Annotated in this window: 58 protein-coding genes, 1 pseudogene and 1 riboswitch (1 of these 60 cut by a window edge); of the genes and pseudogenes, 26 read left to right on the top strand and 33 right to left on the bottom strand. The window is 64.9% G+C overall.

Translation table 11 applies throughout. The features are described from left to right. The 5 genes from flhB to SE92_RS09270 all read left to right on the top strand — a co-directional run. Window positions 1–525 carry the end of a flagellar biosynthesis protein FlhB gene (gene flhB, locus SE92_RS09290; RefSeq protein WP_063195427.1) on the top strand. The gene continues 555 nt to the left of window position 1, outside the view, so 525 of the gene's 1,080 nt are visible here — the last part of the coding sequence; its start codon lies beyond the left edge, outside the window; the stop codon is at window positions 523–525. A 153-nt stretch (window positions 526–678) separates the two neighbouring features. Further along, window positions 679–3,258: a cell cycle histidine kinase CckA gene (cckA, locus tag SE92_RS09285; protein ID WP_063195426.1), complete on the top strand. Its 2,580-nt coding sequence runs from the start codon at window positions 679–681 to the stop codon at window positions 3,256–3,258. A gap of 208 nt (window positions 3,259–3,466) precedes the next feature. Then, entirely contained in the window at window positions 3,467–4,477 is a 1,011-nt protein-coding gene (locus tag SE92_RS09280) for a Tim44 domain-containing protein (RefSeq protein WP_063195425.1), read from the top strand. Window positions 4,478–4,621: 144 nt separating this feature from the next. Beyond that, window positions 4,622–5,320: a lectin gene (locus SE92_RS09275; protein ID WP_063195424.1), complete on the top strand. Its 699-nt coding sequence runs from the start codon at window positions 4,622–4,624 to the stop codon at window positions 5,318–5,320. A 225-nt stretch (window positions 5,321–5,545) separates the two neighbouring features. Beyond that, complete coding sequence (locus tag SE92_RS09270; protein ID WP_063195423.1) at window positions 5,546–6,253, top strand: glutathione S-transferase; 708 nt, start codon at window positions 5,546–5,548, stop codon at window positions 6,251–6,253. 284 nt (window positions 6,254–6,537) lie between these two features. On the opposite strand, the gene SE92_RS09265 is transcribed toward SE92_RS09270, so the two are convergent. The 4 genes from SE92_RS09265 to SE92_RS09255 all read right to left on the bottom strand — a co-directional run bounded on the left by SE92_RS09265 (window position 6,538) and on the right by SE92_RS09255 (window position 9,472). Beyond that, window positions 6,538–7,212, bottom strand: a complete 675-nt coding sequence (locus SE92_RS09265) for a methyltransferase family protein (protein WP_063195422.1) — start codon at window positions 7,210–7,212, stop codon at window positions 6,538–6,540. An 86-nt stretch (window positions 7,213–7,298) separates the two neighbouring features. Then, window positions 7,299–8,420 carry a helix-turn-helix transcriptional regulator gene (locus SE92_RS09260; RefSeq protein WP_063195421.1) on the bottom strand — a complete coding sequence of 374 codons (1,122 nt, stop codon included), beginning with the start codon at window positions 8,418–8,420 and terminating at the stop codon, window positions 7,299–7,301. 230 nt (window positions 8,421–8,650) lie between these two features. Continuing rightward, a complete protein-coding gene (locus SE92_RS36560; RefSeq protein WP_018321873.1) occupies window positions 8,651–8,824 on the bottom strand; it encodes a hypothetical protein in 174 nt (57 codons plus the stop codon). Window positions 8,825–8,998: 174 nt separating this feature from the next. After that, entirely contained in the window at window positions 8,999–9,472 is a 474-nt protein-coding gene (locus SE92_RS09255) for a hypothetical protein (protein ID WP_063195420.1), read from the bottom strand. Between the two features lie 211 nt (window positions 9,473–9,683). On the opposite strand from SE92_RS09255, the gene SE92_RS09250 reads away from it, so the two are divergent. Next, a complete protein-coding gene (locus SE92_RS09250; protein WP_063195419.1) occupies window positions 9,684–11,339 on the top strand; it encodes a fumarate hydratase in 1,656 nt (551 codons plus the stop codon). Window positions 11,340–11,487: 148 nt separating this feature from the next. Here SE92_RS09250 and SE92_RS37450 read toward each other — a convergent pair. The 6 genes and pseudogenes from SE92_RS37450 to SE92_RS09220 form a co-directional block, all read right to left on the bottom strand. Continuing rightward, window positions 11,488–12,400: pseudogene (locus tag SE92_RS37450) on the bottom strand (SH3 domain-containing protein). Between the two features lie 15 nt (window positions 12,401–12,415). After that, window positions 12,416–12,712, bottom strand: coding sequence for a hypothetical protein (locus tag SE92_RS09240; protein WP_063195418.1), 297 nt, complete (start codon window positions 12,710–12,712; stop codon window positions 12,416–12,418). A 107-nt stretch (window positions 12,713–12,819) separates the two neighbouring features. Continuing rightward, window positions 12,820–13,374, bottom strand: a complete 555-nt coding sequence (locus SE92_RS09235; RefSeq protein ID WP_063195417.1) for an inner membrane-spanning protein YciB — start codon at window positions 13,372–13,374, stop codon at window positions 12,820–12,822. A gap of 12 nt (window positions 13,375–13,386) precedes the next feature. Further along, window positions 13,387–13,962, bottom strand: a complete 576-nt coding sequence (locus tag SE92_RS09230; RefSeq protein ID WP_063195416.1) for a hypothetical protein — start codon at window positions 13,960–13,962, stop codon at window positions 13,387–13,389. A gap of 76 nt (window positions 13,963–14,038) precedes the next feature. Beyond that, a complete protein-coding gene (locus SE92_RS09225; protein WP_063195415.1) occupies window positions 14,039–14,311 on the bottom strand; it encodes a hypothetical protein in 273 nt (90 codons plus the stop codon). A gap of 33 nt (window positions 14,312–14,344) precedes the next feature. Beyond that, window positions 14,345–15,742 (bottom strand): carotenoid oxygenase family protein, encoded by a 1,398-nt coding sequence (locus tag SE92_RS09220; RefSeq protein ID WP_063195414.1) that lies wholly within the window; start codon window positions 15,740–15,742, stop codon window positions 14,345–14,347. A 105-nt stretch (window positions 15,743–15,847) separates the two neighbouring features. Here SE92_RS09220 and SE92_RS09215 point away from each other — a divergent pair, with 105 nt between their 5' ends. Together SE92_RS09215 and SE92_RS35740 are read left to right on the top strand one after the other, a co-directional pair. Further along, the gene (locus SE92_RS09215) at window positions 15,848–16,579 is read left to right on the top strand and encodes a TetR/AcrR family transcriptional regulator (protein WP_063195413.1); all 732 of its coding nucleotides are present in this window, start codon (window positions 15,848–15,850) and stop codon (window positions 16,577–16,579) included. Between the two features lie 46 nt (window positions 16,580–16,625). Next, entirely contained in the window at window positions 16,626–17,273 is a 648-nt protein-coding gene (locus SE92_RS35740; protein WP_157095245.1) for a DUF6321 domain-containing protein, read from the top strand. Here the strand turns inward: SE92_RS35740 and SE92_RS09200 are convergent. After that, complete coding sequence (locus tag SE92_RS09200; RefSeq protein WP_198172914.1) at window positions 17,270–17,875, bottom strand: hypothetical protein; 606 nt, start codon at window positions 17,873–17,875, stop codon at window positions 17,270–17,272. The two genes, SE92_RS35740 and SE92_RS09200, sit on opposite strands and share 4 nt — an antisense overlap. 164 nt (window positions 17,876–18,039) lie before the next feature. On the opposite strand from SE92_RS09200, the gene SE92_RS09195 reads away from it, so the two are divergent. Continuing rightward, a complete protein-coding gene (locus tag SE92_RS09195; protein WP_063203418.1) occupies window positions 18,040–18,603 on the top strand; it encodes an SET domain-containing protein in 564 nt (187 codons plus the stop codon). A gap of 68 nt (window positions 18,604–18,671) precedes the next feature. On the opposite strand, the gene SE92_RS35735 is transcribed toward SE92_RS09195, so the two are convergent. The 3 genes from SE92_RS35735 to SE92_RS09180 form a co-directional block, all read right to left on the bottom strand. Next, on the bottom strand, window positions 18,672–18,881 hold the full coding sequence (locus tag SE92_RS35735; protein ID WP_157095243.1) for a hypothetical protein: 210 nt from the start codon (window positions 18,879–18,881) through the stop codon (window positions 18,672–18,674). A 1,899-nt stretch (window positions 18,882–20,780) separates the two neighbouring features. Then, complete coding sequence (locus SE92_RS09185) at window positions 20,781–21,179, bottom strand: hypothetical protein (RefSeq protein ID WP_063195410.1); 399 nt, start codon at window positions 21,177–21,179, stop codon at window positions 20,781–20,783. Window positions 21,180–21,211: 32 nt separating this feature from the next. Then, on the bottom strand, window positions 21,212–21,442 hold the full coding sequence (locus tag SE92_RS09180) for a hypothetical protein (protein WP_198172590.1): 231 nt from the start codon (window positions 21,440–21,442) through the stop codon (window positions 21,212–21,214). Window positions 21,443–21,543: 101 nt separating this feature from the next. On the opposite strand from SE92_RS09180, the gene SE92_RS09175 reads away from it, so the two are divergent. Next, a complete protein-coding gene (locus SE92_RS09175) occupies window positions 21,544–22,365 on the top strand; it encodes a helix-turn-helix domain-containing protein (RefSeq protein ID WP_063195408.1) in 822 nt (273 codons plus the stop codon). Between the two features lie 81 nt (window positions 22,366–22,446). After that, window positions 22,447–23,112, top strand: coding sequence for a DsbA family oxidoreductase (locus tag SE92_RS09170; protein WP_063195407.1), 666 nt, complete (start codon window positions 22,447–22,449; stop codon window positions 23,110–23,112). 6 nt (window positions 23,113–23,118) lie between these two features. On the opposite strand, the gene SE92_RS09165 is transcribed toward SE92_RS09170, so the two are convergent. Both SE92_RS09165 and SE92_RS09160 read right to left on the bottom strand, forming a co-directional pair. Then, window positions 23,119–24,282 carry a GNAT family N-acetyltransferase gene (locus tag SE92_RS09165; RefSeq protein ID WP_063195406.1) on the bottom strand — a complete coding sequence of 388 codons (1,164 nt, stop codon included), beginning with the start codon at window positions 24,280–24,282 and terminating at the stop codon, window positions 23,119–23,121. 104 nt (window positions 24,283–24,386) lie between these two features. After that, on the bottom strand, window positions 24,387–25,313 hold the full coding sequence (locus tag SE92_RS09160) for a transglutaminase family protein (RefSeq protein ID WP_063195405.1): 927 nt from the start codon (window positions 25,311–25,313) through the stop codon (window positions 24,387–24,389). 198 nt (window positions 25,314–25,511) lie between these two features. On the opposite strand from SE92_RS09160, the gene SE92_RS09155 reads away from it, so the two are divergent. After that, window positions 25,512–26,396, top strand: coding sequence for a transglutaminase-like domain-containing protein (locus SE92_RS09155; protein ID WP_063203417.1), 885 nt, complete (start codon window positions 25,512–25,514; stop codon window positions 26,394–26,396). Window positions 26,397–26,420: 24 nt separating this feature from the next. Here the strand turns inward: SE92_RS09155 and ccoG are convergent, their stop codons facing one another. The 4 genes from ccoG to SE92_RS09135 are packed head-to-tail and all read right to left on the bottom strand — an operon-like array spanning window position 26,421 to window position 29,838. Beyond that, the gene (gene ccoG, locus SE92_RS09150) at window positions 26,421–27,857 is read right to left on the bottom strand and encodes a cytochrome c oxidase accessory protein CcoG (RefSeq protein WP_063195404.1); all 1,437 of its coding nucleotides are present in this window, start codon (window positions 27,855–27,857) and stop codon (window positions 26,421–26,423) included. A gap of 37 nt (window positions 27,858–27,894) precedes the next feature. Continuing rightward, window positions 27,895–28,098: a YgaP family membrane protein gene (locus SE92_RS09145; protein WP_028181089.1), complete on the bottom strand. Its 204-nt coding sequence runs from the start codon at window positions 28,096–28,098 to the stop codon at window positions 27,895–27,897. A 13-nt stretch (window positions 28,099–28,111) separates the two neighbouring features. Further along, entirely contained in the window at window positions 28,112–28,555 is a 444-nt protein-coding gene (gene trxC, locus SE92_RS09140; RefSeq protein WP_063195403.1) for a thioredoxin TrxC, read from the bottom strand. Beyond that, the gene (locus tag SE92_RS09135) at window positions 28,552–29,838 is read right to left on the bottom strand and encodes an NAD(P)/FAD-dependent oxidoreductase (RefSeq protein WP_063195402.1); all 1,287 of its coding nucleotides are present in this window, start codon (window positions 29,836–29,838) and stop codon (window positions 28,552–28,554) included. The genes trxC and SE92_RS09135 overlap by 4 nt, the downstream gene beginning before the upstream one ends. 115 nt (window positions 29,839–29,953) lie before the next feature. On the opposite strand from SE92_RS09135, the gene SE92_RS09130 reads away from it, so the two are divergent. The 4 genes from SE92_RS09130 to SE92_RS09115 all read left to right on the top strand — a co-directional run bounded on the left by SE92_RS09130 (window position 29,954) and on the right by SE92_RS09115 (window position 34,975). Then, complete coding sequence (locus SE92_RS09130; protein ID WP_245324507.1) at window positions 29,954–30,253, top strand: ArsR/SmtB family transcription factor; 300 nt, start codon at window positions 29,954–29,956, stop codon at window positions 30,251–30,253. Between the two features lie 132 nt (window positions 30,254–30,385). After that, window positions 30,386–31,387 (top strand): efflux RND transporter periplasmic adaptor subunit, encoded by a 1,002-nt coding sequence (locus tag SE92_RS09125; RefSeq protein WP_063195400.1) that lies wholly within the window; start codon window positions 30,386–30,388, stop codon window positions 31,385–31,387. Continuing rightward, the gene (locus tag SE92_RS09120) at window positions 31,384–34,611 is read left to right on the top strand and encodes an efflux RND transporter permease subunit (RefSeq protein WP_063195399.1); all 3,228 of its coding nucleotides are present in this window, start codon (window positions 31,384–31,386) and stop codon (window positions 34,609–34,611) included. The genes SE92_RS09125 and SE92_RS09120 overlap by 4 nt, the downstream gene beginning before the upstream one ends. 7 nt (window positions 34,612–34,618) lie before the next feature. Next, window positions 34,619–34,975 carry a carboxymuconolactone decarboxylase family protein gene (locus SE92_RS09115; RefSeq protein WP_063195398.1) on the top strand — a complete coding sequence of 119 codons (357 nt, stop codon included), beginning with the start codon at window positions 34,619–34,621 and terminating at the stop codon, window positions 34,973–34,975. 74 nt (window positions 34,976–35,049) lie between these two features. Here the strand turns inward: SE92_RS09115 and SE92_RS09110 are convergent, their stop codons facing one another. From SE92_RS09110 to SE92_RS09095, 4 genes are all read right to left on the bottom strand, one after another. Continuing rightward, on the bottom strand, window positions 35,050–35,382 hold the full coding sequence (locus tag SE92_RS09110) for a hypothetical protein (RefSeq protein WP_063203416.1): 333 nt from the start codon (window positions 35,380–35,382) through the stop codon (window positions 35,050–35,052). A gap of 117 nt (window positions 35,383–35,499) precedes the next feature. Then, window positions 35,500–35,970, bottom strand: coding sequence for a PaaI family thioesterase (locus tag SE92_RS09105; RefSeq protein ID WP_063195397.1), 471 nt, complete (start codon window positions 35,968–35,970; stop codon window positions 35,500–35,502). Next, the gene (locus SE92_RS09100; RefSeq protein WP_063195396.1) at window positions 35,967–36,566 is read right to left on the bottom strand and encodes a bifunctional transcriptional activator/DNA repair enzyme AdaA; all 600 of its coding nucleotides are present in this window, start codon (window positions 36,564–36,566) and stop codon (window positions 35,967–35,969) included. Before SE92_RS09100 ends, SE92_RS09105 begins: the two co-directional genes overlap by 4 nt. A gap of 90 nt (window positions 36,567–36,656) precedes the next feature. Next, on the bottom strand, window positions 36,657–37,061 hold the full coding sequence (locus tag SE92_RS09095) for a hypothetical protein (protein WP_063195395.1): 405 nt from the start codon (window positions 37,059–37,061) through the stop codon (window positions 36,657–36,659). 162 nt (window positions 37,062–37,223) lie between these two features. Here SE92_RS09095 and SE92_RS09090 point away from each other — a divergent pair, with 162 nt between their 5' ends. Beyond that, the gene (locus SE92_RS09090; protein WP_063195394.1) at window positions 37,224–37,445 is read left to right on the top strand and encodes a hypothetical protein; all 222 of its coding nucleotides are present in this window, start codon (window positions 37,224–37,226) and stop codon (window positions 37,443–37,445) included. Between the two features lie 254 nt (window positions 37,446–37,699). Here SE92_RS09090 and SE92_RS09085 read toward each other — a convergent pair whose 3' ends face one another. After that, window positions 37,700–37,942, bottom strand: a complete 243-nt coding sequence (locus SE92_RS09085) for a PilZ domain-containing protein (protein WP_063195393.1) — start codon at window positions 37,940–37,942, stop codon at window positions 37,700–37,702. A gap of 184 nt (window positions 37,943–38,126) precedes the next feature. On the opposite strand from SE92_RS09085, the gene SE92_RS09080 reads away from it, so the two are divergent. Continuing rightward, window positions 38,127–38,420: an HdeA family protein gene (locus SE92_RS09080; protein WP_063203415.1), complete on the top strand. Its 294-nt coding sequence runs from the start codon at window positions 38,127–38,129 to the stop codon at window positions 38,418–38,420. A 121-nt stretch (window positions 38,421–38,541) separates the two neighbouring features. Here SE92_RS09080 and SE92_RS09075 read toward each other — a convergent pair whose 3' ends face one another. Continuing rightward, window positions 38,542–39,006: a PaaI family thioesterase gene (locus SE92_RS09075; RefSeq protein ID WP_063195392.1), complete on the bottom strand. Its 465-nt coding sequence runs from the start codon at window positions 39,004–39,006 to the stop codon at window positions 38,542–38,544. A 358-nt stretch (window positions 39,007–39,364) separates the two neighbouring features. Between SE92_RS09075 and SE92_RS09070 the strand changes: the two genes are divergently transcribed. After that, window positions 39,365–39,658, top strand: a complete 294-nt coding sequence (locus tag SE92_RS09070; RefSeq protein WP_063203414.1) for a hypothetical protein — start codon at window positions 39,365–39,367, stop codon at window positions 39,656–39,658. Between the two features lie 103 nt (window positions 39,659–39,761). Beyond that, window positions 39,762–40,016, top strand: a complete 255-nt coding sequence (locus tag SE92_RS09065; RefSeq protein WP_063195391.1) for a hypothetical protein — start codon at window positions 39,762–39,764, stop codon at window positions 40,014–40,016. Window positions 40,017–40,046: 30 nt separating this feature from the next. Here SE92_RS09065 and SE92_RS09060 read toward each other — a convergent pair whose 3' ends face one another. Together SE92_RS09060 and SE92_RS09055 are read right to left on the bottom strand one after the other, a co-directional pair. Further along, entirely contained in the window at window positions 40,047–40,280 is a 234-nt protein-coding gene (locus SE92_RS09060) for a DUF6894 family protein (RefSeq protein WP_018316629.1), read from the bottom strand. Window positions 40,281–40,376: 96 nt separating this feature from the next. Then, the gene (locus SE92_RS09055) at window positions 40,377–40,592 is read right to left on the bottom strand and encodes a hypothetical protein (RefSeq protein ID WP_063195390.1); all 216 of its coding nucleotides are present in this window, start codon (window positions 40,590–40,592) and stop codon (window positions 40,377–40,379) included. Window positions 40,593–40,772: 180 nt separating this feature from the next. Between SE92_RS09055 and SE92_RS09050 the strand changes: the two genes are divergently transcribed. Further along, complete coding sequence (locus SE92_RS09050) at window positions 40,773–41,030, top strand: DUF2798 domain-containing protein (RefSeq protein WP_063195389.1); 258 nt, start codon at window positions 40,773–40,775, stop codon at window positions 41,028–41,030. A 548-nt stretch (window positions 41,031–41,578) separates the two neighbouring features. Here the strand turns inward: SE92_RS09050 and SE92_RS35730 are convergent. Beyond that, on the bottom strand, window positions 41,579–41,746 hold the full coding sequence (locus SE92_RS35730) for a hypothetical protein (protein ID WP_198172588.1): 168 nt from the start codon (window positions 41,744–41,746) through the stop codon (window positions 41,579–41,581). Between the two features lie 155 nt (window positions 41,747–41,901). Beyond that, complete coding sequence (locus tag SE92_RS34870) at window positions 41,902–42,102, bottom strand: hypothetical protein (RefSeq protein WP_084251777.1); 201 nt, start codon at window positions 42,100–42,102, stop codon at window positions 41,902–41,904. A gap of 570 nt (window positions 42,103–42,672) precedes the next feature. Here SE92_RS34870 and recA point away from each other — a divergent pair. From recA to SE92_RS35720, 3 genes are all read left to right on the top strand, one after another. Further along, the gene (gene recA / locus SE92_RS09040; RefSeq protein WP_063195387.1) at window positions 42,673–43,761 is read left to right on the top strand and encodes a recombinase RecA; all 1,089 of its coding nucleotides are present in this window, start codon (window positions 42,673–42,675) and stop codon (window positions 43,759–43,761) included. Between the two features lie 138 nt (window positions 43,762–43,899). Further along, a complete protein-coding gene (locus SE92_RS35725) occupies window positions 43,900–44,418 on the top strand; it encodes a hypothetical protein (protein WP_157095234.1) in 519 nt (172 codons plus the stop codon). Between the two features lie 27 nt (window positions 44,419–44,445). Continuing rightward, window positions 44,446–45,183 (top strand): hypothetical protein, encoded by a 738-nt coding sequence (locus tag SE92_RS35720; protein WP_157095232.1) that lies wholly within the window; start codon window positions 44,446–44,448, stop codon window positions 45,181–45,183. Between the two features lie 287 nt (window positions 45,184–45,470). Here SE92_RS35720 and gcvP read toward each other — a convergent pair whose 3' ends face one another. The 3 genes from gcvP to gcvT all read right to left on the bottom strand — a co-directional run bounded on the left by gcvP (window position 45,471) and on the right by gcvT (window position 50,017). Continuing rightward, window positions 45,471–48,338 (bottom strand): aminomethyl-transferring glycine dehydrogenase, encoded by a 2,868-nt coding sequence (gene gcvP, locus SE92_RS09030; RefSeq protein WP_063203413.1) that lies wholly within the window; start codon window positions 48,336–48,338, stop codon window positions 45,471–45,473. Window positions 48,339–48,492: 154 nt separating this feature from the next. Continuing rightward, complete coding sequence (gene gcvH / locus SE92_RS09025; protein ID WP_063195385.1) at window positions 48,493–48,861, bottom strand: glycine cleavage system protein GcvH; 369 nt, start codon at window positions 48,859–48,861, stop codon at window positions 48,493–48,495. Between the two features lie 10 nt (window positions 48,862–48,871). Then, complete coding sequence (gene gcvT / locus SE92_RS09020; protein ID WP_063195384.1) at window positions 48,872–50,017, bottom strand: glycine cleavage system aminomethyltransferase GcvT; 1,146 nt, start codon at window positions 50,015–50,017, stop codon at window positions 48,872–48,874. Window positions 50,018–50,163: 146 nt separating this feature from the next. Beyond that, window positions 50,164–50,254, bottom strand: a riboswitch (glycine riboswitch). 312 nt (window positions 50,255–50,566) lie between these two features. Here gcvT and alaS point away from each other — a divergent pair. Both alaS and SE92_RS09010 read left to right on the top strand, forming a co-directional pair. Then, window positions 50,567–53,245, top strand: coding sequence for an alanine--tRNA ligase (alaS, locus tag SE92_RS09015; protein ID WP_063203412.1), 2,679 nt, complete (start codon window positions 50,567–50,569; stop codon window positions 53,243–53,245). A 5-nt stretch (window positions 53,246–53,250) separates the two neighbouring features. Further along, window positions 53,251–54,004 (top strand): ion transporter (locus tag SE92_RS09010; RefSeq protein WP_198172912.1); only part of this gene is annotated, 754 nt, incomplete at its 3' end.

Below are 54,004 nucleotides of genomic sequence, written 5' to 3'. Positions count from 1 at the left end.
GCCAGCACCAGCATGACCGTTCACCTGCTCGGCGCGGTGGTCGCGGCGCTCGCGATCGTCGCCATCGCCGATTACTTCTTCCAGTACCGCAGCTGGTTCCAGCGGCAGAAGATGTCGCTCCAGGAGATCAAGGAAGAGTTCAAGCAGTCCGAAGGCGATCCGCACATCAAGGGCAAGCTCAGGCAGTTGCGCCAGCAGCGCTCCAAGAAGCGCATGATGGCGGCGGTTCCCAAGGCCTCGGTGATCATCACCAACCCGACCCACTATTCGGTGGCGCTGTCCTACGAGCGCGGCATGACGGCTCCGATCTGCGTCGCCAAGGGCGTCGACAACCTCGCCTTCAAGATCCGGGAGATCGCCCGCGAGCACGATATCCCGATCGTGGAGAACGTGCCGCTGGCCCGCGCGCTCTACGCCACCGTCGAGATCGATCAGGAAATCCCGGCCGAGCACTATCATGCGGTCGCCGAGGTGATCGGCTACGTCATGCGGCTGAAACAGGGATTCCGCGCCGGACGCGGCTAAAACCCCCGAAAAGGTCCGGAAATGGCTGTAATCTGGGAATCAGCGTACCTTTCAACATGGCTGCCCTTGCACCTCGGGGTCCTGATGAGGCAGGGATGGCCCGTGCGCGCGGCAGCGCGTTGATTCTCTGCCAACAGGCTGCGCCAGCTCGATATGACTGCTGAGACCGACCACGACCTCACACGCGAGCCCGTTGCGGCGCACGAGCCGTCGCCGCGCTCGGGCAGCATTGCGCTGGTGCTGCTGGTGGCCGCCGGCCTCGTCGCCGTCGCCGTCGGGCTGATGACGCTCGGGCGCGCGCAGGCGCAGCCCTATATTCTCGGCATCCTCGCCGTGCTGGCGATGGTCGGCCTGTTCAACCTGTTCGCCTTCGCCGCCGGCATCATCCGCTTCGCCGACCGCAACCTCGATGATCCCATCATTCGCCGCATTTCCGATCACGCGTTCGACGGGCTCGCGGTCACTGATAGCCGCGGTCACGTGGTCTATTCCAATGCCGCCTATCTGACGCTGACCGGCGCCAGCGGTGCGCAGGACGTGCGCCCGGTGGAACGCGTCTTCATCGGCAATCCCGACGTTTCCGAAGCCGTGTTCCGGCTGCTGAAGGCTGCCCGCGAAGGCAAGCGCCAGCAGGAAGAGGTGCGCATCTCCGGCCATGACGGCAGCCAGGGCCGCTGGCTGCGCATGCGCGTGCGTCCGCTCGGCACGGAAAAGCGCGAGGCGAAATACGCGGTGTGGTCGATCGCCGACATCACCCGCGACCGCGAGCGCCAGGAGGACGTGTTCCAGGAGCTCCAGCACGCCATCGAATATCTCGATCACGCTCCCTGCGGCTTCTTCTCGGTCAATCCGGCCGGCGAGCTCGCTTACGTCAACGCGACGCTGGCGAACTGGCTCGACTACGACCTCGCCGAGATCGGCTCGGGCGGGTTGAAGCTGACCGACATCGTCTCCGGCGACGGCGCCTCGCTGTTGACCTCGATCGTGGCGGTGCCGGGCGAAGTGAAGACGGAGGTCTTCGACATCGACCTGCGCATGCGCACCGGCAAGACCATGCCGGTGCGGCTCTATCACAAGCTCGCCTTCGGCGCCGACGGCGCGCCGGGCCCCTCGCGCACCCTCGTCATAAGCCGTGCCCGCGACGAGCGCAGCGATCCGGATCGTGCCGCCGAAGTGCGCTTCATGCGCTTCTTCGACCACACGCCGATGGCGATCGCGACCGTCGATCGGGCCGGCAACGTGGTGCGCGCCAATGCGCGCTATGCCAAGCTCGGCCAGGCGCTCGGGCTCGACAGCGCCTCCAAGTCGATCTTCCGCGCGGTCAATTCGCGCGACCGGCACCTCCTGATCGCGGCCATCAACCAGGCCGCCGATGGCCAGGCCGACGTCGCGCCGGTCGAGGTGGCGCTGGAGGGACCTCGGGAACGCTGGGGCCAGTTCTTCGTCACGCCGGTCGATGCCGCCGAGAACGAGGCGGAAGCCGCCATCGTGCACATGCTCGAGACCACCGAGCGGCGCGCGCTGGAGAACCAGATCAACCAGTCACAGAAGATGGAGACCGTCGGCCAGCTCGCCGGCGGCATCGCCCACGACTTCAACAACGTGCTCTCCGCCATCATGATGGCGAACGACTTCCTGCTGAACGCGCACAAGCCGACCGACCCGTCGTTCCAGGACATCATGCAGATCAAGCAGAACGCGACGCGCGCCGCGACGCTGGTGCGGCAGTTGCTGGCGTTCTCGCGGCGGCAGACGCTGCGGCCGCAGGTGCTCGATCTCGGCGACGCCTTGAGCGATCTTGCGATGCTGCTGCGCCGGCTGATCGGCGAGAAGGTCAAGCACGAGACCATCCACGGCCGCGATCTCTGGCCGGTCAAGGTCGACGTCTCCCAGTTCGAGCAGGTGATCGTCAATCTCGCGGTCAATGCCCGCGACGCCATGCCGGACGGCGGCAAGCTGATCATCCGCACCGCCAACGTCACCGCCGAGGAAGCGGCCAAGCTCGCCTACAAGGGCATGCCGGCCGCGGACTATGTCCGGATCGAGGTCTCCGACACCGGCACCGGCATTCCCGCCGACATCCGCGACAAGATTTTCGAGCCGTTCTTCTCGACCAAGGAAGTCGGCAAGGGCACCGGCCTTGGCCTTTCCACGGTCTACGGCATCGTCAAGCAGACCGGCGGTTTCATCTACGTCGATTCCGAGCCGGGCCAGGGCACCTCGTTCCAGATCTTCCTGCCGCGCCATCATGCCGAGCCTGAAGCGCAGGTCGAGCAGCCGGCGGCCGCGGTCAGCGCGACCAACGGTGCCGCGAAGGAAGCTGCGCCCGTCGAAGCCAAGCCGCGCACCGATCTCACCGGGCAGGGCACCATCCTGCTGGTCGAGGACGAAGAGGGCCTGCGCGCGTTGAACGCACGTGGCCTGCGCTCGCGTGGCTATACCGTGGTCGAAGCCGAGAACGGCGTCGAGGCCATGGAGGTGCTGGAGGAGCAGAGCGGTGGCATCGATCTCGTCGTCTCCGACGTCGTGATGCCCGAGATGGACGGCCCGACGCTGCTCAAGGCGATGCGCGAGAAGAATCCCGACATCAAGTTCATCTTCGTCTCCGGCTATGCCGAGGACGCCTTCGAGAAGAGCCTGCCCGAGGGCCAGCAGTTCGACTTCCTGCCAAAACCGTTCACGCTCAGCCAGCTCGTGGCGGCGGTGAAGGAGACGATGACGAAGCAGGGGTGAGGTTTCGCGAGAAGCTCGCGATGAGGGGGAGGGGCGGAAATCTCCCCCGAAACCGCCGGTAGCCGGTGACCACGGTTCCCCCGCCACCCGGCCAAGCCCCCGCCAAATATGGGCTTTTGCCACATCCCCGCGACTGAGGGCCGCAGCTGCAAGTTCCCAAACACACTTCACTTTTTGGGAAGTCTGCCCATCTTAGGGGCACGTCCCCATGCCGGGGATTTGGGAAACGCACATGAATTTCTCGCTACGCTCCCGCAATCTCTTCAAGACGCTCGCCGTCATGCTGGCGCTTGCGCTGCCGACAGCGCTCGTCATTTCGTCTGCCGACGCGCGCGTCGGCGGCGGCGGCTCGTCGGGCTCACGCGGCTCGCGCACCTTTTCGGCGCCCCCCTCGACCTCCACGGCGCCGGGCTCGGCCTCGCAGTTCAACCGTACCTACACCCAGCCGGGTGCAGGCATGAACTCGGCTGCGACCGCGCCCGCGCGCGGCGGCCTGTTCGGCGGCCGTGCCGGCGGCTTCATGGGCGGCCTTGCGGCCGGCTTCCTCGGCGCCGGCCTGCTCGGCATGCTGTTCGGCGGCGGCCTGTTTGGCGGCCTCGGCGGCCTGTCCTCGATCCTCGGCCTGATCATCCAGATCGTGCTGGTGGTGCTGGTGGTGCGGCTGGCGATGTCCTGGTGGCAGCGCCGTCACACGCCGCAGGCGGCTTATGCCAATGCCGACGCAGGCGCGGCTTCCGGACCGCAGCCGAACCAGCGCAGCGGCCTCGGTGGCGGTCTTGGTGGCTTCGGCTTCGGTGCCAATGCCAACAACGCGCCGCTCGAGATCAAGCCGGACGATTACGAATCGTTCGAGCGCCTGCTCGGTGAGATCCAGACCGCCTGGTCGAACGAGGACGTGGCCAAGCTGCACACGCTCGCGACGCCGGAAATGGTCTCCTATTTCGAGCAGGACCTCGGCCAGAACCGCGCACGCAACGTCGTCAACAAGGTGACCAACGTCAAGCTGCTGCAGGGCGACCTCGCCGAAGCCTGGCGCGAAGGCGAGACCGACTACGCCACGGTGGCGCTGCGCTTTGCGCTCACCGACAAGACGCTGGACCGCAACAGCGGCGCGGTCGTCGCCGGCAGCGAGCAGCCGGGTGAAGTCACCGAGGTCTGGACGTTTGCCCGCCGCCCCGGCAGCGGCTGGGAATTGTCGGCGATCCAGCAGACCAACTGATCGCAAGCGATCGAACGAGACAGGGCGTCGTGCTTCCGGCACGGCGCCCTTTTTCTTTTCGGCGTCTCGCATCGCCGCCTCGGAATAAGCGGGCGCGCCTCGGGTTGAAATCAGGCGGTCAACGACAAGCAACGGGAGGACGAGATGATCCGCATTGAAAGAACCGTGACGATTTCAGGCCTCGCGCTCGCCAAGGCTGTATTTGTAATGGCCTTGCTGGCGACGCCCTCGGCGCAAGCGCAGTCGGCCGACATGACGTTCTTCGTGACCTCCAATGGCCCGGGCAAGGGCGCCGATCTCGGCGGCCTCGAGGGAGCCGATGCGCACTGCGCGCGGCTCGCGCAAGGCGCCGGCGCGCCGTCTGGCAAGACCTGGCGCGCTTACCTCTCAACGCAGGCCGTCGACGGCAAGCCGGCCGTCAACGCCAAGGATCGCATCGGCAAGGGACCGTGGCAGAACGCCAAGGGCGCCGTGATCGCCAAGGATGTCGCCGAGCTGCACGGCTCCGCCAACAACCTCACCAAGCAGACTGCGCTCAGCGAGAAGGGCGAGGTCATCAACGGCCGCGGTGATACGCCGAACCGGCACGACATCCTGACGGGAACGCAGCCCGACGGCACCGCATTCGCGGCCGGTGACGACAAGACCTGCAAGAACTGGACATCGAGCACGCAAGGCGCGGCGATGGTCGGCCACGCCGATCGCCAGGGCCTGCGCGACGACGAGCCGTCAAAGTCCTGGAACAGCTCGCACCCCTCGCGCGGTCCCGACGGCGGCTGCTCGCAGGCCGACCTGAAGAGCACCGGCGGCGACGGGCTGCTGTATTGTTTCGCGGCAAACTGAACTGAGGCACCAAGTTCTCTCCTCCGTCATTGCGAGCGGAGCCAAGCAATCCAGAATCCTTCCGCAGAGGCGGACTGGATTGCTTCCGCCTTCCAAGGCTTCGGCGGATAAGGCGCTGCGCTCGCAATGACGCGTGGGCTGCGCGAGCGCTCCGTCTCACTCTCACGGAACCTCCGGCCACATGCTACATTGGTCCGATCGCTCCCACGCTGACGGACCTCTCCCATGAAATACGAGCTCTACTACTGGCCCGAGATCCAGGGCCGCGGCGAATATGTGCGGCTGGCGCTGGAGGAGGCTGGCGCGGCCTATGTCGACGTCGCGCGCGGTTCGCGCGGGACGGCTGCCATGATGAAGATGATGGACGTGCAGAAGGGCACGCCACCCTTTGCGCCGCCGTTCCTGAAAGCGGGCAAGCTCGTCATCGGCCAGACCGCCAATATCCTGCTCTATCTCGGCAGCCGGCACGGTCTCGCGCCGAAGACGGAGGCCGGAAGACTCTGGGTACACCAGCTCCAGCTCACGATCACCGACCTCGTGGTCGAGATCCACGACACCCATCATCCGCTCGGACCCTCGCTCTATTACGAGGACCAGAAGCCGCCCGCGAAGAAGCGCACGGCCGATTTCTGGGACGAGCGGGTGCCGAAATATCTCGGCTATTTCGAGCAGCTTCTCGACGAGAACGGCGGCGCTTACGTCACCGGCCGCAGGCTGACCTATGTCGACCTCTCGCTATTCCAGATCGTCGCGGGGCTGCGCTATGCCTTTCCCAAGCGCATGAAGGCGTTCGAGACGGACATCCCTAGCCTCGTTGCCCTGCACGACCGGGTCGCCGAGCGGCCGAACATCAAGACCTATCTCGCAAGCCCGCGCCGCATCCCCTTCAACGAGCAGGGCATCTTCCGCCGCTACAAGGAGCTCGATAATTAGCCGGTCCGGAGGGAGGCTGGCGGCAGCCCCCGTTCCGGACCGGCCGCTTCGGGCGCGATCAAGCGCCCGAACGCGTCGTGGCCGGGGAGCATCCGTGAACGCTCCGGCGCAGGCCGCTTGTCTGGATCATCGGAGACGGGTGAAAGATCGTGCTCGTCGGGGCAGGGTGGCTTGCAGAACATCGTCGTCTCCCGTCGCAAAGGTGCGGTTCCCTTAGCGGGACTCGCTTGCTGCGACGTCAGTCGATCGGAGGAGGCGGAAGAGATTTTGATGTGGTGGCGCCTTCACCAGACGCCCGGCAGCAGGCGATAGCGCACCCGTGATGCGTAGTCGGCGTAGCCCGGCAGACCCTCGCGCAGGGTGCGCTCCTCGATGCCGATGCGGATCGCGAACAAGGCGGCGAAGACCGGGACCATCACAAGCCCCCACCACGAGCCCAGCAGCAACGGCACGCCGGTGAAGAACAGGATCATGCCGCTATACATGGGATGACGCACATGGGCGTAGGGGCCGCTCGAGATCACGTGTTGCGCGCGCTCGGCTTGCAGCTTCACCACGGGGGCAGCGAATGAATTCTCGCGGAAGACCCACATCGTGAACGATGTCGAGGCCAGGAACAGCGCGAAGCCGACAGCCTGGAGCGCGACCGGCATGTCGGACGATTGAATGCGCCTGTCGACGCCGATCAGTGCCAGCCAGGCCAACATCGCAACCACGAAGACGCTCATGAACACCTTGTCGGCGGCGGGCTGGTCCTTTTGCAGGACCGGCCGCAGACGCTCGGCGAGCAGCGCCGGATCGATCCGGTAGAGCCACCAGCCGCAGAGCGGGCCGAGCAGGGTGCAGGTCGCGAGGAACGCCCAGGCCGATGGCCAGCGCAAGGTCCCTGCGGATGCGAACAGCAGCGCGCCCATCGCGACGGTGGTGATGGTGTTCTGCAGCAGCAGTCTGGCGATCATGGTCGATCTCGTCCCATCGCACGCTGGCGCATGGATGGCATTTGTTTCCGGCAAACATGCGGCCGCGACGCGAGAGGGATTGGGGGTCAGACCTTGATCGGCGGCGTAAAGGCCGCGATGAGCCGAACCAGATCCGCCTGCCGTTTGGTTCCGGTCTTGACGAAGATCCGCGCAAGATGGGTCTTGATGGTCGTTTCGGCGATGCCCATGCTTCTGGCGACGTCAGGAACCCCGCCGATCTCGACAATGGACAGGAAGACGCGCAGCTCGGTCGGCGTCAGCTTGAACAGCTTGCGGATCAGGTCGGGCGCGACGATCGTGTCCAGGGCGGCCTTGCTGACGAACAGCACGGCGCAGGCGTCGTAGCTGGCCCCGAATCTCTGCCGGCGCCCGGCGGTCAGAGGCAGCAGATGCCCGACATAATGCGAGCCGTCGCGGGCCGCCAGATGCAGCGAGATGCTCGCGCTCGTCATCGCCCGGTCGCCGAGAACCGTGCCCGCCAGCGCCTGCCGTAGCACACGATCGGCATTCGGATCGGACGTCACGAGCCGGCCGCGGACCGAACGAAGCACGTCGGCCTCGTCCAGGATCTCGCGCGCGCTCGCATTGAAATGCGTGATGTGACCCTCGGCATCGAGCAGCAGCACGGCGGTTCGCAGCGCGTCGAGCGTGCGGACCGAATTCGTCTCGAATGCGTCCTGCTGCTGCAGCTTCTGTCTGACCAGCATGGCTCGCTGCACGTGCGGCGCGAAGTGGGAGATCACTTGGTACATCCTGCGGTCGACAGGGCCGCCGGCCCTCATGATCGAGAGGCGGGATATTCCCTCGGCGGATTTGTCCAGCAGGATATTGGCGGCGTCTTCGAGGCCCTGCGGCTTCGTCCATTCGTTGTAGAACATGGTGGTGCGGAATTCGTCGGCGTCGATCCAGTCCCTGATGGTCTGGATCTGGCCGACCGGGGCATGCAGCACCGCGCGCGACGGATCGAACGGCTCGTAGGTTTCGATGTAGGACTGAATATAGGCGGGGTCGACGCCGACGGCATGCGCGATCACGGGCTCGCCGGCGGCTCCGATCCGGACCAGGCCGCCGCTCTGGCCGCCGGCCATGTCGACGATGCTACGAAGCGTCGCCGGCCACCGCGAATCGTCGAGCGCGGCATCGTAGATGTCCGCGACCAGCGACAGCTGCTGTTCGGTCATTTCCATCGGCTTGTTCCACAAACGCATGTATGGGCTCGTTCGCCCTCACAGATGACACGCCGGATGTGGAAATTTGATGAGCCGGATCACACTTCAAACCGCGCTCCGAGCTGGAGGCGGCGGACCGCTAGTCCCCCCTGTGCGAAGGGAAATCATCGCGCAACCGGCCGCGATGCGTCCGGACGCGAGACAAGCCCGATCGACAGGATCGGGCGGTCCGTCGTCGCACGGCGCGATCAGGCGAGCTGATCGATCCGCGTGCCCTGGCCCGGCGGCAGCGGCGCGGGCGGCTGCGGCTTGTAGGTCGGGTCGGCGTCCTTGGTCTTGGTCTGGTCGTCCTGCTGCTTGGTCGTGTCGTAGCTCGGTACCACGATCGCGATCGGCGGCGGTGCCACGGTAGAAACCTTCATCCGCAAATCCTCACACATGGAAACAATTCAGTCTGCGCCGTGAGGAGCGAAAATTCCTTCAAGCCAATCGTTAAAATGCGAGGGATCTGGCTGCGCTCGCAATGACGGAGTGTATGGCGAGCGGCGTCGCGATGCGTGCGCCGCAAGCATGCGGAACGAGCGGCCTTGCCCCTTCTATTCGTCCTTGCCGCGCGTGATGGCGATGGACGCGTCCTTCTTGGTGCGGGTGCATTCCATGTTGAGGCGCCGATAGCGCATGCTGATCTTGTCGCCGCGGAGCAGGCCCATCCGCTTCAGGCAGCGTGTCGCGCCCGTCGTGGTATCGTCCTTGGTGACGGTGAAGACGATCGCGGCCATCGATCCCACCAGTGCATAGAATTCCGGCGTGGGCTTGCGATCGCCCTTGGCATAGAGCTCGATGGAATATTTGTCGCCGCGGCAGCCGACCGACAGCTCCTTGGCAGCGGGATGCGTGAGGTAGACGACGTTGGCGGCCCGGAAATTCACTTTCAGGCGGTCGACCTGGTTCGCCAGCTCCTTGGCGCTGTCGTCGCAGCGATCGGCGCGCGCGGGCGAGGTGAGGGTCACAAGGCCGGTGATGGCGGCGGCGAGCAGGATCGCGCCGCGGACGTTCAAGTTCAATGTCATGATGAAAAGCCCCTTAGGGCGCACATTCAAGCGTCGTCGGACGCGAAGTGCAAGGGTGGGATCTGGCCTTTCCACGTGCTGCGCCAATGCCTTCCCGAGCCCTGGCCGCCCTCTCTGATGCGTGTCGGGTCCCTTCCTTTTCGGTGCAAAATGGGCTTAGAACGCTTCTACGCGAGGGCCGGCCCGTGGCCCCAAACCCCTGGATTCGCCCATGAACGCTCCCACCGCCTTCCCCGACCAGTCCAAGCCCGTTCCGCCCTACAAGCACACCCCGCTGTTCCCGCTGGGCAAGGACGAGACGCCCTACAAGAAGATCACGGCCGAGGGCGTCCGGGTCGAGAAGGTGCTGGGCAAGGACATGCTGGTGGTGTCGCGCGAGGCGCTGCGGGCGTTGTCGGAGGCGGCTTTCGGCGACATCAACCATTACCTCCGCCCCGGCCATCTGAAGCAGCTCCGCGCGATCCTGGAGGACGGCGAGGCGAGCCCCAACGACAAGTTCGTCGCGCTGGACTTTTTGAAGAACGCCAACATCGCGGCCGGCGGTGTGCTGCCGATGTGCCAGGACACCGGCACCGCGATCATCATGGGCAAGAAGGGCTGCAACGTCATCACCGACGGCGACGACGAGGCGGCGCTGTCGGAAGGCGCGCGCGATGCTTACCTGCGCCGCAACCTGCGCTACTCGCAGGTCGCGCCGCTTTCGATGTACGAGGAAAAGAACACCGCCAACAACATGCCGGCGCAGTGCGAGATCTACGCCGAAGGCGATGACGCCTACAAGTTCATGTTCATGGCGAAGGGCGGCGGTTCCGCCAACAAGAGCTTCCTGTTCCAGGCGACGCCCTCGGTGCTGACCAAGGACCGGCTGCTCGCGTTCCTGAAGGAGAAGATCCTCACCCTCGGCACCGCGGCGTGCCCGCCCTATCACCTCGCCATCGTGATCGGCGGCACCTCGGCCGAGCTCTGCATGAAGACGGTGAAGCTCGCCTCCGCGCGCTATCTCGACGCGCTGCCGACCCACGGCTCGCCCGACGGCAACGCCTTCCGCGACGTCGAGATGGAGAAGGAAATCCACAGGATGACGCAAAGCTTGGGAGTCGGCGCGCAGTTCGGCGGCAAATATTTCTGCCACGACGTGCGCGTGATCCGCATGCCGCGTCATGGCGCATCGCTGCCGATCGGGCTTGGCGTGTCCTGTTCGGCCGACCGTCAGGTGCTCGGCAAGATCACCAAGGACGGCGTCTATCTCGAAGAGCTCGAGCACAATCCGGCGCAGTACCTGCCCGAGGTCGAAGAGGCGCTCGGCGGCGAGGTCGTCAAGATCGACCTCAATCAGCCCATGAAGGACATCCTGGCGACGTTCTCCAAGCATCCGATCAAGACGCGGGTCTCGATGACCGGCACCATGATCGTGGCGCGCGACAGCGCACACGCCAAGCTGCGCGAGCGGCTGGAGAAGGGCGAGCCGCTGCCGGATTACTTCAAGAACCACCCGGTCTATTACGCCGGTCCCGCCAAGACGCCCGAAGGCTACGCCTCCGGCGCGTTCGGTCCGACCACTGCGGGGCGCATGGATTCCTTCGTCGACCAGTTCCAGGCCGCCGGCGGCTCCATGGTGATGGTGGCCAAGGGCAATCGGGCACCTGCCGTGCGCGAGGCCTGCAAGAAGTATGGCGGCTTCTATCTCGGCTCGATCGGCGGCGCGGCGGCGAACCTTGCCGAGCACTGCATCAAGAAGGTCGAGGTGCTCGAATATCCCGAGCTCGGCATGGAAGCGATCTGGCGCATCGAAGTCGTCGACTTCCCGGCGTTCATCATCATCGACGACAAGGGCAACGACTTCTTCAAGGAGTTGAATCTGGGCTGAGTCGGCGTTCCCCGGACGCTGCGCAGCATGAAATGCTGCGCTGCTGATCCGGGGTCCAGGCGGGCGCATGGGTCCCGGCTCTGCGGAGCAGCGTTGCACGCTGCACCGCGTCCGGGACACGAGCGTGGTGTTAGCTCGCTCTATCTCCCTAACTGCAAGTCGTGACCTGGTTCGAGCACAACGCGCGCCACCAGCCGCGGACGCCGTCGTGGCTCTCGACCAGGCCCCAATAGCCGCTGCAGGCGAGAATGCGCTTCGGTCCGCCGTCACCGTCGATCGGGCCGCCGAGCTCGCGCTGCGCCGGCATCCATTTGGCGTCGACGAAGGGCGCCTGAAACAGGCCGCCGGCGCGCGTGCCGCCATTCGCGTAGTTCGCGCCGACCTTGTTGGAAGCAACCCAGCCGCGCCCGGCATAGGGCTTTGGCGCGTTGCGCGGATATCGCTTCTCGTCCTCGTAGTCCTTGCCCGGTGGCTTGGCTCCTTCGATCAGAAACCAGCCGTCCTTGAAGCCGATGATGCGGAATTCGGTGAGCCAGCCGCCATCGGGCGTGTTCTCGGCGCCACCGAGCTTGAGCCGATAGGGCGGCGGCAGCGTGCCGAGCACGCGCGCTTTCACCGACGGCTCGGCGCACGTTGAGGCCGCCCGGATCCTTGTCGACCGACCATGCGCCGAGACTGCAGGGCTCGGTGCCCTCGGGAAGTGTTGAGCGCTTTGCGGCGAGATCGGCGTGCAACGTTGCGAAATCGGTGTCGTCGTTGCCGGGATCGCTGCGCGGCTGCAACTCGGCTGACACTGCGCGTGTCGCATCCGCCGTCAGCGTGACGACGAGGGCCTGACGCGCGGCGAACACGCTGGCCGGTGTCTTCGGATCGTTTGATGTTGCCGGATAGACGGCGAGGTAACCGGTCGCACCTTCAGTACGATAGGCGTGGCCTGCGACGTAGCCCGCCGGCACCAGGGCGAGCGCGCTTGCGCGCCACGCCGGTTCGCTGTCATCCGCGCGCGCCGCTTGGGTCGCGACGCACAGCATCGTCACCGCGATGAGACGGAGCACGCGCATGACGGCTGCGCGGCCTTACGCGCGAGCGCCCGTGAAGGGGAAGCTGCCCATCGGGCCGATGCCCATCTCGCCGCTGATGCTGTCGCCGGAGACGGTGCCGGTGAATTCGAGCGTGAGCGGCATCGGCTTGTCGATCGAGACCTTCCAGGAGACGTTGTCGCCGGAGACGGTGCCGTCGAAAATCTCGGTGGTATTGCCTTCCGCGCCCTGCGTGCCCGTCAGCGTGCTGCCGGCCGCCTTCAGGCTCAGCGTCGCCTGGCGCTCGCCCATCGGCGTCGTCATGGTCAGATTCCAGTTGCCGTCTACGGCCATTCCCGTCTCCCGAACAAATCCCGGCGGACCGCGACCATCCGCGGCCAGTCCTTGAGCGAGCCTATATCCCAACTCGCAGCTCCTGCCTAACCCCTGCGATCGGACATTTAAGCGCGGGCCGCGGCGCGTTTCCGGCTGGTGACGATGAGCCGGAGCACAACGTATTGAATGGCGAAGGCGAGGATCTTGGCGCCGCCGGCGACCACCGTGAGATAGAACGCCCACAGCTTCAGATCGCCGGTGGAGGCGACGGCGATCATGCCGATGCCGATCACGAACATCAGCCCCGCCCAGGCATAGCCTGCAGCCGTCACATATTCCGGAACGGTCTCGACGACGATCGGCGGCATGTAGCGCAGCATCCAGCCGCGCTTGAGCATGATCGCGCCGATCGCGAAGTGCGCGATCGAAGGCTTTGCCAGCATGAAGCGGGGATCGTTGGTCAGCAGCGTGATGGTGCCCAGCACGACGACGAGCGCGAGGCTCGCATAGGTCATGTAGTTGAGCTGGTGCCCCTTGACGCGGGCATAGACCACCTGCGCGACCGCGCCGGCGACCGCCACCGAGGTTGCCAGGACGACGTTGTCGGTGACGAGGTAGATGACCAGGAAGACGATGGCGGAGAGGAAGTCGGAGGCGAGGCGGGCGAATACGGCCTTCATCGTCGATCCTGTTCAGCGGGCGTTGGGCAATGCGCGGGCGGGCGTACCGTACTTGATCTGGCGATACCCGGGATACCATTTTGTGAAATAGATCGCGCTGTTGCGCGCGGCAAAGGCGACCGCAAGGCTCGACCAGAGCGGCAGGCCGGGAACATAGAGCAGCACGAGATTGGCGGCCGCCATCAACAGCGCGGCCAAGGTCCAGGCGCCGGTGATGACGTAATTGGCCGTGAGAAAGCCGGGCATGGCCGCGGTCTCGGCCGGCACCGATTCAAGCGCATATTGCAGCGTGAAGGGACGGCGGACCAGGAGCGAGCCGAGCGAGATGATGAAGACGCCGAGATCGACTGCCAGCTTGACACCGAGCGTGCCGAGCTGCGGGTCGAGTAGCGCGAGATAGAGGCCGATGCCGGCGAACACGACAGCCGAGCCTGCGGCCAGCATCTTCACCGAGCGACCGCAAGCCACGTCGATCGCGACGGTGACGAGGCAGATCGCGGAGGCCGCGAACACGCTCACCCCGGCCGACGTCACCAGCATCAGGAAGCTGTAAGCGCCGTAGGGCGCGAGGATCAGGAAAATCGTCATGGGCCGCCTCGGTCAGGCCAATCTTTACGATGTAAAGATCAATAATTCAAGCGCGGCGCCGGGTCAAGCGAAATCTTTACAGTGTCAAAATGACGTAGGCGACGTGTAGAAGCTGAATGGCCGCAATGGCTTGCTCGGAAGCCTCCTCCGCCAATTCCGTCCAGGGCAGGTGCGACAGGATCGGAAGCGCGCAGGCGATCGCGAGGCCGAGGGCGAGCAGGACGCCGCCGTTGAAGATGACCTGGCCTCTCCGGGCTGGGCCGCTCCGCCGCAGCCGTATCATCTGGGCGGCAGCCATTGCACAGATCAGGGCGAAGACGGCGAGGACGTCTGCGGTGAGCGAGGGCATCTGATAGGCCTCTTTGATGACGTTTGACGGGCGCTACTGCGCGTTCACCCAATTGCCGTGAAATCCGTCGGGCACGCGATGGCCGAGCTGCACCAGGGCGACGGGGCCTGCCTCGACATCGGTGGCGTTGAACACTGCGAGGTCGCTGCGGTTCTCGCGCGCCCGCCAGACCACCGCGAGCAGCCAGCCGTCGCCCTCGGTCGCATCCTTCGATCGCTCGACGAATACGGGTTCTGAGATGGTATCGCCGGCGGGGAGCAGATATTGGCCGAGCCGCCTGCCATTGCCATCGACATGGACGACGCCGGAGAGCGCGCCGAACATCGGCAGTTTCGGATTGGCGCAGGCGTACCAGCCGTGGCGGTTCTTCAGCCCGGCGCGGCGGTCGTCGATGCGCGGGAATTCGCCGGTGAGATCGTCGAGGTAGGTCTGCTGGAAGCGATCGGTGTTGCCCGACAGATCGAAGGTCCAGCGGCAGTGCCGGGCGCGCGACTTCTCCGGATCGGTCGGCCGGCCGTCGGGATGCGGAAACAACGGCGCTTCCTCGAACTGCATGACGTCGGCGACGATGCGGTTGTCGTCCTCCCACGCATTCATGATGTGGAAGACGTAGCAGGCTTCACCGCGAAACCAGACAATGTCCTTTGCCGTGCCGCTCCGCTTCATCACCCCGACATAGGCGCCCTTGTCCGGCTCCCAGGCGTAGGGCGGCCGTCCGCTCATCGCCCGCTCCATGCTGCCGGTGATCGGCAGGATCGGAAACAGCACATGGTTCGCGGTGACGATGAAGTCGTGCACCATGCTGGCATAGGGCGCCTCGAACCGTTCGAAGCGCGTCGCCTTGCCGGAGGCATCGATCGAGCCGTAGGAGAGGGCAGGCGTCAGCGGACCCGCCGCGTTGTAGCCGAAGAACACCAGCTCGCCGGTGACGGGATCGATCTTCGGATGCGCGGTGAAGCTGCCGGCAACGCGGCCCTGATAGTTGTGATAGCCGCGCGTCGCCAGCGTGCCCGGCTCGATCTCGGTCGGCAGATGCGCTTCTTCGAGCGCCAGCAGCTTGCCGGCGTGGAAGATGATGTTGGTGTTGGCGACGCCGCCGTCGGTGAGATCAGCCGGGGCATCCGGCAGCTTGCGGCCGAAGCCGCCGAACAAGGCGCGGCCGGCATCGTGCTCGGCCAGCCATTTCGGCGTGCGGACCCAGCGATTGCGATAGCTGGCGCGGCCGTTCTCGAGGTGGAACGCATGCAGCATGCCGTCGCCGACGAACCAATGCGCCCCGGGAGAATCGAACTGCGGATTGGGGCCGTTGCGATAGAGCACGCCGTTCAGCTCGCGCGGCAGCTCGCCGATGACCTTGAGGAATGGCGCGTCCGCTTCGAACGGGATCGGCGCGATGTTGTTGCGGCGCTCGGCGACGGCGTCGTGCTGCACGGCATATCCTCCCTATCTTTACATCGTAAAGATCAGATAACGCCGATTGTCGTTTCGGTCAAGCGAAATCTTTACACTGTCAATATTGCGTCATATAGCTTGCAAATGGCCAAGACAGACACCAAGAGCGAAACCGCGCGACGCCCGCGTGCCCCCAGAAGAGCGACATCGACCGCGGCATCGCGTCCCTCGCGCCGCGCAGCGAGTGCGAAGTCCGAGACGCCCTATCATCATGGTGCGCTGCGTGAGGCGCTGCTCCAGGCCGCCGAACGGGTGCTGGAACGGGAGGGGCTCTCCGGCCTCACCTTGCGCGCGGTGGCGCGCGAGGCGGGCGTCTCGCATGCCGCGCCAACCCATCATTTCGGTGATCTCACCGGGCTCCTCAGCGAGCTTGCGGCCGTCGGCTTCCGTCAATTCAACGCCGCGATGGCCTCGTCCTCGGACGCGGCCAGCACCCCGCTCGAACGCGCCCTGGCGCGGCCGAAGGCCTATGTCGCCTACGCGCAGGCTCATCCGGGCATGTACGGCATCATGTTCCGCACCGAGCGGCTCGATTATTCCAGGCCCGCGCTGCACGAAGCGGCCGAGGCTTCTTTCGCCGGACTTGCGAATGCCATCGGCGCGATGCGGCAGGAGCAGATCAGCGAAGATGCGCTGACGCTGAACCAGGGCGCGGCGATCGCGCGTGCCTGGTCGATGGTGCACGGCTTCACCACGCTGCTGCTTGACGGACGGCTCGCGGATATTTTGGGCCGTTTGCCCGAGGGCACCACGGCCGAACGCCTGCTCGAGGCGATGCTGACGGCGCCCATCGCGGGAAAGCCGTCCGGCGTCTGATCAACAGTCGAGCGCAACTCTTGCCATGATCCGGCGTTGACGCCGCATGGCAAAGAAAGCACGCGCTCCCTGGAAACGTTCGAATCCCCGCAAGCGGGCCGGCAAGGCCTCCAAGCATCTGAGCCCGGCGCAAAAATCGGCGGCGAAAGCGCGCGCCCGCCGCGCCGGCCGCCGCTATCCCAACCTCGTGGACAACATGCGCATGGCAGCGAAGAAGAAGTCCTCCAAGAAGAAGACGACCAAGAAGATCTCCAAGAAAGCTTCGAAGTCGAAATCCTCGAAAGCAAAGTCGAGGACGTCAGCGAAGAAGACCCGCAAGCGCACCGCGAAGAAGGCCAAGTCTCCCAAGCACCGCGTATCCGCGCGCGAAAAGGATCCGCGCGGCGGCCTGACCGCAGCGGGCCGCAAGGCGTTCGCCCGCAAGCAGGGCGCCCATTTGCGGCCCGGCGTCACCAAGCCCGAGTCAGAGATGACGCCGCAGGAGATGCGGCGGAAAGGCAGCTGGGCCGTTCGCTTCTATGGCCGCGCGAAACTGCCGCCGCTGGTCGATGCGAAGGGGCAACCGACCCGGCACGCGCTGTCGGCCCATGCCTGGGGCGAGCCGGTTCCCAGGACGGCGGCGGCGGCACGGCGGATTGCGGCGAAGGGCGAGCGGCTGCTGGCGCGCTATCGGCGTGCCAAGGCGAGAGGCTAACGCATCGTCGCCAGCTCGACCGCGCGGCCGCGCGTGCCGATGATCTTCACCTCGTCCTTGCCGCAAGCGAAGCTGCGGGCGAAATCGTCCGCGGCCTTGCGCGCGAGCTCATTGGCGGTCGGGTTCGCAATCGCATCGACATAGGCGACGTGGCAGACCGGGCCCGGCGGCAGCCGGGTCACGACCAGCATGGCCTTGGTGTTCGGCCGCCCCTGCTTGTCGGGATCGCCGTTGTCGGCGATGTGCCAGCGCTGGATGATCGCGAATGGCTTTTCGCCCACGGAGCGCCACTCGATCGTGGTCTCCGATGAATTGAACGGGCCGAACCAGACCTTGGCGGCGGGTTCTTCGGCGGCAGCCTTGCGATTGCGGCCGACCGAGACGGTTTCGCGCAGATCGTCCTCGGCGATCAGCACCAAGAGGCCGTCCTTGCCCGGACAGCTGCGCGTCGTGCTGCCGTCGAGCTCGCTGGGCTTGCCGATGGGGCGGCAGTTCTTTGGCGCCGTCGAGGTGTAGGTGCTGCCCACGGATTGGGCGTCGGCGCCGTTCAGGCCGATGCAACTGATCAAGGCGGCGAGGCCAATGCGGGCGATAAGGTTCATCATGAGGGCTTTGACGGTACGGGAACTCCGTACCATCAGACGTCTTCATTGTGGGCAAGGTTCAAACAGGGGTGGGATAGGCCTGACAGCGGCGCGGAATCGTTCTAGAAGAGCGGCTTCGCCTGAGGCATCGTGCCTCGTTCGCGTCCTCTTTTCTCTTGATCATGCCAGCCATCGCTTCCAGCAAATCCTATCGCGTCGGCCGTTCCAAAACCGGGCTCGGCCTCTTCGCCACCAAGCCAATCAAGAAGGGCACAAGGATCATCCGCTATTTCGGACCGATCCTGGATTCGCGGATTCCAGCCCACGACGAGATCGAGAACAAATATCTGTTCGAGCTCAACGGCCGCTGGACCATCGACGGCTCGGTGCGCAAGAACCTGGCCCGCTACATCAACCATTCCTGCCGCCCTAACGCCGAGTCCGACGTTCGCCCGCGCGAGCGCAAGGTGTTCATCAAGGCGATCAAGAACATCGAGCCGGGCGACGAGATCAACTACGATTACGGCACCGATTATTTCAAAGCCTATCTGAAGCCGATCGGCTGCAAGTGCGAGTCCTGCGAGAAGAAGCGCAAGAAGCTGCGCGCCGAGGCGCGGGCGGAAGCCGCCAAGGTGAAGGCGCGCAAGGCGAAGAAGGCAGGCGCGAAGAGTTCGACGACCAAGGCCGTCAAGAAGAGGCTCAACGGCACTCACTTCGCCGGCAAGGCCGGCCGCGGCAAGGCATAGTGTATCGGCAGTAACGCGTGCCGCCCTTCCACCCTCCGGGCTCGCTCAGGGGCGCTGGGCGGCTGCTGTTAAGGTGGCGGCAGTTCATCTGGGTTAGCGCAGCGCTTCAGTAGTTTTGCCTTCAGCGGCCGTCTCATGGCCTCTAGCTCGTTCTTGAGGCGATCGATGTGGTAGTCGATCTCAACGTCGCCGGCGCATCGCGGCGTCACGTATGCAGTTAGAACGGCGCGAACCGCGACACCGCTCGCGTTGCTATCGAAATCGAAAGTCTTTGGCATATGCTGCCTCCTGAGTTTTGCCAGAGACAGCAAAGCAGTGTGGTTCCGGATTGAACAGTGGCGATTCGAGCGCCTAATCAGAGATCATTAGGGGGCTCACGCGAAAGTGCACTTCCTTCAGGTTGGCGCTCAATCTCGTGTGCAGAAGTTGCTGTGCGTTCCTTTGTAATAGGTCGTATGAAACCCCTTTCTGACAGAGTGTCCTCGCTCGTCGAGATAGAAATCAGGGTTGTGCGCAGCTGCGCCTGAACCTCGAAAGACACCATGGTTGCAGAAGCACGGCGCGCCGTGCGGCGTGTACCGTGAGCAAGGCGCCATCCCGGCAGTATATTGAACCGGAGCAATCAATGAGGCGTCGGGGCGTTCGCTGACGAAATTGCCTGAGGGGTGAAGCAGACCCGCTAGAGCAACGAGAATGAGAGCGTTCACCGCTAAAGTCCTTCTGGTTGAAAATCTTAGCTAAGCGCAATTTTCGAGCGATCGCAAACCTTGCCAAGAGCAGGTTGGCCACTTTCCCTCAGGACTCCGCAGCGTAGGTTCGATCACCGGCCACAACCGGCCCACTTCGAAATGTTCGCTTAGGTTCGCTAGTGAGAGCGGGACCAAACTCTCCAACTCGCTCCGTCAGGCGTAGTGGTTCGCTTCCCTTCAACAGATCGAGGAGATAATGGGTACGGTGGATAACCCTGCCCAGTTCCGGCTGGTCCGTCTTACCATCGCTCTGTCAACCTCAAGGAGCGATTCGAAATGGACCTAGATTGTAATGCCTACTTGGTCGGCCGCGGCTATATGCCTCTACGCAGCGCAATCAGGCGCATCAAACGACGATCTCCCGGCGAGTTTCCTTGCTTCCCAATTTTCTGCGAGGGCGACCCGGATAGCTTTACCTTGGCGGAAATAGACGCGATGGACGATCCGGCAGAGGAGTAGGGCACGTCCCTCAAAGGCGATGTGGCTGCCGCCCATGACGACGGCGGATGCGAATAGCTTCCAGGGGCGTGCGGCAATGCTTCTCAAGGAGAGGCGTCGGGCAAAACACCCAAAACCCGTCAACCCCTTTCGCCAAAAATATATCGCTTTTCCGAAATTCGGATTTGTGGCATACGTTTTCCATCCCGGCCCTGCCAGAGGGGCGCTTCGCGATCGTCACGAAATGCGGGCCGGGGTGCGGTGGACGCGGTAGCGCCGGCGCGGTTGCGTGGGGACAGGGGCGGGCGACCGCTGAGTCCCGGCATAACGCGCATACGACACGGCGCGGTCACAGCGGTTTGGTCGATGGTCTGGGGTGCGCACACTAAGCCCCGGGCGCTGAGGTCAGGCCGTCCGCGGACGGAGAAGTCGTGTGGTCCCGACGCCCGCGGTTCTGGCGTCAAGCCTCGCGGTGATGCAGCGGCCAACCGGCACGCGCATCGAACAGCGGCGAGGTGACGGGGGCAATAGTGCAACGCTCCCCGAGGAGAGCGCGAAGGACACCGTTAAAACCATCCGCGCAGGGAAGGCCGGGCGACCGGCATCACCTGTAGTCCTCCCCGTGTGCATTTCCTTGTACACGGACTCGGGTGCCGCCGGCGCCCGGCCTTCCCTGCGCCCTTTGGTAAGATAGAGGGCGCCCAACGACAGCAAGCCTCGGGCACAATCTGCCGCGAGATTGCCAAGGCGTGTCTGCCATGAATCTCCCCGTTGAAAGAGCAATTTGGTGCCGCATATTCCGCTCGTCATGACAATTGTGGAAACGGGTGTGCAAAAAACACGGTCTCGTGCCCCGGACGCAGCGCAGCGCTTCTTCAGCGGTGCGCTGCTGAGCCGGGGCCCATGTATCCGCGAGCGATCCGTGTGGCATGGGTCCCGGCTCTGCGCAGCAGCGCAAGAGCGCTGCAGCGCGTCCGGGACACGAGAGGGTCACGCGACCGCAACGGTGCTGCTACGCCGCAACCCCACATATTGCAGCTCGGCAAACACGCCGGTGGCGATGGCCTGCGCGACGACCATGAGCTCGCCGGCGATATTCGGCGACACCGCGCCGGAGAACAGCAGCGCGATGCTGCCGATCGTCCAGGCCGCATTGCCTACCACGACCAGCAGCACCAGCGGCTTCGCCACCGAGGCGCGCGAGGCCAGCCAGCCGACCAGCGCGGCATAGGCGATCAGGAACAGGCCGGTCTCGCGCAGCAATGCTTCCGGCAGATTGAACAGAGCCGCGAACGCGCTCGCGCCGAAGGTGAAGCCGAGCGCGGCGACGCCGCTGAAGATTGCGTCGGCGAGCAGGGCGCGGCGGAGGAAGGTGGATGCGTCGATCATCGGTAGTCTCCTTGGCTGGGCTGGGGTGAAATTCACTGCCGTCCGCGCCACCAGGCGCGGAGCAGGCGGGCGAGGCGGAACGGGCAGAGGCTCCTGCCGACGCCATGCTCGAAGGCGATGACCTGCGCGACCACGTAGTCACCGGTCGAATGCACCAGCGGCTCGGGCATGTTGAGGCTGCGCGCCAGCAGGCGGGTGGCGAGCGTCATGGCCCACGGAAGAACGTGGTCGGCGACGGTCCGGTACAGCAGCAGCGCGATCATGGTCATCTCCTGTTGCGACCGAAGATGCGCTGGTCCGAGAGCCAATTCGATTACCTCCCTGGTAATGGAAGGGCCGAAATCTGCGTGATAGGTTTCCGATCATGAACGCACATGCATCCACGGCACGGTCCGAACGCAGCCAGCCGGTCCATATCGGCGACCATTTGCGCGAATGGCGGCAGCGCCGCCGCATGAGCCAGCTCGATCTCGCCGGCGAAGCCGAGATTTCGGCGCGGCATCTCAGCTTCGTCGAGACCGGCCGCGCCGCGCCGTCGCGCGACATGGTGCTCAGGCTCGCCGAGCGTCTCGACGTGCCCTTGCGCGAGCGCAACGTGCTGCTGGTTGCTGCCGGCTACGCGCCGGCCTTCCAGCAGCGTCCGCTGGAGGATCCCGCCTTGAAATCAGCCCGCCAGGCGATCGACCTCGTCCTCAAGGCGCATGAGCCCAATCCCGCGCTCGCGGTCGACCGGCACTGGAACCTGGTCTCCGCCAATCGCATGGTGGCGCCGCTGCTTGAGGGCATTCCGGCGCACCTGCTCGGCCAGCCGTTGAACGTGCTGCGGCTCGCCTTCGATCCCGAGGCGCTGGCGCCGCGCACGGTCAATCTCGCCGAATGGTGCGGGCACCTGTTGGAACGCCTGCACCGGCAGTGCGAGGCGACCGCAGACCCCGGGCTGATCAAGCTCTACAACGATCTGAAGAGCTACCCCATGCCGGCGCGTGCGGCGCCGCTGTCGAGCGACAGTGTCGCGATTCCCTTCAAACTGCGCCATGATGGGGAGATACTTAGTTTCTTCTCCACCACCATGGTGTTCGGCACGCCGGTCGACATCACCCTGTCGGAGCTGGCGCTGGAGACGTTCTTCCCGGCGGACGAGCGCACCGCCGAGCGGCTCAGGCAGATGGCAGCAGCCATGACTTAGCGGCCCCCTTGGCGCTCTTGCCTCGGAGCAGGTTCGGCTTATCTTCCGACGAACCCGTATTGCCCGAAGGAGGCGCCTGACATGAGCACGCTGAAACCGCTCCAGATCGACGTCGTCTCCGACGTGGTGTGCCCGTGGTGCTATATCGGCAAGCACCGCATCGAGAGCGCGCTGGCGCTGGTGCCGGATGTCCCGGTCAAGCTCAATTTCCGCCCCTTCTTCCTCAATCCCTGGGTGCCGCGCGAGGGCATCAGCCGGGAGGCCTATCTCACCCAGAAGTTCGGCTCGGTCGAAGCCTATAAGGGCATTGCTGGACGCGTCGTCGCGGCCGCGAGCGAGGAGGGCCTCGTCTACAAGCCCGAGTTGGTGGCGCGCCAGCCCAACACGACCGACTGCCATCGTCTGATCCTCTGGGCGGAGGCGATCGGCAAGGCGCCCGAGATGAAGCAGCGCCTGATGGAGCTGTATTTCCGCGACGGCGGCGATCTCACCGACGTGAATGTGCTGGTGCAGGCGGCCGCCGAGATCGGCCTCGATGCCGAGGACGTCCGCAAGCGCCTCGCCACCGACGAGGACGTCGCGCGCGTGTCAGGGGATGCGCAGGAAGCCGCCGAGAAAGGCATCTCCGGCGTGCCGACCTACGTGTTCGCGCAGAAATACGCCGTCTCCGGCGCGCAGGATCCGAACCTGCTCGCCCGCGCCATCCGCCAGGTCTCGGCGGAGATCAACGCAGAGGCGGCGGAGTAAGTTCGCTTATTTGCGCAGCCGGCGAACCACGCGTCGCGCGGTCTCGTGCGCGGCGTTGAGGCCGATGAGCGCGCCGTGAATCAGCGTCACGACCGGATCGTGCCGCCGCAGCGGGATCAGCACGTCTCCGATTGCAAACCGCCCGCGCCAGATCGGGTTGATCATAGGGTGGTCGGCGCCCGCGGTGGAATCCGCGCTGGCGATCGCGGGGTCGGCGCAGAGATGGCGGGTGAGGTCGAGCGTGAGCTGCACGCCCGGCGAATATTTTGCAAAGCGCTCGTCGATGCCGAGCTTGAAGAAGAAGGCGCGATCCTGGTGGCGCAGCACGATGCCGGCGGCAATCGGCGTCGTGCCGGCGGAAAGCGTGATGATCTCGCATTGCGCGGTCTCCGCCAGCGCCGGAACAGCGCGGCGGATGAAGGCCGCATCGCCCGCATGCTGAACCAGCGCGGTGCCCCGCTTGCCTTTCCAGCCGCTGGCTTCGAGCTGCAGGAAGGTTTCGAGCGCGGGCCCGATCTCGTCCGGCCGGCGTGCGACATCGAACGTCACAGGGCCGTGCTCTTCGAGGCGATGGCGCAGGCGGCGCAGCTCCTTGAGCTTCTTGGCGCCGAGCGCGTCGCGCAGCAGTGTCTCGGCATCCTGCGTGGCATCGAGGCTGGCGCGCATGTAGGAGGACAGCACGCGCGGCTTCAGGCCGTCACGGCTCAGGACCTGCCTGACTGCATTCATCGCGGCACCGTCGAGCGCGATGTCATTCAGCACCAGCGCATGCGCGCCGGCCGCGCGCGCCTGCTGCAACAGGGACGCGGCCGCCTCGATCGGGGCGTCGCGGTCGAGCAGCGGACTGCACAGCGTGCCGTAGGGATGCGCGCTCACCAGCGCGGGCAGGGGAATCTTGAGGGCATGCCACAGCGAGATCACGGGCATCAGCCCGATCAGCCGGGTCGAAGAACCGTCGAATGCGGGCAGCGCCGAAGCGTTGGTGCGGCCGCGCGCGGTGGCGCTGACGGCGAGCTCCCAGGCGGGCAGGTAATATCCGTTCGGCTCGACCGCGCGCTGCGCGAGTGCGCGCCATTGGCCGGGGTCGACTGCCGTGAGCGGCACGCACGCCGTCGTGGCATCCGCCGCCGATGCCGGATGGATCGCTGCCTGCTGCGCGATGTCGACCACGTCCCTCGTCCCCGTTCACGCGGGCCGAGCCCGCGTTATGTGGGCATGCTAGCGCATAGGATGGAAAATGCCGTTCGGGCGCCGCGGCAATTTGCGTGAAATTGTTAACGTTGCGTTGAAGATAGCGAATTCTGCGCGGCCGGCCGGTCGGCCGGAGCCGCCAGTTCCGTCTTCACATTCACAGAGACTTCCATGCCGAGATCATCCTCGGGCGCCCCCCAATAGGAACCGCAGAGCGGAATGGCCTGCTCAGGCGTCCGGGCGACGCCGACCCGGATCAGGTCGCGATTGCCGACGATGCCGTTGGTCGGATCGAACTCCACCCAGCCCGAGCCGGGCACGTAGATCGAGCACCAGGCGTGGGTCGAGCCCCCGCCGAGCCGCACCGGCCCGTCGCGATCGGCAACGTAGACATAGCCGGTGATGAAGCGGGCGGCGAAGCCGAGCGCGCGTGCTGCCTCCATCATCAGTAGCGCGAAATCGCGGCATGTCCCCTGCTGCAGCTCGAGCGTCTCAGCAGGCGTCTGTGTTCCCCGCATCGTCCGGCGCTGGTAGGAGAAGCTCTCGGCAATGGCCTCGTTGAGCGTCATCAACAATTGGCCCGTGGGCCGCCGGCTCTCCGGAGGCACGAATTTCGCCAGCCACTCCTCCACCTCGCCGTCGTCGGGATGATGGCGACGCATATAGGGTTCGAGATCCGGCAGCTCGCTGTCGGCATAGGCGAACGGATGCTCGCGGGCATAGTCCTCGATGCGGAAGTCCGGCGTGTTCTCCGGCGTATGATCGAGCTCGATGGTGGTGTCGAACTCGAGCTGGTCGCTCACGGTGTCGAAATCGACCAGCGTGAGGCAATTGCCCGAGACGTCGTGAATCCAGCGGACTTCGGCGGGGGCGGGCCGGATCACGAGCCGGCAGTCCAGCAGGCGCTGGTCATAGCTGTCGCGCGGCCGAAACAGCAGCTGGTGCTGCCCGAGCTTCACCGGCTGACGGTAGCGGTAGAGCGTTCTGTGGTGGACGGCGTAGGTTGTCATGTGCTCGCTTCTGGCCCGCGGCCATATGACCCTGCTTTCGTCCCCGGTCCAAGCGGGATTCGAGGGGGCCGGCAGAGGAAGGGGGACAACAGGCGCAATTGCCCTTCATTTCAGCAGCACTGCAGCCGAAGACGCGGAACGAACGCGCCCGGGCAGGTGTTTGCTGCCAAGGTCAACGACGACTCCGAGGAGACGATCTTGAAGATTCGCGCCGGCTACGACATTGCCTTCAACTGCCTTCAAGACGTCCCGATGATCCTGATGCTGAGCGTGCATCCGTCCCGGCAGGGCGATCTCTCGTCCCCGCACGCCATCCGGACCACGCCCGATGTTGCCACCAGGGATTATCTCGATGCCTTTGGCAACGTCTGCACCCGCCTGGTCGCCCCAAGCGGCCTGATCGAGATCCGCAACGACTTCGTGATCGAAGATTCCGGCATTCCCGAGCCGACGGCACCGTTCGCAGCTCAGGTTCAGCTACAGGACCTGCCCGACGACGCGCTGGTTTACTTGCTCGGCAGCCGTTATTGCGACACCCAAAAACTGGCGGATATGGCCTGGTCGACCTTCGGCTCGATAGAAGGCGGCGGACAGCGCGTGCAGGCGATTTGCAACTATGTCCACGACCGCATCCAGTTCGGCTATCAGTTCGCACGCGGTGACCGCACGGCGTCCGAAGGTCATGCCGAGCGCATCGGCGTATGCCGGGACTTCGCCCATTTGGCCGTGACGTTGTGCCGTTGCATGAATATTCCGGCGCGCTATTGCACCGGGTATCTCGGCGATATCGGAGTGCCCCCCGATCCGGCGCCGATGGATTTCAGCGCCTGGTTCGAGGCCTATATCGGTGGTCGCTGGTACACGTTCGACGCGCGCCACAACCATCCGCGCCTCGGCCGGATCGTCATTGCCCGTGGCCGCGACGCCGCCGACGTCGCGATCTCGACTGCATTTGGCCAGGCGCAGCTCGTTCGCTTCAACGTCGTGACGGAAGAGATCGCCGACGACAGTTCCGTCCAGCTCGCGCCTGATGTTGTCATGGCCCCGCGCGCGCAGTCGAGGCTGCAACGTGCGATGGCGTGAGGCGATTGTTCCCGAGCATCCGCCTCACTCCTTCGGTACGAAATGATCGCGCGCATCGGCGCGTTCTCCGCTGCCGATATCGGTGATCTCAACTCCGATATCGATCGCGGACCTAGGCACGCGGTCGGCCGAAACCTGCACCGACATTCGCACCTCGCGGGTCTGATCCTGTCCAACTTGAACGATCGGGTTGCCGTCGGGGCCCGGCTCGACACCGGCGACGCGAACCGTGGCGCCCGGCAGGCCTGACACCTTGAGCGCAAACGATCGCTGAGCGCCCTTGTTCAGAATGCGCACGGTGTAATCGTTGCGCACGCCGCCATCCGAGAGCTGGACGAACAGGGGATTGCGCTCGTGCAGCACGTTGACGTCCATCGTCGCGCGCGTAGCGAGCGTGTAGATCATGATGGTGCCGACGATGGCGATTGCCGCGGCATAGATCAACGTGCGGGGCCGGACGATGCGGTAGATCGGCGGCTTGCCCTCGCGCCGGCGCAGCATGTTGATGTCGGTGTCGTAGCCGATCAGGCCCTTGGGCCGGCCGATCTCCTGCATGACGTTGTCGCAGGCGTCGATGCACAGGCCGCACTGGATGCAGCCGAGCTGGATGCCGTGACGGATGTCGACGCCCGTCGGGCAGACATTGATGCACTGATGGCAATCGACGCAGTCGCCGGCGGGGTCGCCGTGCGCGCGGGCCGCATCCGCCTTTTTCACCGACATGCGCGGCTCGCCGCGGTCGCGGCGATAGGTGACGTTGAGCGCCCATTCGTCGGTGAGGGCTGCCTGGATGCGCGGCCACGGGCACATGTAGATGCACATCTGCTCGCGGGCGTGGCCGGCGAAGACGTAGGTCGTCGCGGTCAGGATACCGATCCAGAGATAGGCGATGAACGGGGCCTGGAAGGTTGCGAGCTCCTTCACCAGCGTCGGCGCGTCGTCGAAATACAGCACCCACGCGCCACCGGTCCACCAGGCGATCATGATCCAGAGGAAATGCTTCAGCGCGACCTTGCGGATGTGACCGAACGTCCAGTAGCGCTTGTCGCCCTGCATGCGCTCGCGGCGGTCGCCCTCGACCCAACGCTCGACGGCGTAGAACAGGTCGGTCCACACCGTCTGCGGGCACAAATAGCCGCACCACAGCCGGCCCGCGACCGCGTTCATCAGAAATAGCATCATCGCCGCGAGGATGAGCAGGCCGGTGAAATAATAGACCTCCTGCGGCCACAGCTCGATGAAGAAGAAATAGAAGCGGCGATGCGGCAGGTCGATCAGCACGGCCTGGTCGGGCAGGCCGGGGCCGCGATTCCAGCGCACGAACGGCAGGAGATAATAAACCCCCAGCGTGACGCAGAGGATCGCCCATTTGATGCGGCGGAACGGCCCGTGGACCGACTGCGGATAGACCTTCCTACGCTTCTCGTAGAGCGGTCCCTCAATGAAGGTGTCGTCGGTCATGGCAAATTCCCCCGCATCACTGGCTGCATTGGCGCGTTCAGGAGAACGCGCAGCCGCTGCTCAGGCCGAGCTTCCTGAACACGATCGCTGCCGGGCAGAAGCCCGTGAACGAGGCCTGCAACATGTTCAGCCCGGCGAACGCCGTCAGCAGGTACCAATACGCATTGACATAGGTGCCCAGTGCGAGACCGAGCAGGACGACGAACCCCGCAAAGGCGAGGACGGCTTTATCGACATTCATGGCAGGCTCCTTCTTAGGTACGGGTCAGGTTGGTTTCGGTCCAGGCGACGATGCTGCGCGCATCCATCGCGCCGGATTGGCGGGCAATCTCGCGGCCGCCGCGCATCAAGAGCAGCGTCGGAATGCCGCTGATGTTCAGTCGCGACGACAAGGCGGGTGCGTTGTCCGAATTCAGCTTCAACAGACGCACGCCGGGCTCGAGCTGTTGTGCCGCCCGCTCGAACATCGGAGCCATGGCACGGCAAGGTCCGCACCATGGTGCCCAGACGTCGATCAGCACGGGAATGTCGCTGCTGGCGACATGGCGGTCGAAGCCGTTCTCGTCCACCTCGATCGGATGGCCGGTGAACATCGGCTGATGACAGGCGCCGCAGCGCGCACCTTCCGGTGCGCGCTCAGCGGGCAGGCGGTTGATGCGCCCGCAATGTCCGCAGACGATCTGGCGTGGCGTGCTCATGCGTCTATTCGGACCTCCTTGATCTTGGCGATGTTCAGCCTGTCGAGCAGGAAGCGCTCATAGAACGGCTCGCTCTCACCGCGCCGCATCTTGCGCAGGAAGTATTTCTCGAAGGCGACCTTGGCGAGGTGCACCCATTCGCCCTTGGAAGACCAATTGACGTTGCGCGGCGGAATCTGCGGCTGCGCGAGGAAGGCGACGCCGGAATCGCCGAAATCGGCGAGGCAGATCGCGTTCCAGGTCGGCTGCGCCGTCGGCGCCTTGCCGCGGAGCAGGGCGCCGATGTTCATCGCGGTCGCCGTCACCATGGATTCGATCATGAAGCCGGTCTTGGGGACGCCGACCGGCACCGGTGTCGCGCCAACGGGGGCGATCGCGACGCAGACGCCGACCGCAAAGACGTTGGGGAAGGCAGGGTTCTGCTGATGCTTGTCGACGACGACGAAGCCGCGCGGGTTGGTCAGCTTCTCGATGCCGCGCACCGCCTCGACGCCGCGAAAGGCGGGCAGCATCATCGAATAGACGAATGGTAGCTCATGCGCCTTGCGGGACGTGCCGTTGTCGGAAAGCTCCTCGACCGTCATCAAGCCGGGGTCGATCTTGTCGACGCGGGCGTTGGTGATCCATTTGATGTGCTTCTCCCGCATCTCGCTTTCGAGGAGGCCCTTGGTATCCCCGACGCCGTCGAGACCGAGATGGCCGATATAGGGCTCCGAGGTGACGAAGGTCATCGGCACCCGGTCGCGCAGCTTGCGTCGGCGCAGCTCCGTTTCCAGGATGAAGAGGAATTCGTAGGCCGGCCCGAAGCAGGAGGCGCCCTGAACGGCGCCGATCACGACCGGACCGGGGTTCGCCGCGAGCTTCTCGAACGCGTCACGGGCATGCGCAGCGTGATCGACGTGACAGATCGACTGGGTATGACCTTGCGGCCCGAGGCCGGGGATTTCGTCGAAAGCAAGTTCGGGACCGGTCGCGACGACCAGATAATCATAGTCGATCGACGTGCCGTCGCCGATCTCGACACGGTTCTCCTCGGGGTGGACGCGCTTTGCCCCCTGCGTCAGCAGCCGCACGCCCTTGCGTTTCATGACATCAGCGAGATCGATCTCGATCTCCTCGCGCTTGCGCCAGCCGACGGCTACCCACGGATTCGAGGGCACGAAATGATAGACCGCGCCTTGCGAGACGACGCTGAGGCGGTCCTCCTTTCGCAACTGGGGCAGCAATTCATAGGCCATCAGCGTTCCGCTCAGACCGGCTCCGATTACAACAACTTCCGCCATGGGTACCTCCGTTGGACCAGGCCGCCCCGCCGGTTCAGTTCCGGCTGTCGTGCAGCGCTTGACTATATATTCGTAATTTCGTATATACGCAAGTATGAAAATAGATAGCGAAGTCATGGAGCGGGCGGCGGATCAGGCGAGTGAGCTGCTGAAGGCGCTCTCGAACCGTCACCGTCTGCTCATCATCTGCCAGTTGATCGACGGCGAGCGGTCGGTCGGCGAGTTGGCCGAGTTCCTCAGCCTGCGCGACTCCACGGTCTCCCAGCATCTTGCGCTCCTTCGCAAGGATGGCCTGGTCGCATCCAGGCGCGATGCGCAGACGATCTTCTATTCGATCGCCAGCGAGCCGGCGCGAGAAATCCTGAAGACGCTCTACCAGGTGTTTTGCGCGCCGAAGTCCGCAAGGACGAAGTGAAGCCTAGGCAATGGCGGGCGGGCGCGCTTTGCGCGAGATCAACACGCCTTTGCCCGATGCCGATGAAATGAGAGGGCGCCGCGGCGCGGTGCGTGGTGCGTGATGAAGTCAATGACGACACGGATGTGTTCCATGCAATATCTGGCGCGCCTGGGGATTGTGGCCGCGTGGGCGGCGATCGGAGTACCGGCGGGGTCCGCTGCCGCCGCGGCAACCCTGACCGTTGCGCAGCAGACGGTCAGCGACGAGAAGGCCGTCTTCGCCACCGTCGAGAGCATCAGCGTGGTCCCCGCACGCAGCCGCATCGGCGGCACCGTCGTCCAGCTCAAGGTGCGGGAAGGGGATCGCGTTACCGCAGGCCAGGTCATCGCGGCGATCGGCGACGAGAAGCTCGTCCTGCAAATGAAATCGCTCGACGCGCAGATCGAGGCGCTGCAGGCCCAGGCCAAGCAGGCGCAACTCGACTTCACTCGGACCGAAGGGCTGGTCGAGCGCGGCATCCTGCCACGCATCAAGCTCGACGAGCAGCGCACGGCACTCAATGTCGCCGACAACGGCTTGCGCGCCAAGACCGCGGAGCGCGCCGTCATCAACGAGCAGCTCAACCAGGGCCAGGTGCTCGCGCCGGCGGACGGGCGTGTGCTGAAGCGGCTCATCACCGTGGGGTCCGTCGTGCTCGCGGGCGACCCGATCGTCACGGTCGCCGAGCAGAATTTCAAGCTGCGGCTGCGCGTGCCGGAGCGCCACGCGCGCTCCCTGAAGGCCGGCGACAAGGTGCGCGTCGACGGCGCGGAGCTGGGAGGCGAGGCCTCGAAATGGGGCGTGGTCGATCTCGTCTATCCCCAGATCGAGGAGGGGCGCGTCATCGCGGACGCGACTGTCGCGGGGCTCGGGGAGTATTTCGTCGGCGATCGCTTGCGGGTCTGGATTGCCGGCGGCACCCGGCCGGCCTTCGTCATTCCCTCCGGCTATGTGACGACACGGTTCGGCATCGACTATGTCCAGCTCCGGAAAGGAGACACGACGATCGACGTGCCGGTGCAGCGCGGCCGCGACATGCCGACGCCTTCGCTGCCCGATGGGCTCGAGATCCTGTCGGGCATCCGCCCTGGTGACCAATTGGTGCAGCCGTGAATCTCGGTCTGTCAGGGCGGCTGACCCGCTCGACCATCGCATCGCCGCTGACGCCGCTGTTCCTGATCGGGGCGCTCGTCGTGGGGTTGATCGCGGTCGTCGTGATCCCGCGCGAGGAGGAGCCGCAGATCAGCGTTCCCATGGTCGACATCCGGGTCAATGCCGACGGCCTGCGCGCGCCGGACGCGGTGGAGCTGGTGAGCAAGCCGCTGGAATCGATCGTCAAGGGCATCGACGGCGTCGAGCACGTCTATAGCCAGACCGAGGACGACCGCGTGATGGTCACCGCGCGCTTCCTGGTCGGCACCAAGTTCGAGGACGCTATCCTGCGGGTGCACGAGAAGATCCGCGCCAATCTCGACCGCATTCCCGTCGGCATCCCCGAGCCGCTGATCGTCGGCCGCGGCATCAACGACGTCGCGGTCACGGTGCTCACGCTGTCGCCGAAGCCTGAGGCCGCCAGCCGCTGGACCGACAAGGACATCTACGAGCTCGCCGACAAGGTTCGCGCGGAGCTGATGAAGGTCGATGATATCGGCCTCACTTACATCTCCGGCGGCGCGGCGCAACAGATCCGGGTCGAGCCCGATCCGGAGAAGCTGTCGCTGTTCGGTGTCACGCTGCAGCAGCTCGTGGCCAAGGTGAAGGATGCCAATCGCTCGTTCCTGGCCGGGCAGGTCCGCGATGCCGGCATCGTTCGGAGCGTCGCGGCGGGGCAGACGCTGTCAGGCATTCCCGATATCGGGTTGTTGCTGATCACGAGCCGCGACGGCCGGCCGGTCTACGTCAAGGACGTCGCCTCTGTCGTGATCGGTCCGAGCACCGTCGAGCATCGGGTCTGGACGGATTCGCGCAACCCTGAGGGGCAGTGGGCGCGGACGCCGGCCGTGAGCCTGGCGCTCGCCAAGCGCGCCGGCGCCAACGCGGTCGTGGTGTCCGAGAATATCGCCAAGCGCCTCGACGGCTTGAAGTCGCGCCTCATTCCTGAAGATATCCAGGTGACGGTGACGCGCGACTATGGCGAGACCGCCAACGAGAAGGCCAACGAGCTGCTGTTCCACCTCGGCCTCGCGACGGTCTCGATCGTCGTCCTGATCGCGATCGCGATCGGCTGGCGCGAAGCGCTGGTGACCTTCGTCGTGATTCCCACGACGATCCTGCTCACGATGTTCGCGGCCAATTTGATGGGCTACACCATCAACCGCGTCAGCCTGTTCGCGCTGATCTTCTCCATCGGCATTCTCGTCGACGACGCCATCGTCGTCGTCGAGAACATTGCGCGGCACTGGGGCATGCGCGACGGCCGGCCGCGCCTGCAGGCGACCATCGAGGCGGTGGCGGAGGTCGGCAATCCCACCATCGTCGCAACGCTGACCGTGGTCGCCGCGCTGCTGCCGATGCTGTTCGTGTCGGGCCTGATGGGCCCCTATATGGCGCCGATCCCGGCCAACGCGTCGGCGGCCATGCTGTTCTCGTTCTTCGTCGCGATGGTGGTCGCGCCCTGGCTGATGCTCAAGCTCGCCCCAAAGGGCGAAATTGCCTCCGCGCATGCCGCACACGACGAGGGCAGGCTCGGCCGTCTCTACCGCCGCTTCGCCACGCCGATCGTGCGGAGCAAGCGCTCGGCCTGGATCTTCCTGCTCGGCGTCGGCATCGCAACGCTGCTGTCGATGACGCTGTTTGCGACCAAGTCGGTGACCGTCAAGCTGCTGCCGTTCGACAACAAGTCCGAGATCGCCGTTGTCGTCGACCTGCCGGAAGGCGCGAGCCTGGAGGCGACCGAGCGCACGCTGTTCGGCGCGGCCGAGATCGCGCGGCAATTGCCGGAGGTCACCTCGCTGCAATCCTATGCCGGCACGCCGGCGCCCTTCAATTTCAACGGCCTGGTGCGGCACTATTACCTGCGAGAGAGGCCTGAGCTCGGCGAAGTGCAGGTGAACCTGACCGCGCGCGGCGAGCGCAAGCGCGCGAGCCACGAGATCGCGCTCGAGCTGCGCGAAAAGCTGAAGGCGCTCGATTCGCCGGCCGGCACCAGCATCAAGGTGGTCGAGGTGCCGCCCGGGCCGCCGGTGCTCTCGACGCTGCTCGCTGAGGTCTACGGTCCCGATGCGGCCACGCGCCGTGCGGTCACCGCCGAGCTCAAGAAGGTCTTCGCGGAAGTGCCGTTCATCGTCGACATCGACGATTCCATCGGCGCCAAGCGGCCACGGTTGCGGCTCTCGATCGATCAGGACCGGCTGGAGTTCTTCGGCGTCGAGCAGCGCGACGTCTACGACACCATCCAGGCGTTGTTCGGGGGCATCTCGATCGGCTACTCGCATCGCGGCGAGGACCGCAGCCCGATCGAGATCGCGGTGCGTCTTGGCAAGCGCGATCTGGTCTGGGACGAGGCGCTGGCCTCGACGCCGGTGCCGGCCAACACTTTGCCCGGCAGCAAGACCGTGGTCGAGCTCGGTCAGGTCGTGAAGGCCACCATGGAGGAGGGCTCGCCGACGATCTTCCGCCGCGACGGCCGCTTCGCCGACATGGTGATGGCCGAGCTCGCCGGGCGCTTCGAGGCGCCGCTCTACGGTATGCTCGCGGTCGCCGATCGCGTGGATGCCCATGACTGGGGCAAGCTGCCGAAGCCGGCGATCAGCCTGCACGGCCAGCCCTCGGACGAGTCGCGGCCCACGCTGCTGTGGGACGGCGAATGGGAGATCACCTGGGTGACCTTCCGCGACATGGGTGCCGCCTTTGGTGCGGCCATCCTCGGCATCTACGTGCTGGTCGTCGCCCAGTTCAGGAGCTTTCGCCTGCCGCTGGTCATCCTGACGCCGATCCCGCTGACGCTGATCGGCATCCTGATCGGGCACTGGCTGCTGGGGGCGCCGTTCACCGCCACCTCGATGATCGGCTTCATCGCGCTGGCCGGCATCATCGTGCGCAACTCGATCCTGCTCGTCGATTTCATCCGGCACAGCGGTGGGGACGGCAAGTCGCTGCGCGAGGTGGTGTTGGAGGCTGGCGCAGTCCGCTTCAAGCCGATCCTGCTCACGGCGCTTGCGGCCATGATCGGTGCGGCGACGATCCTGCTCGATCCGATCTTTCAGGGGCTGGCGATCTCGCTCCTGTTCGGGCTTGCCTCCTCGACGTTGCTCACCGTGCTGGTGATCCCCGCGATCTACATCGCCTTGCGCGCGCCGCGCGAGGCGGCTTCGGCCTCAGCCAAATCCACCTCATGAGGATCCCATGGACAAGAACTACGTCGACATCACCAGGAACATCTCCGCCAACCTGAAGAAGCTGCGGAGCGACATTCCCGATACCATGAAGGGATTTTCCGCGCTCGCCCAGGCCGCGACGCGCGACGGCGCGCTGGACAAGAAGACCAAGGAGCTGATGGCGCTGGCGCTCGGCGTTGCCGCGCATTGCGACGGCTGCATCGGTTTTCACGCCGAGGCGCTGGTCAAGCTCGGTGCGACCCGCGAAGAGATCGAGGAGACGCTCGGCATGGCCGTCTACATGGGCGGCGGACCCTCGCTGATGTACGCGGCCGATGCGATCGCAGCGTACGAGCAGTTCCAGCAGCAATCGCCGGCCGAATGATGGTCGCTTGACAGGTCATGCGAACGGGACCGGGCGAGTTGCCTCGTCCGGCCCCGATCCTCAAGCCTTGATGCTTACCAGCGGTCGCCGACGCCCACACCGACGCTGACGCCCGGTGCGCGAATGCCGACGCCCGCGCGCGGGCCGTCATCCCAATCGCGATGATAGGTGCGACGCTCATAATAGCGTTCGCGCGGCATGTAATTGTAGGAATCGCGCACGATCACGCGCGCACCGCCGCGCGTACGATAGCAGCGGCCGGCGTCGTCGCAGACCAGGCGCACCTGCTGAACCAGATCCGGATTGGTGTACTCGCTGCTCGTATAGATATCCGACGCTCTCGCGCCAGAAGCCGCTGCCAACGCACCCACGCCGGCCAGCAGCGCAATTGCAAACGTCTTCATCATCATGTCCTCCTCCGAAACTGCCCTCGGCGGTAACAAGAAGGGGAGGCGGTGATCGTTCCGGCCCGGTTGCTTAATTTTCCCGGAACCGGCGCTTCTCATGCGGCTTGGTCTTCAGTTTCATGCCGGAAAGACGAGGCACGTCGTCGTGCCATGGGCGAGTAATCGGCCGCTCGCATCCGTCACGCGTCCCTCGGCCGTTCCAATGCGACGGCCGCAATTCAGGACCTTGCCTTCGGCCGTGATCCGGCCGATCTCCGGCGTGATGGGCCGCAGCAGCGAGATCTTGAACTCGAGCGTGGTCTGGCCGATCCCCTTGTCGAGCGTCGACTGGACCGCCAGCCCCATGCAGCTGTCGAGCAAGGTGGCAGTGACGCCGCCATGCACCGTGCCTGCCGGGTTGAGATGAACGCCGGTCGGCACCAGCGCGACCACGACGCGGCCGTTCTCCGCCTCCACGACATCATAGCCGAGGGTCTGCGCGAGCGTGTTGAGAGGCAGGGTCCCGGCGACCAGGCCCTGGACGAATTCGAGCCCGCTCATGGCTTGTTGTCGTCCGGCGTCGACTGTCCCGTAGGTCCTGACGTTCATCGTGATGTCCTCCTGCTCGCACCGTTTCGAACCTTCGCCGTCATCTTCGTGCGGAACGCCGAAGGCGGGCGGCCGTAAAGCTGTGTGAACGCCGTCCTCATGCGTCGTGTGCTTGAAAAGCCGCTGCGTTCTGCAACGGCATCGATCGCAAGTCCGGTGGAGTCCAGCAGGCGCTTGGCGCGCTGCACGCGCAGCGACAACGCCACTTGCAGCGGTGAAGCTTCGAGATGCCGGGCGAAGAGGCGCGTCAGATGGCGTGTTCCGACGCCCAATCGCGCGGCCAGGCGATCCACGCCGCCGCGATCGAGCTCGCCGTCCTCGATGAGAGACAGCGCGCGTTCGACGGTCGTTCGGGTGCCTTTCCAGGCCGGACAGAATGGAGCCGTCTCGGGGCGGCACCGCAGACAAGGCCGAAAGCCTGCATGCTCGGCCGCGGCTGCGCTGCGATAGAATTTGACGTTGCGCGCGAGCGGCGTTTTCGCCGGACAAACGGGACGGCAATAGATCCCCGTCGTCTTGACCGCGACGAAGATGACGCCATCCATCGCAGCGTCGCGGCGGCGGAAGGCTTCGTAGCGTGCGGCGAAGTCGGACATGGCGTGGCTATAGCGGCGGCGATTTCGCGGTGCCAGCGCGATTCGATGACCGAGTCTGAAAACGACCGACGCAACGTTTCGCGAAGACGACTAAATCGGCTCGTAAGTCTCGGTGCCGCAGATATCGTCGGCTTCCGCGCGCCGGCGGTCGACGACCTTTCCGCCTGATATCGTCACGATGTAGGTCTGGGCACCGAGCGAAGTGCCGGTCGCGGAGGTGAGCTGCGCGCGGACGCAGGAGGTCCAGCCCGGGCCGCGCACCTCACGGTGGGGCGGGGCGACGTGCACCTCGCGCGGATAGGAGGTGGTCAGGAAGACGACATCGATCTGCTCGCGGACCAGGCGCTTGACGTCGGGAGGCGCTTCCGGCGGCGGCTGCTCGGCCTCCTTGATGCGCATGAACTCAGGCACCGGCGCGCGGCTGTCGGCAATGCCGCAGGCACCGAGCGCGAGCGCGCCGGCGAGCAGCGCCGCATGAGCAATAATCCGCAACATCCGTGAAGGTCCCCTGCGGGCCAACAGATAGACACGAATGCGATCCGGCGAAGTCCCTGCCGATCAAGTTTTGCTGAAGCCTCGACCTGAGCCTTGGGACCGCGGCATTGCTATTCCGCGATTGCCGGCTAGTTTGTATCCCAGACGAAGGGGATTGCACCAATGAGGATTTTGGTCATAGCGGCCGCTGTACTGGCACTGACGGCTGCCTCGGCGCAGGCGCAGAGCCGGCGGCAACCCCCTGACCCGGCCAAGGCGGACAACAAGCCCCAGGTCGACGAGAAGGCCTACAAGGCCGCGCTCGAGCGCATTCCCGAACCCAAGGACAAGTACGACCCGTGGGGCGGAGCCCGCCCGAGCGAACCCGCCAAGAAGCCGAAATAGCGTAGGCCGGCTCTGGTGCTTCAACGCGGACGCGCGATCCCGGCAGGGGCGCGCGGAGGCAGCGCTACGATCCGAGAGGCGCGATCACTCAGCATCCTGCCGATCGTTGAGTCTGAGGCCGCGTCACTTGCGGGCGACGACGAGGCGCCCGCGACCGCCGCCCGTGCAAGACTGCGCTGGCGTCGCCGCCGTCGCATCACGCAATCATCATCGTGTTGTGGATGCGATGCGAACGTTGGTTCACATCGCGCGAGTTATTGCACGAAGGCGAGGCCGACGCGCTTGTCACTGCGCCAAACTGTGCGACAATTCCGCACGAGATCGTCGCACGCGATCGAGAGCGTGAACGATTGCGGCAACGTAAGGGGAGCGTCGAGGTCGATCGCCGCGCCGCCCGCCGACATGTTTCGCACGGTGCAAGGGATGCCGCTGTTTTCGAAGGTGATCGTTCCACCCTTGAAAACACGGTGCCGCTGTGCTGCGCGCTTCTCGATCATCGACGTCGATCCAACATGATGATTGTGAAGTAGTGCATAGAAATTACGTTGAACTAAACTCAATACTGGCGCTACTTGCACTGCGCTTCAGACTTCGTTTACGACGTTTGAGCGGCCAGTCACTTCCTGCCGACCTTGCCAACAAGCCTTTCTTTTATGGCGTTTCGCGCCGATGGAGATTCCGATGAAGACCACGCTTTCGCTTCTGTTCGCCGCAGCGCTCTCGCTGTCGTCGATGCCCGCTCACGCCGTGAAGTGGGACCTGTCGACCATGAGCTGCAAGCAGTTCCTCGAGAGCGGCGAAGACAACATCCAGGTCGTGCTGACCTGGATGGACGGCTGGTACAAGGGCGACGAGGACAACGCGATCATCGACACCGACGTGTTCATCGAGAACGCCAAGAAGTTCGGGGCCTATTGCGGAAAGAATCCGACCGCCAGCATCGTCACCGCGGCCGACGAAGTGCTCGGCAAGTAATTGGGGGCGCGCGGTCCAAGCGCGACCGCAATCGCGCCTGGTCCTTTGCCTCGACACGAGCCTGATGGAGAGCCGCGGTGCGCCTTTGCGCTCACGCGGCTCTCTTCTTTTGGGCCGATGCTCAGCCCGGAAGCATCGCGAATGCGCTCGACACCATCGCCACCGGCTTGTTGTCGCCGGCCGAGAGCAGCGTGACGCGGCCAAAGCTCATGGTGCGTCCGAGCCGCACCACGCGCGCGTCCGCCAGCACGTCCATCGCGGAGGCCGCGCGCATGAAATGCGTGGTCTGGTCGACCGTGGTCATGGGGCGATAGCCGCGATTGGCGGCCAGGATCGCGATCACCATCGCGGTGTCGGCGAGCGCCATCAGGGCCTGGCCGCAGACCACGCCGCCGTTCCGGCACAGCCGCTCCGAAAACGGCATGCGCAGGAGCGCGCCCGGCTGCCAGTCCGGCGCATCCGCCGGCTGCGTGTGCTCGATGCGCTCGACCGCGAGGTTGAGATCCTGGACCCAGGGCGCAAAGACCTCACCGAGGATGCGTCTGGCGTCGGTCAGGCCGAATTCGGCGTCTGGCTGCGTTGGCATTGCTGTCGCACTCTCCCGTATTGCCTGTTGTTTCACCCCATTGTGTGCGCATGGGCGCGGCAAAGTCACCCGCTCTCGCGCCGGTCCCGTCGGCTTGAAAATGCCTGACTTGGGCCGATATGATGCCTCGCTTGGGTAGGGGTGGACGATGCTGCGCCGGTGTGTCCTTGTCTTGAGTATGGTCGCGCTCGGCCTCGCGCTGAGCGGGTGCACCAAATGCGGGCCGATCTGGGACGATTGGCTGCACGGGCCCAAATCGTGCCGATCGGATCGGCTCTAGCGGGCCCAACGGCCCGGCGGCGACAAGGATGACGAGGCGCGGGCGATCCGTGCCTCATGAATGATCAAGGAGTGGACGATGAAGCTTTTCCGTTTGGCCGCGGTGCTGGCCGTGGTGGCGGGACCTGCCTATGCGCAAATGCCTCAGCTCAATTTGCTGCAGGATGCCCCGAGCAAGACCCCCGAGGAGAAGGCCGCGGAAGCCGAGCGCGACAAGGCCTACAAGGAAACGCTGAAGAAGATTCCGGACAACAAGGCGTCCAACGATCCCTGGGGCGGCATGCGCTCCGATCCGCCGAAACAGCCGGCGCCGAAGGCATCGGCCGCAACCAGCGCGCCGAAGAAGTCCAAGAGCGGCACGGCCGCCAACTGACGCGGCCCGGTTCGAGCGGCGATGTGCCGTTCGGACAGGACTCCTCTTCGTCCGGCCCACGCCCTACATTGGCTCCAAGCGTAGCGCGTAGAGGAGGGAGGACATGGCCGATCGTCCACGGGATCTTGCCGAACGGATGGCGCGCCGGCGCAAGCCGGCCGGCAAGCCCGGCCAAACGGTCGGCGACGGCTATCTGCGCGAGACCTTCACGCTGCCGCGTGCGGCGGCGCGGGAGCGGGCGCAGGCCTTCTTCACCCGCTACCCCAAGGCCGGCTATATGAGCGCGGTCGAGACTTGGCGCGAGCTGCCCGGCGGCGACATCGAATTCACCATGCGGCGGCTGCCGAGCGCGGACTGACGCGGGCTTGATCCCGAAGGCCCTGCTAGACTAGTCGAGGGTTTCGGCGACGATGCGGATCCGGAACACGGGCTCCTTGGCCTCGTCGAGCAGCTCCATGTGCCATTCGGAATTTTCCTGGAGCTTGCGGGCAATGCCGGCGGTCATGTCGGCGCAGACATTGGTCATCTCTTTCCAGGCCGAATCGCGATCGGCGAATTCCGTCGCCTGGTCGGCGCAGCCGGAGTACCGGCCATTCCGGATGCGAAAGAAATAGAGCGGCATGGCTGGCACCGAATCGCGCACGTAAAGGCCTCGTCCCCAAGGCCATGAGCGCGCGATAGTCCAATCCCAAACCCGCGCCAGATCAATTCCGGGCGGCTACGGATGAGGCCGCCCGCTGAGCTCCGCAGGCCCTCGTCCGGCCGATCGCTTCAGCTCCCGATCGATTCGCAGCTGCACGCGCCGGATCGCCAGCAGGTCGATTCTGGTCTCGGTCTTGCCGGACTTGACCTCGTCGCCGATCCGGAACTGCCACTGCCAGATGCCGGGGATGGCAGTCTTCGCGACGGTGAACTCGACGCCCCTGTGATTCATGGCGACCTCCACGATTCACTTCCATGATTGCTAACATGTTGTTCGTCATAATATTCCGCAGACAAGCAAAATCTGGCTGACCCCGTGGTTCTCCGACCAAGAACAGAGTTCCTGGCCGGCTCCGGGCAGAGGCGGCACGTGGCTTGCTTGCTTGAGGGCGGTAAGCAACATGGGCCCGTCATGCTCGGCATTCCCCGCCGCTACAGTCACTTCGTCTTCGGAATCATCCAGTCCGGACTGACTTCGCTGATCGCGGCGGGGATCGCCAGCTTCCCCGCGGGCAGCGCCATGATCTTCATTGAGCACTGGATGGTGTCGTGGCTGATCGCCTGGGCCGCGATGCTGCCGATCGTGCTGTTGGCCGCGCCCACGATCCGCGCCTTCGCGCTGCGCCTGACCCAGGAGGAGAGCGAGCCGCGCGTCAGCAGTCAGGCATGAAAAAGCCCCGCCTGGGGAGAGCCAAGCGGGGCAGAGAGTTATTGGAGGCTGAGGTGCTGGGCTGCAACACCATAGCCGCCTCATCCTAGCCGGCTCCGCTTACGACAGCCTGACAGGCGGCCGAATTCCGGAGCGCTCCCGAGGGCCGCAGACTGGCCCCGCACCCGTCCCAATTTCGACATCCGTTCGCACAACTGCGGACACAGCCATCGGCAAGATTTCATCCCGTTCGGCGCAGCCATGGGGGAAACGTGGCACGCCGGCAATGGGGTGGCATCATGGATAACGTTGAGCGGTCATTCGCCGCCGCGACAGCGGCTGGCTTCGTCGTGCTGGTGATCGGCTTGGTGCTGCTGGCGCTGCTGTAGGCAGGCCGCAACTTTCAAAACCGCAAAACAACCCCATGCACAGTAGGCGGTATGAAAATTTGCTTGTGCTTTCAATCCACTTTGAGGTGTTTTAATACCGCTACGGCTCTGGAGGAGGGCGCCGTCGGCGGTCTCGCCGGCGCCTCGTCGTCGGTCTCGATGCAGGCCTCCGGCGAGGCTTTAGTGGATCTTGATATCGTTCAGCGGAAGATGGAGCTCGCTGGCGCGCTCTTCGCGATCCTTCTTGCGGAACTCGTTCTCCTTGCGCTCGAACTTGACCATCTCCTCATGCGCCGCCTCAAGCATGGGATTGCGCCTGGTCGTTTCGCGATGCTTGTCTTCGGTCATGACTGAAGTCCCCAGAGTTGCGGTCTCATCCTGAAGAAGACCCCAGACCGCGAAAAGGTTCGGTGCCGTACGATTGCGGAATTATGACGGCGACCCGCAGCCGCGTCTTTGACGGCAGTCAGCTCTGGTCGGGCAACGACGTCGCGGCTGCTCTGCTATTTCGGCGGTTGCAGGCCGGGGGATTTGACCCAGTCGTGCAGATGATTGGCCATTTCGGCCTGGCGGGCCTTCTTGAGCAGAGCGTCGCGCTCGGGACCAGGGGGAAGCCTGGAGGCGTCGTCCTTGACCTGCTTCACCCATGCGGAAAGCCGGTCTTGAAGGGTCAGCTGTTGCTTGAAACGTCGTCGCTTGAACATGGCACGCCCGTGTCCGTGTGAGCAAAGCGGGAGCGCAATCGGCGTTCTCATCACCGATGGCGGCACCCGGCCCGTGCGGTGATGATTGGATTAGGATCCACAAATGGAACGGTGTCTGTTCAGTTGTGCACATAGGGTGGGCGGGGGTGGGCAACACCCCAAACCCAGGCGCTGGCCGAAATAAGCCAGCCGAGACTTAAGATTAGCACCGTCGGAGAACTCTTCCCTTGATGCGGATTGGCTGGACCATGTTGATTTGCCTGGTAGTGGGTTTGGCTCTCGTGTTGTTTGCGAAGCCAAATTGTTTCGCAGGTACTGCGCGCCTAACACTAACTGGCTGGGCATGTGTTGCCGATGGGCCGCCGGTTGCACGGACAGCGGGTGAGTGACCGGAAAAGCGTGGCAGCTGGTCTCTTGATGTTCGGGCGCCAAAAATACGGCCAACCCCCCAAATCCCCAAAAGAACATATTGCGAACCTAGAACAAATGGGGTACATTGGTTTTATCGCCGCGCTGCCTCGCCAATCGTTTGTCCCGCACCCGAATCCTCGCCATAAGGAGCACGACCCAATGTCCGCCACTGCCCTGCGTATCGTCGAAGGATCTTCCATGGACAAGAGTAAAGCTCTGGCCGCCGCGCTCTCCCAGATCGAGCGCCAGTTCGGCAAGGGCTCGGTGATGAAGCTCGGCAAGAACGACCGCTCGATGGATGTCGAGGCGGTCTCGTCCGGGTCCCTCGGGCTCGATATCGCGCTCGGCATCGGCGGTCTGCCGAAGGGGCGTGTCGTCGAGATCTACGGGCCGGAATCCTCGGGCAAGACCACGCTGGCGCTGCACACGGTGGCGGAAGCGCAGAAGAAGGGCGGCATCTGCGCGTTCATCGATGCCGAGCACGCGCTCGATCCGGTCTATGCGAGGAAGCTCGGGGTCAACATCGACGAACTCCTGATCTCCCAGCCCGACACCGGCGAGCAGGCGCTGGAAATCTGCGACACGCTGGTGCGCTCGGGTGCGGTGGACGTTCTGGTGGTGGATTCGGTCGCGGCGCTGGTGCCGAAGGCCGAGCTCGAGGGCGAGATGGGCGATGCGCTGCCGGGCCTGCAGGCCCGTCTGATGAGCCAGGCGCTGCGCAAGCTGACGGCGTCCATCAACAAGTCCAACACCATGGTGATCTTCATCAACCAGATCCGCATGAAGATCGGTGTGATGTACGGCTCGCCCGAGACCACCACCGGCGGCAATGCGCTGAAGTTCTACGCCTCGGTCCGCCTCGACATCCGCCGCATCGGCGCGATCAAGGAGCGCGACGAGGTGGTCGGCAACACCACGCGCGTCAAGGTCGTCAAGAACAAGCTGGCGCCGCCCTTCAAGCAGGTCGAGTTCGACATCATGTATGGCGAGGGCGTCTCCAAGATGGGCGAGATCCTCGATCTCGGCGTCAAGGCGGGCATCGTCGAGAAATCCGGCGCCTGGTTCTCTTATGACAGCCAGCGTCTCGGCCAGGGCCGCGAGAATTCGAAAGCGTTCTTGAAGGCCAACCCTGACATCACCGCCAAGATCGAGACCTCGATCCGCCAGAACTCCGGCCTGATCGCCGAGCAAATTCTCGCCGGCACGCCGGAGCGTGACGCCGACGGCGAGGAGCCGGCGGAGGAATAAGACTAAACGCGAAAGTTTTTCGCGAGGAGCGGGCGCTGAAGACGTTGAGTTGCCGACGTCGTCAGCGCCCGTTTCGTTTTGTGGCTAAGCTGCGGTTTGTCTGCCCCACGCTCGTTGGACATGATGGAGCAGTTGTGAATGGACGTTTTGGATTATTGGCATCCGACCATTGATTGGGCACGCTTTGATCAGGGCGATGTCTCGGATCAGATGTGGACGGCATTTCGGCAACTTGTCCAACTTTGCCATTGCGTCGAACATTGGCGCGAGAGCCATCGTGCGCTAGGCCTGACCCGACCGCCTGCGCCGTACTACACACCAGAGAGTCGTCACTATCGGAAAAAGCGATTGGACGAATGGAAGCGGCCTAGCCAAGCGGCTGAAAATCACATGCATCGCGCTGCTCATCTTGCGGACGACAAAGTGGCAGAAATGTCCTGGCTTATCGGCCCAAACGATCAAGGCAAGCCAGATTGGAAGCTCTATTTTGCTTCCGCTCTATCGATAGGTAGATCACTTGGACATCTGCGAGCACGATACAAGGCTGTTGCCTTCGCCCAATTCGAATCGAATGCACTTTCTGATCCCGATCCAAGCCGCACCGCGAGTGAATGGCTAGAACGAGCGGGCTTCACCGGCCAGCGACCGATGTTGTAGCGGCCGAGCGTGGATTAGGAGCGGATAATGCGCCGCGTCATCGATCAGGATACTGGCAAGCCATACTATCTCGACTATACGGACGAACTGCTCAAAGAGCTTGAAGCGCACCGTCAAACAGCTTGTGATCACGCTCAAACAGAGATTCGACGGCGCAAGAACCGTGGCGGCGCGTTTCTCCTCCAACGACAGTGCATTGCGTGCGGAGCATCAGTCGGTTCAGCGATAAAGCAGACGGCTGATCTAAGAGATTGTGGGGCTTGGTCGGAAGGGCAAGAAGAAAATCATATCGCAAGCCGGAACGCAGCGCTTGAAGCGATCTATCAAAAACATGTTCGCAAACAAAAAGAGCACGAAGGGATATTCGGACGAAAGTACGACACCTATCTAAAGTCACCAGAATGGCAAGCCAAACGAACCAAGGTGATGGAGCGGGCTAAAGGCCTCTGTGAAGGGTGCCTAGAGCGCAAGGCGACCCAGGTGCACCATCGAACCTACGAGCACATTTTCGAAGAATTTATGTTTGAGCTTGTCGCCGTGTGCGATGAATGCCATGCGCGTTTACATCCTGAAAAGGAAGGCAACGGAGAAACCTTCGATCTCGAAGCGGAGTGGCATGACGGTCATCCCTGTGACGGTTGCCGTCACGGTGGCGAAGAAGAAAATAGGCGATGGTGTTTCATCTTGGATAAGCTTGCCGCTGACGCGCTAGTCGAGGGCGGCGGTTGCGGGCCAAACCACGATAGCTTTGAAGAATTGCGTTAGCCGCTCTAAGAACCGTAGGGTGGATTAGCCGCAGGCGTAATCCACCATCGTTCGTTTCCGCGAAGCAGAAGTGGTGGGTTACGCAGGCGACGGCGCTTCGCGCTGCCGCCTGCTAACCCACCCTACAAAACCCTACTCCGCAGCTTGCGCGTAATCGCTCACCGGCGGACGGCAAGTGCCGTAGGGTGGGCAAAAGCGCGCTAGCGCCGTGCCCACGATCTTTTCCTGATTGAGACGGAAGGTGGGCACGCTGTGCTTTGCCCACCCTACGAGACCTCCGTCGCGTCTCACTCCGCGGCTTGCGCGTAATCGCTCACCGGCGGGCAGGAGCACACCAGGTTGCGGTCGCCATAGACGTTGTCGACGCGGCCGACCGGGCTCCAATACTTGTCGGTGCGCGAGCTGCCCGCGGGGAAGCAGCCTTCGGCGCGGGTGTAGGCGCGCGTCCAATCATCGTCCGCGATGTCGTGCACGGTGTGCGGAGCGTGGCGCAGCGGCGAGGCTTCGATCTTGAAGCGGCCGGCCTCGACCTCGGCGATCTCCTTCCGGATCGCGATCATGGCGTCGCAAAAACGATCCAGCTCCGCCTTGGATTCCGATTCGGTCGGCTCGATCATCAGCGTACCCGGCACCGGGAAGCTCATGGTCGGGGCGTGGAAGCCGTAGTCGATCAGGCGCTTTGCGATGTCGTCCACGGTGACGCCCGACGTTGTCTTCAGCGGCCGGGGATCGACGATGCACTCATGGGCGACGCGGCCCTTTTCGTTCTTGTAGAGCACCGGGAAGTGCGGATCGAGACGCGCTGCGATGTAATTGGCGTTGAGGATCGCGATCTCCGTGGCCCGCTTCAATCCTTCGCCACCCATCATCAGGATGTAGATGTAGGAGATGGTCAGGATCGAGGCCGAGCCGAACGGTGCAGCCGAGACCGGGCCGACCGGTGCGCCGCCGTTGGTCGCCGGATGACCGGGCAGGAACGGCGCCAAATGCGCCTTGACGCCGATCGGGCCCATGCCGGGACCGCCGCCGCCATGCGGGATGCAGAAGGTCTTGTGCAGGTTGAGATGGCTGACATCGGCGCCGTAATCGCCGGGCCTGGAGAGGCCGACCTGCGCGTTGAGGTTGGCGCCGTCGAGATACACCTGGCCGCCGTGGCTGTGCACGATGTCGCAGATCTCGCGAATGTGTTCCTCGAACACGCCATGGGTCGAGGGATAGGTGATCATGACCGCGGCGAGGTCGTTCGAATGCTTCTCGGCCTTGGCGCGGAGATCATTGACGTCAACGTCGCCGTTCTTCTCGCAGGCGACGACCACCACGTCCATGCCGACCATCGCGGCCGAGGCCGGATTGGTACCGTGGGCGGAGGAGGGGATCAGGCAGATCTTGCGGTGGCTCTCGCCGCGCGCGGCATGATAGCCGCGGATCGCGAGCAGCCCGGCATATTCGCCTTGCGCGCCGGAATTCGGCTGCAGCGAGATCGCGTCATAACCGGTGATGTCGCACAGCCACTTCTCCAGACGTGCGAACAGCGCGTGGTAGCCCGCGGCCTGCTCGCGCGGCACGAACGGGTGCAGCGTCGCGAACTCCGGCCAGGTCAGCGGCATCATCTCGGTGGTCGCGTTCAGCTTCATCGTGCATGAGCCCAGCGGGATCATGGCGCGGTCGAGCGCGAGGTCGCGGTCTGAGAGTTTGCGCATGTAGCGCAACATCTCGGTCTCCGAGCGATGCGCCTGGAAGACCGGATGCGTCAGGAACGCGGTGGTGCGCTTCAAACCGTCCGGCAGCGCCTCGCGCGTCTCGGCGTCGATCTCGGCATAGGCGAGTTGGCCGCCGAACGCGCGCCACACCGCTTCGACCGTCGCCGGCGTCGTGGTCTCGTCGAGCGCAATGCGCAGGCTGGTGTCGCCGATGCCGAGATTGATTGTCTCGGCCGCGGCGCGCGCGACGATTTCGGCGCGCTTGGCGCCGGCATCGACGCTGAGCGTGTCGAAGAAACTGTCGGACTGCAGCGCAAAGCCGAGCTTGCGCAGGCCGGCCGCGAGCACGGCGGTGCGGCGATGCACGTTGCGCGCGATCTGCGTCAGCCCCTCGGGGCCGTGATAGACCGCGTACATCGAGGCGATCACGGCGAGCAGAACCTGCGCGGTGCAGATGTTGGAGGTCGCCTTCTCGCGGCGGATGTGCTGCTCGCGGGTCTGCAGCGCGAGGCGATAGGCCGGCATGCCGCGCGAATCCACGGAGAGGCCGACGATGCGGCCGGGCAGCGAGCGCTTCAGCGCGTCGCGCACCGCCATATAGGCCGCGTGCGGTCCGCCGTAACCCATCGGCACGCCAAAACGCTGGGCAGAGCCGATCGCGATGTCGGCACCCAGCTCGCCCGGGGGGGCGATCAGTGTGAGCGCCAGCAGATCGGCAGCGACGATCGCGAGCGCGCCCTTGGCCTTCAGCGTGGCAATCGCGGGCCTGAGGTCGCGCAACGCGCCCGAGGAGCCCGGATATTGCAGCAGCGCGCCAAGCACGTCCGATTTGTCGAGGTCGGTGAGGGGATCGCCGACGACCAGGGTCCAGCCCAGCGGCTCGGCGCGGGTGCGCATCACCGCCAGCGTCTGCGGATGCACGTCCTTGTCGACGAAGAAGGCTTGCGCCTTGACCTGCGAGTGCCGCTCCGCCAGCGCCATGGCTTCGGCCGCCGCGGTGGCCTCATCGAGCAGCGAGGCGTTGGCGACGTCGAGCCCGGTGAGGTCGCAGATCATGGTCTGGAAGTTGAGCAGCGCTTCCAGCCGGCCCTGGCTGATCTCGGGCTGATAGGGCGTGTAGGCCGTGTACCAGGCCGGGTTCTCCAAGATGTTGCGCTGGATCACCGCGGGCAGGATCGTGCCGGAATAGCCTTGGCCGATCAGCGAGGTGAAGACCTGGTTCTGCCGGGCCAGCTCGGCCATGTGCGCGATCGCCTCGGTCTCGCTGAAGGCTTTGCCGAGATCGAGCGGAGCGGCCTGCCGGATCGAGGCCGGCAGCGTCTCCGCCATCAGGGCGTCGACGCTTTTGGCGCCGACGGTCTCCAGCATGGCGGTGACATCGCGCACTGAGGGGCCGATATGGCGGCGAACGAAACTGGCGGCGGTGTCGCCGTTGGTCTTGCGGTGCGCGGTCATCATGGGTCCTCGCTAGGAGTTCTTGTCGTGCCCCGCGAAGGCGGGGCACCCGGTAAACGCAGGCGTTCGTGATCGAGCCGTTGGGCCGCGGCGTACTGGATCGCCCGCCTGCGCGGGCGATGACACCGAGTATGGGGCGGCCGTTCGCTTCATCTCACGCCGTATGTGCCTTGTAGGCGGCTTCATCCATGAGGCCGCCGAGCTCGCTTTTGTCGGCGATCTTGATCTTGAAGAACCAGGCCTTGCCTTGCGCGTCAGAGTTCACCAGCGCCGGCTCGGCTACGAGCTCGGCATTGGTTTCGAGCACTTCGCCGGTGACAGGCGCGTAGACGTCGGAGGCGGCCTTGACCGATTCCACCACCGCGGCGGCTTCTGCCTTCTTCAGGGTGCGGCCGACCTTGGGCAACTCCACGAACACGACGTCGCCGAGCTGTTGCTGCGCGTAGTCGGTGATGCCGACGGTCGCGATATCGCCATCGATGGCGAGCCATTCATGGTCGGAGGTATACAGCGTCGTGGTCATTGTCTCGTCCTCAGCGTTTGTAGGTGTTTTTCACGAAGGGCATCGCGGCGACGGTGAGCGGCAGCCGCTGGCCGCGCACCTCGGCGAACAGTTTGGTGCCGAGCGCGCTCAGGTTCGTGGGCACGTAGCCCATCGCGACCGGCGCATTCAGGCTCGGGCCGAAGCCGCCCGATGTGACTTGTCCGATTGGCTCGCCGCCCGCGTCATTCGCGAACAGCAGCGCGCCTTCGCGTACCGGCGCGCGGCCCTCGGCGCGGAGGCCGACGCGGCGGCGGGAGGCGCCGTTGTCGAAATGAGCGAGGATTTTTTCCGCGCCGGGAAAGCCGCCCGCGCGCGCGCCGCCGCTGCGGCGGCTCTTCTGCACCGACCATTCCAGCGCGGCCTCGACCGGCGTGGTCGCGGTGTCGATGTCGTGGCCGTAAAGGCAGAGCCCGGCTTCCAGCCGCAGGCTGTCGCGGGCGCCAAGCCCGATCGGCAGCACATCAGGGTTTTCGAGCAGCGTCTTCGCGAGCCGCTCGGCATCGGCGGCCGGGACGGAAATCTCAAAACCGTCTTCGCCGGTGTAACCGGAGCGCGAGACGAAGCACTTGATGCCGGCGACCTCTTGCGGGCCGGCATCCATGAATTTCATCGCGGGCGCTGCTGCACATAATTTCGCCAGCGCGGCTTCCGCCTTGGGGCCCTGCAGCGCGATTAGCGCGCGGTCTGCGAGGGACTCGATGACGCAGTCACCGGACAGATTCGCGCGCAGATGCGCCTCGTCCTCGGCCTTGCAGGCGGCGTTGACGACCAGGAACAGGTGATCGCCGAAATTGGCCACCATGAGATCGTCGAGAATGCCGCCATCGGCATTGGTGAACTGGGCGTAACGCTGCCGCCCCGGCGCGATCGCCACGATGTCCTGCGGCACGAGCCGTTCCAGCGCGCGGGCGGCGTCCTCGACCTTGCCTGACTTCGGCAGCAAGCGGAGTTGGCCCATATGGGAGACGTCGAACAGGCCGGCGGAGGCCCGGGTATGGAGGTGCTCCTTCAGCACGCCCGCGGGGTATTGCACGGGCATGTCATAGCCCGCGAACGGCACCATCTTGCCGCCCAGGGAGACGTGAAGGTCGTAAAGGGGCGTTCGTTTCAGGGAGTCTTGGTCGTGCGCTAGCATCTTGGGGGCCCTCGGCGGTTCCCCGGGGACGATTCCCCAGAGGACACCAGTCGAAGCCCCATCTGTCGCTGTGCCTGAGAGTATTATCCCGTCGGCGGACGCTGTCCGGGCCTTATGCCCGTCGGCGCCTCTTTCCAGATGCTGTCAAAGCCACGCGGTCCTTTTGCCTGAGAGTTTCCGGGGCGGTTGCTCCTTCGGCGCCGGCTGCCTAAAGCCGGTCTCTCCCGACGTGGCCGTACGATACAGATGGGTACAGACCACAGGCTGGCCAAGCCTGTCAACGCGTCCGCGCGTCCTATCCAACGGGATTGAGCGGCTGCGGCAACCCTCTGATCTCCCTGCACAGTTTCTGGACAGGAAAGCTGGCCTTGTCTAAAAGCGCTTTGGCCCGCAGATATCAGCCTTAACGTTACGGTTTGGATGGCGAGAAGCGGGTCCTAAAGCACGATGAGAGTCATCGCGCTTTAGCTCTTTGTTTGAGCATGATCTTTCCGGAAAACCGCTTCGCACTTTTCCGGATCATGCTCCAGCACACCCGATTGGATGAACATGAGCGGCGTCAACGAGATCAGGTCGACCTTTCTGAACTTCTTTGCCGAGAACGGCCACGAGATCGTGTCGTCCTCGCCCCTCGTGCCGCGCAACGACCCGACCCTGATGTTCACCAATGCCGGCATGGTGCAGTTCAAGAACGTCTTCACCGGCGTCGAGAAGCGGCCCTATCAGCGCGCCACCACCTCGCAGAAATGCGTGCGCGCCGGCGGCAAGCACAACGACCTCGACAATGTCGGCTACACCGCGCGCCATCTCACCTTCTTCGAGATGCTCGGCAACTTCTCGTTCGGCGACTATTTCAAGGAGCGCGCGATCGAGCTCGCCTGGACGCTGATCACCAGGGAGTTCGGGCTCAAGAAGGACAAGCTGCTGGTTACCGTCTACCACACCGACGACGAGGCGGCGGGGCTGTGGAAGAAGATCGCGGGGTTCTCCGAGGACCGCATCATCCGCATCCCGACCTCGGACAATTTCTGGGCGATGGGCGACACCGGCCCGTGCGGCCCGTGCTCGGAGATCTTCATCGACCGCGGCGAGCACATCTGGGGCGGACCGCCGGGCTCGCCGGAAGAGGACGGCGACCGCTTCCTCGAATTCTGGAATCTCGTGTTCATGCAATACGAGCAGGTGACGAAGGAGGAGCGCGTTGACCTGCCGCGTCCCTCGATCGACACCGGCATGGGCCTGGAGCGCATGGCCTGCATTCTGCAGGGCGTCGAGAGCGTGTTCGAGACCGATCTGTTCCGCCATCTGATCGACGCGACCTCGTCCGCGCTCGGCAGCGGGCCGAACGAGCAGAACGTCGCCTCGTTCCGCGTCATCGCCGACCATCTGCGTTCCTCCGCCTTCCTGGTCGCGGACGGCGTGCTGCCCTCGAACGAGGGCCGCGGCTACGTGCTGCGCCGGATCATGCGCCGCGCCATGCGCCATGCGCAGCTTTTGGGCGCCAAGGAGCCGCTGATGCATCGCCTCGTCTGGGCGCTGGTGCGAGAGATGGGCCAGGCCTATCCCGACCTGATGCGCGCGGAGAACCTGATCGAGGAAACGCTGCGGCTGGAAGAGACCCGCTTCCGCAAGACGCTGGTCCGCGGCCTGTCAATTCTCGACGAGAAGAGCGCGTCCTTGAAGAAAGGCGACATGTTCGACGGCGACGTCGCCTTCACGCTCTACGACACCTATGGATTTCCGTTGGACCTGACGCAGGACGCGCTGAAGTCGCGAGGCATCGGCGTCGACCAGGCCGCGTTCACCGACGCGATGGAGCGGCAGAAGGCCAAGGCGCGCGAGTCCTGGAAGGGCTCGGGCGAGGCCGCGTCTGAGGCGATCTGGTTTCCGCTGCGCGAGAAGCTGGGTGCGACCGAATTCCTGGGCTACGAGACCGAGAGCGCCGAGGGCGTGGTGTCGGCGCTGGTGAAGGATGGTGCCGAGGTCACGAGCCTCAAGGCTGGCGAGACCGGCGCGCTCGTGCTGAACCAGACGCCGTTCTACGCGGAATCAGGCGGCCAGGTCGGCGACACCGGCGTGCTCACGGGCGAGGGGGGCATCAAATTCCGCGTCACCGACACGCAGAAAAAGCTCGGCGATTTCTTCGTGCATGTCGGCACCGTCGAGAGCGGCGAAGTGAAGCTCGGCACGGCGCTGCAGCTCGAGGTGGATCATTCCAGGCGCTCCTCGATCCGCGCGCATCACTCGGCGACGCATCTCATCCACGAGGCGCTGCGCCAGGTGCTGGGCGATCACATCGCCCAGCGCGGCTCGATGGTCGCGCCGGACCGGCTGCGCTTCGACTTCGTACATCCGAAGCCGATCACGGCCGAAGAGCTCGCCCGCGTCGAGGACATCGCCAACGAGGTGGTGCTGGAGAACGACGAGGTCACGACGCGCGTGATGGGCGTCGACGAAGCGCGCGAAGCGGGCGCGCGCGCGTTGTTCGGCGAGAAATACGGCGACGAGGTCCGCGTCGTCTCGATGGGCCGAACGGCGCGCGAGCGCGGCGCCAATGCGCTCGGCTGGTCGGTCGAGCTCTGCGGCGGCACCCATGTCAGGCGCACCGGCGATATCGGCCTGATCACGCTGACCGGCGAGAGCGCGGTCGCCTCCGGCGTGCGCCGCATCGAGGCGCTGACCGGCAATTACGCGCGCCGGCACGCCAACGACACCATGGCGCTGGCGAAGACCGCGGCGAACGAGCTGCGCACCTCGCTCGACGACGTCCCGGCGCGCATCACCGCGTTGATGGAGGAGCGCAAGAAGCTCGAGCGCGAGCTCTCCGATGCCCGCAAGAAGCTGGCGATGGGCGGCGGCGCATCATCGAGCAGCGGCGCAGCCGCGGGCGTGCGCGAGGTCGGCGACGTCAAGCTGATGGCGCGCGCGGTCGAGGGCATCGAGATGAAGGATCTCAAGAGCCTCGCCGACGAGGCCAAGAAGCAGATCGGCTCCGGCGTCGTCGCCATCGTCGGCGTCACCGAGGACGGCAAGGCCGGAATCGTGGTCGGCGTCACCGCCGATCTCACCGCGCGCTTCAACGCCGTGAACCTCGTGCGCGTCGCCTCCGAGGCGCTCGGCGGCAAGGGCGGCGGCGGCCGGCCCGACATGGCCCAGGCCGGCGGCCCCGACGGCGCCAAGGCGACCGAGGCGCTGGCGGCGATCGAAAAAGCGATCGCGGGCGCTTGAGCGCCATGCGCCCCGGTCCGCGAGGGCGTGGGCTTCGCGATCCCGACTTAAGGGATCGCCTCTATGAATTGCTGGAGCACGACCCGCTGGCCTATTCGGCGGGGTCGCGCTTCATCAAGTTCATCATCGGAATCGTCGTGCTCAACGTGGCCGCGATGATCCTCGCCTCGGTGCCGGAGCTGGACGCGCAGTTCGGCGCGCTGTTCTCGGCCATCACCGCGCTGTCGGTGATGGTGTTCGCGGCGGAATATGCCGCGCGCCTGTGGACCGTGGCCGGCCACACCCAGCGCAAGGGGTCCGCGCTGTCCGACCGGCTCGGCTACGTCTTCTCGACGCTCGGCATCATCGACCTCATGGCGTTCCTGCCGGCGGCCATCGTGCTCGCGAGCGGCCGGCACGCGACGCTGGCGGCGCTCGGCGTGCTGCCGTTCTTCAAGCTGATCCGCTATTCGCCGGCGATGCGCTCGCTGCTCGCCGCCGTGCATGCCGAGCGGCGGGCGCTGATCGGCTGCATCGTCATCCTGATCGGCGCGGTCCTGACCTTCGCCTCGCTGCTCTACGCCATCGAGCGCGACGTGCAGCCGGACAAGCTCGGCACCATCCCGCAGGCGATGTGGTGGGCGATCGTGACGCTCGGCACCGTCGGCTATGGCGACGTCGTGCCGGTGACGGCGCTCGGCAAGCTCGTCTCCACCTTCGCCATCATCTCGGGTTTTGCCATGATCGCGCTGCCGGTCGCGATCATCTCCACCGCCTTCG

The sequence above is a fragment of the Bradyrhizobium sp. AT1 genome (genome assembly GCF_001590795.1).
Classification (GTDB): Bacteria; Pseudomonadota; Alphaproteobacteria; order Rhizobiales; family Xanthobacteraceae; genus Bradyrhizobium.
The sequence above is the reverse complement of the archived record's forward strand: the minus strand, read 5'-3'. Positions and strand labels throughout refer to the sequence as shown.

What these genes read in the sequence shown, in the direction of transcription:
- cckA (WP_063195426.1), top strand. Translation starts at nt 679, where the DNA reads ATGACTGCTGAGACCGACCACGACCTCACACGCGAGCCCGTTGCGGCG.
- SE92_RS09280 (WP_063195425.1), top strand. Translation starts at nt 3,467, where the DNA reads ATGCCGGGGATTTGGGAAACGCACATGAATTTCTCGCTACGCTCCCGC.
- SE92_RS09275 (WP_063195424.1), top strand. Translation starts at nt 4,622, where the DNA reads ATGATCCGCATTGAAAGAACCGTGACGATTTCAGGCCTCGCGCTCGCC.
- SE92_RS09270 (WP_063195423.1), top strand. Translation starts at nt 5,546, where the DNA reads ATGAAATACGAGCTCTACTACTGGCCCGAGATCCAGGGCCGCGGCGAA.
- SE92_RS09265 (WP_063195422.1), bottom strand. Translation starts at nt 7,212, where the DNA reads ATGATCGCCAGACTGCTGCTGCAGAACACCATCACCACCGTCGCGATG.
- SE92_RS09260 (WP_063195421.1), bottom strand. Translation starts at nt 8,420, where the DNA reads ATGGAAATGACCGAACAGCAGCTGTCGCTGGTCGCGGACATCTACGAT.
- SE92_RS36560 (WP_018321873.1), bottom strand. Translation starts at nt 8,824, where the DNA reads ATGAAGGTTTCTACCGTGGCACCGCCGCCGATCGCGATCGTGGTACCG.
- SE92_RS09255 (WP_063195420.1), bottom strand. Translation starts at nt 9,472, where the DNA reads ATGACATTGAACTTGAACGTCCGCGGCGCGATCCTGCTCGCCGCCGCC.
- SE92_RS09250 (WP_063195419.1), top strand. Translation starts at nt 9,684, where the DNA reads ATGAACGCTCCCACCGCCTTCCCCGACCAGTCCAAGCCCGTTCCGCCC.
- SE92_RS09240 (WP_063195418.1), bottom strand. Translation starts at nt 12,712, where the DNA reads ATGGCCGTAGACGGCAACTGGAATCTGACCATGACGACGCCGATGGGC.
- SE92_RS09235 (WP_063195417.1), bottom strand. Translation starts at nt 13,374, where the DNA reads ATGAAGGCCGTATTCGCCCGCCTCGCCTCCGACTTCCTCTCCGCCATC.
- SE92_RS09230 (WP_063195416.1), bottom strand. Translation starts at nt 13,962, where the DNA reads ATGACGATTTTCCTGATCCTCGCGCCCTACGGCGCTTACAGCTTCCTG.
- SE92_RS09225 (WP_063195415.1), bottom strand. Translation starts at nt 14,311, where the DNA reads ATGCCCTCGCTCACCGCAGACGTCCTCGCCGTCTTCGCCCTGATCTGT.
- SE92_RS09215 (WP_063195413.1), top strand. Translation starts at nt 15,848, where the DNA reads ATGGCCAAGACAGACACCAAGAGCGAAACCGCGCGACGCCCGCGTGCC.
- SE92_RS35740 (WP_157095245.1), top strand. Translation starts at nt 16,626, where the DNA reads ATGGCAAAGAAAGCACGCGCTCCCTGGAAACGTTCGAATCCCCGCAAG.
- SE92_RS09200 (WP_198172914.1), bottom strand. Translation starts at nt 17,875, where the DNA reads ATGAACCTTATCGCCCGCATTGGCCTCGCCGCCTTGATCAGTTGCATC.
- SE92_RS09195 (WP_063203418.1), top strand. Translation starts at nt 18,040, where the DNA reads ATGCCAGCCATCGCTTCCAGCAAATCCTATCGCGTCGGCCGTTCCAAA.
- SE92_RS35735 (WP_157095243.1), bottom strand. Translation starts at nt 18,881, where the DNA reads ATGCCAAAGACTTTCGATTTCGATAGCAACGCGAGCGGTGTCGCGGTT.
- SE92_RS09185 (WP_063195410.1), bottom strand. Translation starts at nt 21,179, where the DNA reads ATGATCGACGCATCCACCTTCCTCCGCCGCGCCCTGCTCGCCGACGCA.
- SE92_RS09180 (WP_198172590.1), bottom strand. Translation starts at nt 21,442, where the DNA reads ATGATCGCGCTGCTGCTGTACCGGACCGTCGCCGACCACGTTCTTCCG.
- SE92_RS09175 (WP_063195408.1), top strand. Translation starts at nt 21,544, where the DNA reads ATGAACGCACATGCATCCACGGCACGGTCCGAACGCAGCCAGCCGGTC.
- SE92_RS09170 (WP_063195407.1), top strand. Translation starts at nt 22,447, where the DNA reads ATGAGCACGCTGAAACCGCTCCAGATCGACGTCGTCTCCGACGTGGTG.
- SE92_RS09160 (WP_063195405.1), bottom strand. Translation starts at nt 25,313, where the DNA reads ATGACAACCTACGCCGTCCACCACAGAACGCTCTACCGCTACCGTCAG.
- ccoG (WP_063195404.1), bottom strand. Translation starts at nt 27,857, where the DNA reads ATGACCGACGACACCTTCATTGAGGGACCGCTCTACGAGAAGCGTAGG.
- SE92_RS09145 (WP_028181089.1), bottom strand. Translation starts at nt 28,098, where the DNA reads ATGAATGTCGATAAAGCCGTCCTCGCCTTTGCGGGGTTCGTCGTCCTG.
- trxC (WP_063195403.1), bottom strand. Translation starts at nt 28,555, where the DNA reads ATGAGCACGCCACGCCAGATCGTCTGCGGACATTGCGGGCGCATCAAC.
- SE92_RS09135 (WP_063195402.1), bottom strand. Translation starts at nt 29,838, where the DNA reads ATGGCGGAAGTTGTTGTAATCGGAGCCGGTCTGAGCGGAACGCTGATG.
- SE92_RS09130 (WP_245324507.1), top strand. Translation starts at nt 29,954, where the DNA reads ATGGAGCGGGCGGCGGATCAGGCGAGTGAGCTGCTGAAGGCGCTCTCG.
- SE92_RS09125 (WP_063195400.1), top strand. Translation starts at nt 30,386, where the DNA reads ATGCAATATCTGGCGCGCCTGGGGATTGTGGCCGCGTGGGCGGCGATC.
- SE92_RS09115 (WP_063195398.1), top strand. Translation starts at nt 34,619, where the DNA reads ATGGACAAGAACTACGTCGACATCACCAGGAACATCTCCGCCAACCTG.
- SE92_RS09110 (WP_063203416.1), bottom strand. Translation starts at nt 35,382, where the DNA reads ATGATGAAGACGTTTGCAATTGCGCTGCTGGCCGGCGTGGGTGCGTTG.
- SE92_RS09105 (WP_063195397.1), bottom strand. Translation starts at nt 35,970, where the DNA reads ATGAACGTCAGGACCTACGGGACAGTCGACGCCGGACGACAACAAGCC.
- SE92_RS09100 (WP_063195396.1), bottom strand. Translation starts at nt 36,566, where the DNA reads ATGTCCGACTTCGCCGCACGCTACGAAGCCTTCCGCCGCCGCGACGCT.
- SE92_RS09095 (WP_063195395.1), bottom strand. Translation starts at nt 37,061, where the DNA reads ATGTTGCGGATTATTGCTCATGCGGCGCTGCTCGCCGGCGCGCTCGCG.
- SE92_RS09090 (WP_063195394.1), top strand. Translation starts at nt 37,224, where the DNA reads ATGAGGATTTTGGTCATAGCGGCCGCTGTACTGGCACTGACGGCTGCC.
- SE92_RS09085 (WP_063195393.1), bottom strand. Translation starts at nt 37,942, where the DNA reads ATGATCGAGAAGCGCGCAGCACAGCGGCACCGTGTTTTCAAGGGTGGA.
- SE92_RS09080 (WP_063203415.1), top strand. Translation starts at nt 38,127, where the DNA reads ATGAAGACCACGCTTTCGCTTCTGTTCGCCGCAGCGCTCTCGCTGTCG.
- SE92_RS09075 (WP_063195392.1), bottom strand. Translation starts at nt 39,006, where the DNA reads ATGCCAACGCAGCCAGACGCCGAATTCGGCCTGACCGACGCCAGACGC.
- SE92_RS09070 (WP_063203414.1), top strand. Translation starts at nt 39,365, where the DNA reads ATGAAGCTTTTCCGTTTGGCCGCGGTGCTGGCCGTGGTGGCGGGACCT.
- SE92_RS09065 (WP_063195391.1), top strand. Translation starts at nt 39,762, where the DNA reads ATGGCCGATCGTCCACGGGATCTTGCCGAACGGATGGCGCGCCGGCGC.
- SE92_RS09060 (WP_018316629.1), bottom strand. Translation starts at nt 40,280, where the DNA reads ATGCCGCTCTATTTCTTTCGCATCCGGAATGGCCGGTACTCCGGCTGC.
- SE92_RS09055 (WP_063195390.1), bottom strand. Translation starts at nt 40,592, where the DNA reads ATGAATCACAGGGGCGTCGAGTTCACCGTCGCGAAGACTGCCATCCCC.
- SE92_RS09050 (WP_063195389.1), top strand. Translation starts at nt 40,773, where the DNA reads ATGCTCGGCATTCCCCGCCGCTACAGTCACTTCGTCTTCGGAATCATC.
- SE92_RS35730 (WP_198172588.1), bottom strand. Translation starts at nt 41,746, where the DNA reads ATGACCGAAGACAAGCATCGCGAAACGACCAGGCGCAATCCCATGCTT.
- SE92_RS34870 (WP_084251777.1), bottom strand. Translation starts at nt 42,102, where the DNA reads ATGTTCAAGCGACGACGTTTCAAGCAACAGCTGACCCTTCAAGACCGG.
- recA (WP_063195387.1), top strand. Translation starts at nt 42,673, where the DNA reads ATGTCCGCCACTGCCCTGCGTATCGTCGAAGGATCTTCCATGGACAAG.
- SE92_RS35725 (WP_157095234.1), top strand. Translation starts at nt 43,900, where the DNA reads ATGGACGTTTTGGATTATTGGCATCCGACCATTGATTGGGCACGCTTT.
- SE92_RS35720 (WP_157095232.1), top strand. Translation starts at nt 44,446, where the DNA reads ATGCGCCGCGTCATCGATCAGGATACTGGCAAGCCATACTATCTCGAC.
- gcvP (WP_063203413.1), bottom strand. Translation starts at nt 48,338, where the DNA reads ATGACCGCGCACCGCAAGACCAACGGCGACACCGCCGCCAGTTTCGTT.
- gcvH (WP_063195385.1), bottom strand. Translation starts at nt 48,861, where the DNA reads ATGACCACGACGCTGTATACCTCCGACCATGAATGGCTCGCCATCGAT.
- gcvT (WP_063195384.1), bottom strand. Translation starts at nt 50,017, where the DNA reads ATGCTAGCGCACGACCAAGACTCCCTGAAACGAACGCCCCTTTACGAC.
- alaS (WP_063203412.1), top strand. Translation starts at nt 50,567, where the DNA reads ATGAGCGGCGTCAACGAGATCAGGTCGACCTTTCTGAACTTCTTTGCC.